Origin of the sequence: Roseicyclus salinarum, assembly GCF_029624655.1 — a bacterium.
Taxonomy (GTDB): domain Bacteria; phylum Pseudomonadota; class Alphaproteobacteria; order Rhodobacterales; family Rhodobacteraceae; genus Roseibacterium; species Roseibacterium salinarum.
This window is the reverse complement of sequence record NZ_JARRSA010000016.1, coordinates 1-57,440: the sequence shown is the minus strand read 5'-3', so window position 1 is coordinate 57,440 and position 57,440 is coordinate 1. Positions and strand designations below refer to the sequence as shown.

Sequence of the window (57,440 nt, the reverse complement as noted above, 5' to 3'; positions counted from 1 at the left end):
GACCTCGACCCCAACTGGGAATGGCGCGAGCGCCTGCCCGCGTGGGGCCACACCTCGGTCGACTTCGAACGCAGGATCGACCACGACCGCCTGCGCCGCTATCGCCTCGCCCGCACCCGGCAGGCGCTGCAGGCGTCGAACGCGGGCACGCTGCTGCTGTTCGACGTGAACAACATCCGCTACGTCTCGGCCACCAAGATCGGCGAGTGGGAACGGGACAAGATGTGCCGCTTCTGCCTGCTGACCGGTGACGACAGCCCCTACGTGTGGGACTTCGGGTCGGCCGCCATGCACCACAAGCGTCACTCCGACTGGCTGGAGCCCGACCACTGCCTCGCCGGCGTGGTGGGGATGCGCGGGACGATCCCGCCGGAATTCGGCCTCATGCAGAAATACGCCAAGGAGATCGCGCGCCTCATCAAGGAGGCGGGCATGGCCGACATGCCCGTCGGCGTCGACTATGCCGAGACGGCGATGTTCCACGCCCTCAAGGAAGAAGGCATCAACGTCGTGGACGGCCAGCAGATCATGCTTGCGGCCCGCGAGATCAAGAACTGGGACGAGATCCAGCTTCTGACGCAGGCGGCGGCGATGGTCGATGGCGTCTACCACATGATCTACGAGGAGCTGAAGCCGGGCGTCCGCGAAAGCGACATCGTCGCCTTGTCCAACAAGCTCCTCTACGAGATGGGATCCGACGACGTGGAGGCGATCAACGCCATCTCGGGCGAGCGGTGCAACCCGCATCCGCACAACTTCACCGACAGGCTGATCCGCCCCGGCGACCAGGCCTTCTTCGACATCCTGCAGAGCTACCAGGGCTACCGGACCTGCTACTACCGCACGTTCAACGTTGGCCGCGCGACGCCCGCGCAGAACGACGCCTACGTCAAGGCGCGGGAATGGATCGACGCCTCGATCGCCATGATCAAGCCCGGCGTCACCACCGACAAGGTGGCGGAAGTCTGGCCGACGGCGGAATCGCTCGGCTTCCCGAACGAGGACGCGGCCTTCGGGCTCCAGTTCGGCCACGGCCTAGGCCTCGCGCTGCACGAGCGGCCGATCATCAGCCGGGCGATCTCGCTCGATCACCCGATGGAGATCAAGACCGGCATGGTCTTCGCGCTCGAGACCTACTGCCCCGCCACCGACGGCTATTCCGCCGCGCGGATCGAGGAGGAGGTCGTCGTGACCGAGACAGGGTGCGAGGTCATCAGCCTCTTCCCCGCCGAAGAACTCCCGATCGCCAACCGTTACTGAGATCGGCAGCACCGGTCCCGGCCCCGCGCGCGTCGCGGGCGGCCGGGGCCGGGGTGCCGTTCCTGCGAGGACCATCATGGCCAAAGCCAAGACAAACACCGAGGACTACCTGCGGATGTACCGCCAGATGGTCCGCATCCGCACCTTCGAGGACAACGCCAACCAGCTCTATCTCTCGGCCAAGATGCCGGGGCTCACGCACATGTATTCCGGCGAGGAAGCGGTGGCCGTGGGCATCTGCGAGGCGCTGACCGACGACGACCGCATCACCTCCACCCACCGCGGCCACGGCCATTGCGTGGCCAAGGGCGCGGAGTTCAAGGCGATGTTCTGCGAGCTTCTGGGAAAGGCCGAAGGCTATTGCCGCGGCAAGGGCGGCTCGATGCACATCGCCGACCAGAGCCACGGCAACCTCGGCGCGAACGCCATCGTGGGCGGGTCCATGGGGATCGCTACGGGATCGGCGCTGAGGGCGAAGCTTCAGGGCAAGGACGACGTCACCGTCTGCTTCTTCGGCGACGGCGCGACGGCGCAGGGCCTTTGGTACGAGGTCATGAACATGGCCGCCCTATGGAAGCTGCCGGTGATCTACGCCTGCGAGAACAACGGATATTCCGAATATACCAAAACCGAGGAGATCGCGGCGGGCTCGATCATGGCGCGGGCCGAGGCCTTCGGCATCGAAAGCCACCAGGTCGACGGGCAGGACGTGCTGGCGGTGAACGAGCTGACCCAGAAGCTGGTGTCGCGCGCGCGGAAGGGCGAAGGCCCGTTCTTCATCGAACTGATGACCTACCGCTACCACGGCCACCACGTCGGCGACATCAACCGCGAATACTACCGCTCCAAGGCCGAGGAGAAGGACTGGAAGGACAATCGCGACCCGATCGTCCGCTTCCGGGGCTGGCTCGTGTCCGAGGGCATCGCGACCGAGGAGGAGATCGAGGCCATGAACGCCGAGATCGAGAAGGACGCGGCCGACGCCGTGGCCTACGCCGAAAAGGCGCCCTACCCGCCGGCCAACGAGGTCGACATGCACGTTTACGCGGACTGAGGAGAGACGAGATGCGAGAGATCACACTGTCCCAGGCCGTGAACGAGGCGCTTGCCGAGGAAATGCGGCGCGACCCCACGGTCTTCATCCTCGGCGAGGACGTCGCCGAGGCCGGAACGCCCTTCAAGGTCCTGTCGGGCCTCGTCGAGGAGTTCGGCACCGACCGCGTGCTCGACACGCCCATTTCCGAGCCGGGCTTCGTTGGCCTGGCCGTGGGCGCGGCGATGACCGGCGCGCGGCCGGTCGTCGACCTGATGTTCGGGGATTTCATCTACCTGGTGATGGACCAGCTCTGCAATCAGGCCGCCAAGCAGCATTACATGTCGGGCGGCAAGCTGACGGTGCCGATGGTCCTGCGCACCAACCTCGGCGCGACCCGCCGCTCGGCCGCGCAACACTCGCAGTCGCTGCAGGCGCTGGTGGCGCATATCCCCGGGCTGAAGGTGGCTCTGCCATCCTCGGCCTACGAGGCGAAGGGCCTGATGAAGACCGCGATCCGGGACAACAACCCGGTCGTGATCTTCGAGGACAAGCTGATGTACCAGGACAAGGCGCCGGTGCCCGAAGAGGAATACCTGATCCCCTTCGGCGTCGCCAACGTGAAGCGCGAAGGCCGCGACATCACGCTGATCGCCACGTCCTCGATGGTGCAGGTGGCCGAGAAGGCGGCGGCGATCCTCGAGAAGGAGGGCATCGACGCCGAGGTGATCGACCCCCGCACGATCGTGCCGCTCGACGAGAAGACGCTGCTCGACAGCGTGAAGAAGACCTCGCGCGCCATCGTCATCGACGAGGGCCACCAGAGCTATGGCGTCACCGCCGAGATCGCCTCGCGGCTGAACGAAAAGGCCTTCTACCACCTCGATGCGCCGGTCCTGCGGATGGGCGCGATGGACGTGCCCGTGCCCTTCAGCCCCGCGCTCGAGGACCTTACGGTGCCCACGCCCGAAGCCGTCGTCGAGAACGCCCGCAAGCTCTGCGCCGGGGAGTTGATCCATGCCGCATGACGTGACCATGCCCCAGCTCGGCATGGCGCAGGACGCAGGCAAGATCGTGTCCTGGCTGAAAAGCCCGGGCGATGCGGTCTCTCGCGGGGATGCGCTGTTCGAGGTGGAAACCGACAAGGCCGTGATGGAAGTGGAAAGCCCCGCCGACGGCTTTCTCGTGGGGGTGTCCTATGGCGAGGGCGAGGACGTGCCCGTGGGCCAGGTCATCGCGCGCATCTCCGACAGCGCCGAAGACGACGGCGGGCCCGCCCCCGGCACGGCGCCCTCCGAGGCCGCGGCCGAAACCGGTGGCGGACTGCCCGAGGGCCATTCCGTCACGATGCCGCAGCTCGGCATGGCGCAGGACACCGGGCTCCTGGTCAACTGGCTGAAGGCGCCGGGCGACGAGGTCGCGGCGGATGACGTGCTCTTCGAGGTCGAGACCGACAAGAGCGTCATGGAGGTCGAGGCGGGCCGCAACGGCTTCCTCGCCGCCACGCTCGCCGAGGCGGGCGAGGAGGTGCCGGTGGGCGACCCCGTCGCCATCATCTCCGACGCGCGGCCCGATGCGCTGGTGGCGCGTTCGGTCAAGAACGGCAAGGCGGCGCCCGCCGCCCCCGCCCCCGCTGCCACCGAACCCGCGGCCACCGAACCCGCAGCCGAGCGGAAGGCCGCGCCGCCCAAGACGGCGAGCCCTGCGAAGGCCGCACCGGCCCCTGCCGGCGGCCGCATCCTCGCCTCGCCCAAGGCGCGGCGGCTCGCGATGGAACAGGGCCTCGATCTCGGCAGGCTGGCCGAGGCCGGCCACCCGCAGCCGTTCCACGTCGCGGATCTCGAGGTGCTGCGCGCCATGCCGGCCGCGGCCCCCACCCAGGCGGCGACCCAGGTGCCCCGCCGCGTGACGGCGACGTGTGCCGCGGACGGTCTCGCGGCCTTCACGGCCTGGGCCGCCGAGGCGCAGGGCGTCGGTCCCGACGCGGTGCTTGCGGGCCTTGCCGGGGCGAGCCTCGGGACCGAGGGTCCGGTCACGGTGGCCGTCGAGCGTTTCGGCGTCTCGCGCGGCTTCGCCGTTCCGCCCGGCCGGGTCCTGTCCTCCGTCACCAGGGCCGAGGCCGAGGACACGCCCTCGCTCGTCGTGCGCGACCTGCGCGGCACCCCCGTCTCCACGGTGTCGATGGGCGCCGAGGCGACCCCCGTCCTGACCATCACCGACGATGGGGCGGGCCTCGCCGTCACGCTTGAATGTGCCGCATCGCACCTCGATGCTGGGGCGGCTATCCGCCTTCTCACCGAATTCGCGGGCCGGATGGAGCAACCGCTCCGCCACCTGCTCTGATCAACGGAGTGACCCCGATGGACTACACCGACCTTTACATCGACGGCGCCTGGGTCAAGGGATCCGAGCGCTTCGACGTCATCAACCCCGCCACCGAGGAGGTCCTGGCCTCCGTCGCCTCGGCCGACATCGCAGACGCCGACGCCGCGCTCGATGCCGCCGAGCGGGCGATGGCCGACTGGGCCGCGCGCAAGCCGCGCGAACGCTCCGAGGTGCTGCGCAAGGCGTGGGAGCTGATGACCGCGCGGCTCGACCATTTCGCCAACCTGATCACGCTGGAGAACGGCAAGGCGGGCACCGACGCGAAGGGCGAGGCGACCTACGCCGCAGAGTTCTTCCGCTGGTTCGCCGAGGAGGCGGTCCGCGCCGACGGCCTGATCACCCACGCGCCCTCCAGCGGCGCGCGCATCGTGGTGCAGCACAAGCCCGCCGGCCTCGCCGTCCTGATCACGCCATGGAACTATCCCGCCGCGATGGGCACGCGGAAGATCGCGCCGGCGCTCGCCGCGGGCTGCGGCGTCATCATTAAGCCCGCCTCCGAGACGCCGCTGACGATGCTGGCTCTGATGCCCCTTCTCGAAGAGGCGGGCGTGCCCAAGGGCCTCGTCAACGTCTTGCCCTCGAAGAAGACCGGCGCGCTGGTCGATCACATGCTGCACGACCCGCGCGTGCGCGTGGTCAGCTTCACAGGCTCCACCGGCGTGGGGCGCAAGCTTCTGAAATCCGCCGCCGACCAGGTCCTCAAGCCCGCGATGGAGCTTGGCGGCAACGCGCCCGTGCTGGTCCTGAAGGACGCCGACATGGACACCGCGATCGAAGGCACGATGCTGGCGAAGATGCGCAACCTCGGCGAGGCCTGCACGGCGGCGAACCGCATCTACGTCCATGACAGCATCGCCGAGACCTTCACCTCCCGCCTCGCCGAGCGCATGTCGGCGCTGAAGGTGGGCGACGGCACCGACCCCTCGGTGGACGTGGGCCCGCTGGTCAACGCCGACACGCGCGACAAGGTGGCCGAATTCGTCTCGGACGCGCTCGCCAAGGGCGCGAAGCTGGAATGCGGCGGCACGGTGCCGAACGGGCCGGGCTTCTTCTATCCGCCGACCGTCCTGTCGAACGTCCCCGAAAGCGCGGACTGCGTGCATGACGAGATCTTCGGACCGGTGGCCGCGATCCAGACCTTCTCGGACGAGGAGGACGCGATCCGTCGCGCCAACGACACCGAATACGGCCTCGTCGCCTACGTCTTCAGCGCGGACTTCAAGCGCGCCATGCAGGTCTGCGAGCGCCTCGACTATGGCATGGTCGGCCTGAACCGGGGTCTCGTCTCGGACCCCGCCGCACCCTTCGGAGGCACCAAGCAGTCCGGCCTCGGCCGCGAGGGCGGCCACGAGGGAATGCTGGAGTTCATGGAAACCCAGTACATCTCGGCCGATTGGTGAGGGGGCGGACATGAGCGACATCGCAGCCAGCCCCTCCACCCGGCGTCTCGCGCTGGAAAAGGGCGTCGATCTCGACGCGCTCGCCAGAAAGCTCGGGCGCACGACGATCGGCCCCGAGGACCTCGACGGCGGGTCCGCACCCGCCGCCGCCACCGGCGACACCTCCTACTGGCAGGTGGACCACGCGCAATACGGCCCCGTCACCGAAGAACCGATGAGCCGTTTCGCGCAGGTCGCCGCAAGGAACCTCGCGGCCGCGCAGGCCCTGATCCCGGCGGTGACGCACCACGACCGCGCCGACGTCTCGGCCATCGAGGCGTTGCGGACGGCGTGGAAGTCCGAGGCGCAGGCGCGCGGCGTGAAGCTCACGGCGCTGGCCTTCCACGTCGCGGCGCTCGCCCGCGCGCTGAGGGCGTTTCCCAGGTTCAACGCGTCGCTCTCGGCGGATGGCGCGACGCTGATCCTCAAGGACTTCGTCCATATCGGCATCGCCGTGGACACCGAGCACGGGCTGATGGTTCCCGTCATCCGGGACGCGGACCGCAAGGGGCTATGGGCCATCGCGGCCGAGATCGCCGACCTCGCCGCCCGCGCGCAGGCACGAAAGATCGGCCCCGACGAGATGGGCGGCGCGTCGATGACGATCACCAACCTCGGCGGCATCGGCGGCACCGCCTTCAGCCCCATCGTGAACCCGCCCGAGGTCGCGATCCTCGGCATCACGCGGACCGAGACCGTGACCGTCTGGGACGGCGACACGCCGCGCCCCGTGCCGATGGTGCCGCTGGACCTGTCCTACGATCATCGGGTCATCAACGGGGCGGACGCCGCGCGCTTCCTGTCGCGATACGCCGCGCTGATCTCCGACCCGCGCACCATGCTGGTCTGAGGCGCGGCATGGGAGATCACACGGAGCTTCTTGTCATCGGAGCGGGCCCCGGCGGCTATGCCTGCGCCTTTCGCGCCGCCGATCTTGGGCAGAAGGTGACGCTGGTCGATGCCCGCGCCACCCTTGGCGGCGTCTGCCTGAACGAGGGCTGCATCCCCTCGAAGGCGCTTCTGCACGCCGCCGAGGTGATCCGCGAGGCGCGCCACATGGACGACTGGGGCATCGGCTTCGGCGCGCCGAGGATCGACCTAGAACGGCTTCGCGCGCGCAAGGACGGCATCGTGGGTCAGCTGACGGGCGGCCTGACGGGCCTCGCCGGGCGGCGCAAGGTCACGACCCTTCGCGGCACCGCCACCTTCACCGGCCCGAACACCGTCGATGTGGACGGCACCGAGATCGCCTTCGACAAGGCGGTGATCGCCGTCGGCTCCTCGCCCGTGCGCCTGCCGGGCTGGCCCGAGGATCCGCGCATCTGGGACAGCGCCGCGGCGCTCGAGCTGCGCGAGATCCCCAAACGCCTCGCGATCGTGGGGGGCGGGATCATCGGGCTGGAAATGGCGACGATCTACGGCGCGCTCGGCGCGCAGGTCACGGTGGTCGAGCTGGCCGACCAGATCGCGCCCGGCGCTGACGCCGAGGCCGTCGCGATCCTGCGCGCGGCGCTGGAGGCGGACGGCGTCACGATCCACACCGAGACGCGCGTGACCGAGGTCAAGGCCACGAAGGCCGCCCTCACCCTCGCCTGCGCTGGCGCCTTCGAGGGGCAGCTCAAGGCCGACGCGGTGATCCAGTCGGTCGGCCGGCGCGCCAATGGCGACCGCATCGGCGCCGAGGCCGCTGGGCTCAGCGTCAGCGACCGCGGAGAGATCGCGGCCGACGACGCGGGCCGCACCGAGGTGGCGCACATCTTCGCCATCGGCGACGTCACCGGCAATCCGATGCTGGCCCACCGCGCGACGCACCAGGGTCACGTCGCGGCAGAGGTCGCCGCGGGGCACCGCGCCGCGCTCGGCACGGTCCTGATCCCCTCCGTCGCCTACACCAACCCCGAACTTGCCTGGATCGGCCTGACGCAGGCGCAGGCCCGGGCCGAGGGGCGGCGCGTCAAGGTCGCGAGCTTCCCCTGGGCCGCGAGCGGGCGGAACCTCGCATCGGGCGGCGGCGACGGCGTGACCAAGCTGGTCCACGATCCCGAGACCGGGCGCATCCTTGGCTGCGCGATCGTCGGGCGCAACGCCGGCGAGCTGATCGGCGAGGTGACCCTGGCGATCGAGATGGGGGCCACGCTTCAGGACATCGGCCTGACGATCCACGCCCACCCCACCCTGTCCGAGACCGTGGCCTTCACAGCCGAGCGCGCGCTTGGCACGCTGACCGACCTGTGAGCGATCTGTCGGGGCGCACCGCGCTCGTCACGGGGGCGAGCCGCGGCATCGGGGCGGCCATCGCCACGGCGCTTCGCCACGCGGGCGCGGAGGTGATCGGCGTCGGCACGCGGATCGAGGACGCGCCCCCCGGCGGCATCGAGGCGCGCAACTGCGACCTGTCGGACCGAGATGCGATCGCGGGCCTCCTGCGCGGTCTCGACCGACGGCGCATCGACATCCTCGTGAACAACGCGGGGATCATCCGGCGCGCGCCCGCCGCCGAGCACGCCATGTCGGACTGGGACGCCGTGATGGCCGTGAACCTCGACGCGCCCTTCATGCTGTGCCGGGCCCTTGGCGCGAAGATGGCCGCGTGCGGCGATGGGAAGATCGTGAACGTGGCCTCCGTCCTGAGCTTCCAGGGCGGGATCCTCGTGCCGGGCTACGCGGCGGCGAAGGCGGCCATCGCCAATCTCACGCGCGCGCTCGCCAACGAGTGGGCGGCGCGCGGCGTCAACGTGAACGCCGTCGCGCCGGGCTATGTCGCGACCGACAACACTTCGGCGCTGCAGGACGACCCGGCGCGCGAGGCCGCGATCCTCGACCGGGTCCCGGCCGGGCGCTGGCTGCGGCCCGAAGAGATCGCTGGGCCCGTGGCGTTCCTGTGCGGCGACGGCGCGTCGGCGATACACGGTGCGGTCCTGCCGGTCGATGGCGGCTGGCTGGCGCGGTAGGCGCGCGCCTACAGCATCCAGCGCACGAGCACGGGCACGATCAGGCTGGTCAGAAGCGCGTTCAGCGCCAGCGCGATCCCGGCATAGGCCCCGGCCACGGGATTGACCTGGAACGCCCGCGCCGTGCCGATGCCGTGGGCGGCCACGCCCACCGCGAAGCCGCGCGCGCGCCAGTCGGTGATGCGCAGCATCGTCATCAGCGGCGTCACCGTCACCGCGCCGATGATGCCGGTCAGGATCACGAGGACGGCCGTCAGGGTCGGAATGCCGCCCACCGCCTCGGAGATCCCGAGCGCGACGGGGGCCGTCGTCGATTTCGGACCGAGCGACAGGATCACCTCGGGCGGCAGCGAGAAGGCCCGCGCCAGCAAAAGCGCCGATCCCGCCGCGACGACGGACCCGGCCAGAAGCGCCAGCACGATGGGCGCAACCGAGCGGCGGATGGTGTCGAGGTTGTCCCAAAGCGGCACCGCAAGCGCCACCGTCGCGGGGCCGAGCAGGAAATGGATGAACTGCGCGCCCTCGAAATAGGTCGCATAGTCCGTGCCCGTGACCCACAGGACGGGCGCGATCAGCAGGACGGACATCAGCACCGGGTTGGCCCATGGCGGATTGCCCAGCCTGCGCGCCGCCGCGTCCGCGGCAAGGTAGGCCAGCACGGTCGCCGTCAGCCACAGAAGCGGCGTGGTGGACAGGTAGCTCCAAAGCTCGGCGACGCCGGTCATGGCCGCGTCCTTTCGGTCAGGCGGCGCACGCCGATGAAGGTGCCCACCGCCGCCAGCATCGCCAGCACGGTGGAGACCGTCAGGATGACGAGCAATGCGAACCAGTCGTCCGAAAGGACCTCGAGGTTGCCGATCACGCCGACACCCGCAGGCACGAACATGAGCGACAGGTTGGCGAGGATCACCCCCACCGTCGGCCGCAGCGTTCCGGCCAGCGCGGGCCTCAGCCGCAACGCGAGGATCAGGAGCGCAAGGCCCAGCACCGGGCCCGGCACCGGCAGGCCCGCGCCGCGCGCCGCCACCTCGCCGATCAGCTGGCAGCCCAGAAGAAGGCCGAAGGCCGGAAGAAGTCCCGTCATGCTAGCTCAGCCCCACTTCGATCGGATCGAGCGGCAGGCCGTCGAAGCTCGCGCGCCAGGTCTCGCCCGGAGACACCGGCAGGGCGCGGGTCAGCGTGCCGGTCGTCACCAGCTCGCCCGCGGCGAGCGGCGCGGCGTCGGCTGTCTCGGCCACGAGGCGGGCAAGATGGGCCAGCGCCGCCACCGGTCCGCCCCCCAGAACGTTCCGCGCATCGCCCCGATCGACGACCTGGCCATCGCGCCGGAGCGTCGTGCGGAACTCCGCCAGCCGCGCGATCCAGTCGGCACGCCCCGTGGCCGGAAGCTCGACGATCGGGCCGTGCAGGAAAGCGCCGTGCAGGCCGAAGGCCGCGACCGTGTCGGCGGCCCCGAAGACCCAGCCGGGGAAGATCGATTGCACCAGCTCGAACCCCGCGCAGATCCCCGACACGCAGCCGAGCAGCTCGTGCGCGTCCATTCCGGGCTCGGGCGGCGCGGCAAGCCGGAACGCGATCTCGGGCTCGATCCGCGGCTCGGCCAGCCCCGGGATCGCCACCGCGCGGCCATCCAGCGGGCGCACCGTGGTGTGATACATCGGGCCCACGATCGTTGCCGAGACATTGTATTCGTCCCAGATCGTGCGGTTGGTGAAGCCGATCTTGCGGCCCACGGGTCGCTCGCCGTCGCGTTCGCGAAGCGCGGCGACGCGGGCGGCGATGCGATAGGCCCGCGCCATCCCGAGGCCGCCAGGACCCGCCGTCAGGGGGGCGATGCGCTCGCCCTCCCGAAGGCAGCGCATCAGCGTGGCCACCACGGCGTCGTCGTCCATCCCCGTCGTCTCCAGCCTTGGGCGTCCTGCGAGTTTGGACATGGTCGCGGTGCGAAAGTCCATAGCGCGAAGGGGGCGATCCCACGGTGCAGGGCGGCGTCCGGCCTGCAGGTGACGCCTGCGGGCCCGTGCGGGGAAGGCGTGCGAAGCAAAGGGGGAAGGTGGTGGGTGATGAGGGATTTGAACCCCCGACATCTTCGATGTGAACGAAGCGCTCTACCACTGAGCTAATCACCCGCCGGGTGGACGCGGTTTAGCCATCCTGCCGACCCTCCGCAAGAGGGCAATCCCGCCGATCGCGCGCCCTGCCCCGCGCGGCCGCGCAGGGCCCCGCGATGGGGGACCGGACGCGCGGATGGGCCCCACCGATCCCCGTCACGGTCGCCTGCGTCGCGGCTCCAGCCGGGGGCGCGCACCGCCCCGCGCCCTGCCCCTTTCGACGCGCAAGCGGGAAGGCTCGTGGCATTTCGGTGACTCGGCGCCGGCAGAAATCCGCCGAGGGCTTGTGCAGGGCTGTCCCCGTCCGCGTAATCGGCACGACGCCGCACCCTCGAGAGGCGCGTCCACATCAACCACTCCAGCTGCCAGGAGCACCCAATGAAACGTCTTGTCGCCGCTTCCGCCCTGAGCCTCGCACTGGCATCGGGCGCAGCCCATGCCGGCGGAATGGCCGAACCGATGGTTCCACCCGCCGTCGTGATCGAGGACACCGCAACCAGCAACGGCGGGATCCTCGTCCCCGTCCTGTTCCTGATCTTCTCGCTCGCCGTCACGCACGGCTGAGACCGGCGCGCGCGAGCCGCCCGCGAGGCCCAAGACCGCAGGCGGCTTCTGCAGCCCGCCAAGAAGAAGCCCGCCGCGATCGCTCGCGGCGGGCTTTTTTCATCGGCTTCAGGCCCGCGTCAGTGGGCCGTCGCGGCCTCGCTCCCGCCCTCGAGGCGGCGGCGGGTCGCGGCGGCCGCCTCGGCCTCCTCGTCCCATTCGATCGCCTCGGGCTTGCGGACAAGGGCGTGTTCCAGGACCTCGCGAACGTGGCTCACGGGGATGATGGTCAGCCCCTCCTTCACGTTGTCGGGGATCTCGGGAAGATCCTTCTCGTTGTCCTGCGGGATCAGGACGGTGGTGATGCCGCCCCTAAGCGCCGCCAGAAGCTTCTCCTTCAGGCCACCGATGGGAAGCACGTTGCCGCGCAGAGTGACCTCGCCGGTCATGGCGATGTCCTTGCGCACGGGGATCTGCGACAGGACCGACACGATCGACGTGACCATGGCGATGCCCGCGCTCGGCCCATCCTTGGGCGTCGCGCCCTCGGGCACGTGGACGTGGATGTCCCAGTGATCGAGGCTCGGCGGCTTGACCCCGATGCGCGGCGCGATCGAGCGGACGTAGGACGCGGCGGCGTCGATCGACTCCTTCATCACGTCGCCCAGCGTCCCGGTCGTCTTCATCCGGCCCTTGCCCGGCAGGCGCAGCGCCTCGATCGACAGAAGGTCGCCCCCCACCGACGTCCATGCCAGGCCGGTGACGACGCCGATCTGGTCCTCCTTCTCGGCCAGTCCGTACTTGAACCGGCGGACGCCCAGCATCTCCTCGAGGTTGTCCGGCGTGACCTCGACGGTCGCCGTCTCGTTCTTGAGGATCCGGGTCAGGGCCTTCCGCGCGATCCGCGCCAGCTCGCGCTCGAGGTTCCGCACGCCCGCCTCGCGGGTGTAGTAGCGGATCACGTCGAGCAGCGCCGCGTCGGTCAGGTGGAATTCCTTCGCCTTCAGGCCGTGGTTCTTGACCTGCTTGGGAAGCAGGTGCCGCTTGGCGATCTCGAGCTTCTCGTCCTCGGTGTAGCCGGCGAGCGGGATGATCTCCATCCGGTCCAGAAGCGGACCCGGCATGTTGTAGGAGTTCGCCGTGGTGATGAACATCACGTTCGAGAGGTCGTATTCCACCTCGAGGTAGTGATCCGAGAAGGTCGAGTTCTGCTCGGGGTCGAGAACCTCGAGCATCGCCGAGGCCGGATCGCCACGGAAGTCCTGTCCCATCTTGTCGATCTCGTCGAGCAAGATGAGCGGATTCGTGGTCTTGGCCTTCTTCAGCGCCTGGATGATCTTGCCGGGCATGGAGCCGATGTAGGTCCGGCGGTGGCCGCGGATCTCGCTTTCGTCACGCACGCCGCCCAGCGAGATACGGATGAACTCGCGGCCCGTGGCCTTCGCCACCGACTTGCCGAGCGAGGTCTTGCCCACGCCGGGAGGGCCGACGAGGCACAGGATCGGCCCCTTCAGCTTCTTGGAACGCTGCTGCACCGCGAGGTATTCGACGATCCGCTCCTTGACCTTCTCGAGGCCGTAATGGTCGTCGTCCAGCACCTTCTGGGCGCGGCCGAGGTCCTTGCGGGTGCGCGACTTCACGCCCCACGGGATCGACAGGATCCAGTCGAGGTAGTTGCGCACGACGGTGGCCTCCGCCGACATCGGGGACATCGACTTGAGCTTCTTGAGCTCGGCCTCGGCCTTGTCGCGCGCCTCCTTCGACAGCTTGGTGGCCGCGATACGCTCCTCCAGTTCGGCGATCTCGCCGCTTTCGTCGCCATCGCCCAGCTCGCGCTGGATCGCCTTCATCTGTTCGTTGAGGTAATATTCGCGCTGCGTCCGCTCCATCTGCGATTTCACGCGGGTCTTGATCTTCTTCTCGACCTGCAGGACCGACATCTCGCCCTGCATCAGGCCATAGACCTTCTCAAGCCGTTCGGCGACGGTCAGCGTCTCCAGCAGGTCCTGCTTTTGCGCCACCTCGATGCCGAGATGCCCCGAGACGAGGTCGGCCAGCTTGGCCGGATCGGTCGTCTCGGACACGCTGGTCAGTGCGTCCTCGGGGATGTTCTTCTTCACCTTGGCGTATTTCTCGAACTCCTCGGCGACCGACCGCGTGAGCGCGGCCACGGAGGCCGGGTCGCCCTCGTCCTCGGCAAGCTCGACGGCGCGCGCCTCGAAATACTCGTCGGTCGCGGTGAATTCCTCTATGCGCACGCGCACGCGGCCCTCCACCAGCACCTTCACGGTGCCGTCGGGCAGCTTCAGGAGCTGGAGGACGTTGGCCAGCACGCCCGAGCGGTAGATCCCGTCGGGTGCGGGATCGTCGACGGAGGGGTCGATCTGGCTCGAAAGCAGGATCTGCTTGTCGTCCTGCATCACCTCCTCGAGCGCGCGGACGGATTTCTCGCGGCCGACGAAGAGCGGCACGATCATGTGGGGGAACACCACGATGTCGCGCAGCGGCAGGACGGGATATGTTGCGGTTTGCTCGGGCATCTTGCCTTCCTCGATTTATGGCAGAAGGGCCCACCGTGTCTTGCGGTGTTTTCGGCCCCGGCTCGGCGGCGGCCTCCTGGCCCTCCCCGGTCAGGATACTGGAATCTGGTGCACGCCGGGGGCGGTTTCAAGCGCTGCTGTCACAGGCCTCGATCTTGTGCGCAGTGTGCCGTCACAACCGCCATGGGACAATGCCAATCTGGCCGGTCCGCGCCGACGCGCGCCACGGCAGGCTTCTCCACAGGCATTAACAGCGAAGCGCGGGGGCGCTTGACCGAAATCAATGCCGTCCCGTCCGCGTTGCGCAATATGTCCGCTGTCCCGGTGGCGACCAAAGGGTGGGTAGGGCGCGAGCGAGGAAGGGGGCCGGCAATTTCGCCGGCGAGTTGGGGCTTCGGTCCGCCTGAACGCGATTCTTGCATCCCGTCCCTCGGCCGCCGGGCCATTTCCAGATCCGGTCGGGAAAACCCCTGTTCCCGCCCGGCGGACCCGCCGGGTTTTCACGTGCCACCGGCGGGTCCTCTGGTGCGGACAGCAGCAGGCCTTTCGCCCAAGTATGCCAGGTGTTCACTCAGGCTTCCGAGCCTCAGCGAAGGATCCGCACGAGGCGCGTGCGCGCGCCCTCGCCCTCGCCCGTGCGAAGCACGCCCAAGAGGCTGCGCGCGTTCGGGACCGCGACCGCGAGCACGAAGGGCGCGGCGCCATTCTCGGCCGACAGCACGCCGCGCGCCGTCAGGCGGGGCAGCCGGTCGAAGGCGCAGCCAAGCGCCGCGGTCGCGCCGGAAGACGTAAGGTCGAGGCCGCCCGGCAGCTCGGCGAAAGGGATGTCCCCGCCCTGCCACGCCCGAAGCGGAACCTCGGCCGCGAAGGCCGCGCCCCCGAGGGCGATGCTGCGATCCCCGGCCGAGGCGCTGATCACCACAACGTCGGAACCCGCCCCGGCCAGCGGCGCGGCGCCGTCCTGGGGCGGCCCGACCTCCATCGTCCAGGTCCCGTCGAGGTCCATCATCGTCGTGTTGAGCCATTCCGCCGATCCCTCGCCGCAGGCACCCTCGGCAAGCTGCATTCCGCCCTGCGGATCGAAGAAGGCGAAGGCGCCGGGATCGGCCTCCCCGGCCCTTTCCTGCGCCGCGAGGGGCTGGAGGCCAAGCGCGACCGCGATCGGGACGAGGGGCATGAGGTGTCTGGCCATCGGGACCTCCGCTTCGGATGGGATCGACGGACCAATGTCCGCCCCGCCCCCGCGGTTCCCCCGCGCCCATGGCCGTGCAAGTCCCCGTGGTCGGGCCCGTGCGGGTGCCCGTGTGCGTCCGACTGGCTAGAGGGGCGGAATGTCGCCCTCGGCCCGTGCGGCGTGGAACGCCGCCTCCCACGCCGGGAAGCGGTCCGCGGCGATGGCCTCGCGCATGGCTGCCATGATTTCCTGATAGTAGTGCAGGTTGTGCCACGTCATCAGCATCGAAGCGATGATCTCTCCCGACCGGAAGACGTGGTGGAGATAGGCGCGGCTGTAGCCGCGGCAGGCGGGACAGGTGCAGGCCTCGTCGAGGGGACGGGGATCGTCGGCGTGACGGGCGTTCTTGATGTTGACGACGCCGTGGCGGGTGAAGGCCTGCCCCGTGCGCCCCGAGCGCGAGGGCAGCACGCAGTCCATCATGTCGATCCCGCGCTTCACCGCGCCCACGATGTCGTCGGGCTTGCCCACGCCCATCAGGTAGCGCGGCCTGTCCGCGGGCAGCATGTCGGGCGCATGGTCGAGGACGCCGAACATCGCCTCCTGCCCCTCGCCCACGGCAAGGCCGCCGACCGCGTATCCGTCGAAGCCGATCTCGCGCAGCTTCTGCGCGCTTTCCTCGCGCAGTTCGCGCGTGACGCCGCCCTGCTGGATGCCGAACAGCGCATGTCCCGGCCGGTCGCCGAACGCCTCCTTCGAGCGTTCGGCCCACCGCATCGAAAGCCGCATCGCGCGCGCCACTTCCTCGTCGGCCGCGGGCAGCGCGGGGCATTCGTCGAAACACATCACGATGTCCGAGCCCAGAAGCTTCTGGATCTCCATCGAGCGTTCGGGCGTCAGCGTGTGCCGCGAGCCGTCGATATGGGAGCGGAACGTGACCCCCTCTTCCGTAAGCTTGCGCAGGTCGGCGAGGCTCATCACCTGGAAACCGCCCGAATCGGTCAGGATCGGCCTGTCCCAGTTCATGAACCGGTGCAGCCCGCCCAGCCGCGCGATCCGTTCGGCGGTGGGACGCAGCATCAGGTGATAGGTGTTGCCCAGAAGGATGTCCGCGCCCGTCGCCGCGACGCTTTCGGGCAGCATCGCCTTGACGGTGGCGGCGGTGCCCACGGGCATGAAAGCGGGCGTTCGGATCTCGCCGCGCGGTGTCGAAATGACGCCGGTCCGGGCCTTGCCGGAGGTGCCGTGGAGCGCGAAGGAGAAGCGTTGGAACATGCGCGCTCTGTGGCGCGAATCCCGCGCCTTGCCAAGCCCCGCGGTCCTGAGGATGCAATACCGCGTCGGGTGGCGCGCGTTGCGTGGATCGAACAAGGGCCCGAGCAACCCGGCCTGATGCAGGCCCTCGTCGTCGCGTGAACCGCAAAAGACGGCACAGCTCAAGCCGGCGAGGCCGCCTTGCCGCGCCGAGGCCGTCCGGCCGCGAGCAGGTCCCCGCGGAAGCGCCCGCGTCAGTCGCGCGCGGCCCGCTCGGCCTCCAGCTCCTCGACGTCCTTGAACTTGATCGACTCGCCGCAGCCGCAGGCGTCGCTGACGTTGGGATTGCGGAACTTGAACCCCGCCTCCAGCAGCGAAACCTCGTAGTCGATCTCGGTGCCGAACAGGAACATCTGCGCCATCGGGGCGATCATCACCCGCGCGCCGTCCTGTTCGACCACCTCGTCGTGGGGATCGACGTCGCTGACGTAATCCATGGTGTATTCCATGCCCGCGCAGCCGCCCTTCTTCACGCCGATGCGCAGACCCTGGGTCTCGCCCCTGGCCATGAGCTTCGAGATCTGGGCCGATGCGGCGGGCGTCAGGGTGACGGCTTGCTTGCCTGGAATGCCGAACATGGGGCCTCCGTTGGTTCAGGTGGCAATGTATGGGCGCGCTCGGGCGATCTCAAGGACCTTGGATGCCTGCCTGATCGATCGAGGTAACCATCACCTGCGTCACAAGCGCGACGGCGATGCCCCATGCGAAGCTCGCCACGCTGCCCGTGATGACCTGCTCGCGCGCGGCCTTGCCCTGCGCGGGGATCGCGAACTGCCAGACAGCCTTCGCCGCGATCAGCAGGACGACCGCCCAGGGCGCGCCCGCCAGCACCAGAAGCACGATGATCGCGCGCTCCAGAAGCCCGATCGTCGCCGCCGAGGGGGCGAGGGGCTGCGACGTGGCCGATGGCAGCGCCTCGCGCAGGAACAGGCCGATGGCGAACTGCCCCGCGCGCGTCGCGAAGACGAAGCCGGTTGCCGCTGCCATCAGGACAGGCACCCAGGCAGGCGCGACGCCGCCCCAGACGCCGGTCTCCCACGAGAGCGGAAACAGCGCGGCCAAAAGCGCGACGGACAGGAAATGCGCCGCCTGGTCGGCGAGATAGCTCCACAGGCGATCGGGCAGCAGAAGGGTTTTCGTGGCGTCAATCGCGAGATGCGCGGCCGTGATCCACAAGACGATCCATGACACCTGGCCTAGGCAGGCGACGGCCGCGGCGAAGACGATCGCGATGTGTATCGCGAAGCCGGCCCCCCGCTTGTTCTCCACGATCCAACGGGTCTGGAGCAGGTAGTCGGCCACCACGTGGGCAAAGGCTAGGGCGGCCAGAGTCTCAAGCATACGTATCTCTTGCAGATCGCCGATGCCCTGTCGAGATCGAGTCTGCACCCCTTGACGCAGCGTCGGCGAATGCGCGCCCGCCGGTAGAGTGGCGCCGCGTCGAGCGGTCCGGCGCGACCGCCTGCGCAGGGCGCCGGAACTTGCCGCCACCCGGCCGGGCCGAGCCTCCGCGACCGCCCATCAGCTCCGATGAGAACGCTGCCATCCGATTTCCTTGCCGGTTCCTTGCCGGCCGACGAGGGCAGCCGCGTGAAAATGCCCGGAAGCGCGACCGAAGCCCGGTCGCGCGCCTTACATGAAGCCCAGCTCCAGCCGCGCCTCGTCCGACATCATGTCCATGCCCCAGGGCGGATCCCAGGTCAGCTCGACATCGACATGCTTGACCCCCTCGAGCGGCTCAACCGCATCCGCGACCCAGCCCGGCATCTCGCCCGCGACCGGACAGCCCGGCGCCGTCAGCGTCATGACGATGTTGACCGCGTTTTCGGGCGAGATGTCGATGGTGTAGACGAGGCCCAGATCGTAGATGTTCACCGGGATCTCGGGGTCGTAGACCGATCTGCACGCCTCCACGACGGTGTCGTAGAGGGGATGATCGGTGCTCGACGGCCGGATCAGCGGCGCGCCTTCCATCATCTCGGGATTGTCGGACATTGGCGCCATCCTTCGCGTTGCGTTGCGTCCGTCGCCGGAAACCTGAGCGAACATATAAGGATTGCGGCAGGAGCGTAAAGACCCGCTCCGTCCCGGCCCCTTGGCGGGCCTTGCGGTTGACGGGACCCGCCAACCTTGCCATCCCGTGGCCACCCATCCCGAACGAGGAGCGCCCCCCGATGCGCGTGAAAATGGCCGCCGGCAACTGGAAGATGAACGGCCTCGCGGCCGACCTGGCCGAGATCGACAGCCTGGCACAGGCCCATCCCGAGCCGCGCTCGGAGGTCCTGATCTGTCCGCCCGCGACGCTGATCGCGCCCATGGCGGCGCGCGCCGAGGGCACCGCGGTCAAGGTCGGCGGGCAATCCTGCCACCCGGCCGGAAGCGGCGCGCACACCGGCGACGTGTCGGCCGCGATGCTGGCCGACGCGGGCGCGCGCTACGTCATCGCGGGCCACTCCGAACGGCGCGCCGATCACGGAGAGCGCGACGAGGACGTCCGCACGCAGGCGAGCGCGGGCCTCAAGGCCGGCCTTTCGGTCATCGTTTGCGTGGGCGAGACGGAAGCGCAGCGCGATGCGTCCGAGACGCTCGACGTCATCGCGGGCCAGCTTGCCGGATCCGTTCCCGACGGCGCGACGGGCGAAACCCTCGTCATCGCCTACGAACCAGTCTGGGCCATCGGCACAGGCCGCACGCCCACCACCGCTCAGATCGGCGAGGTCCACGATTTCATCCGCGGAAGGCTCGAGGAGCGCCTCGGCGCAGAGGCCGGCCGGTCGATCCGCATCCTCTACGGCGGTTCGGTGAAGCCCTCGAACGCGCAGGAGATCTTCGCGGTGCCGAACGTCGACGGCGCGCTCGTCGGCGGCGCATCCCTGAAGGCGTCCGATTTCGGCGCCATCATCGCGGCCCTCGACGCGTCCTGACCGCCGATCGGGCCCGGAGCCGCGCCCCGGCCCCGACCTCGATGCCACCGCCCGCCGCCCTCCCGCGCCTGCCAGATGCCGGCGAGCGGGCGCGCATTCGCTGCCCCGGTGCGCCCACGCCCCGACCGCGTCCAAGACAACTGCGCCCCCTGCCCAGCCCCGGCATCGACGGGCCCGGACCACGCGACGGATCGGCATCACGCCCCTTGCCGCACCCCGCCCTTCATCTTTCCAGAAATACGCAATCCGACCATGGCCAAGGCCACGGCGGCCTGCCAGAACAGCGTCATGAAAAGCCTCTCGCAATCTCCCACCGAGGACGCCTTCGTCCAGGACCCCTACCCGTTCTACGCCAGCGCGCGCGCCGCCGGTCCCCTGTGCCGCTGGAGCGACTATGGAATGCTGGTGGCGACGACGCATGCCGCCGTCAACGCGATCCTGCGCGACAGGCGCTTCGGGCGCGAGCCGGTGACGCCGCCCGAGATCCCCGCGCACCTCGCCCCGTTCTACGACGTCGAGGCGCATTCGATGCTCGAGCTGGAACCGCCCCGCCACACGCGGCTGCGCGGCCTCGTCGTGCGCGCCTTCACCTCGCGACGGATCAAGGCCATGGCGCCCGAGATCGAGGCGCTGGTCCATGACCTCGTCGACGCTTTCCCCGATGGGCCCTTCGACCTTCTCGACGCCTTCTGCCGCCCCATCCCGGTCATCGTGATCGCGCGGCTCCTGGGGGTGCCCGAAAGCATGGCCGACGAGCTGTTGCGCTGGTCGAACGCGATGGTCCTGATGTACCAGGCCGGACGCACGCGCGAGGACGAAGGGGCCGCCGCCGCCGCCGCGGGGGAATTTTCGGACTTCATGCGCGGCTACGTCGAACGCCGCCGAGGCGAGCCGCGCGACGACCTGATCTCGGCGCTGATCGCCGCCGAGCAGGAGGGCGACCGCCTGACCACCGACGAGATGATCACGACCTGCATCCTCTTGCTCAACGCCGGCCACGAGGCGACGGTGCACACGCTCGGCAACGGCGTGAAGGCCGCGCTCGAGACGGGCGCGCGCCCCGCGATGCCCGAGCGCTTCGTCGAGGAGGTGCTGCGCCACGACCCGCCTCTGCACCTGTTCACCCGCTGGGCCTACGAGGAGGTCGAGCTTTTCGGCCACACCTTCCGGCGCGGCGACGAGGTCGGCCTGCTTCTGGCCTCGGCCGGACGCGACGCAGCCGCCTATGACGACCCGGACGTCTTCCGCGGCGACCGGGCGGACGGTCCCTCCAACCTCGCCTTCGGGGCGGGCCTGCATTTCTGCGTGGGCGCGCCGCTCGCGCGGCTGGAGTTGCAGATCGCCCTGCCGATCCTGTTCCGGCGATGCCCGGACCTCGGGCTCGCGGGGCGGCCGCGCTATGCCGGCATCTACCATTTCCACGGGCTCGAGGCGCTGATGGTGTCCGCGGGCGCCGTGCGGGCGCGCTAGGCCTCCAGCGCCTCGCGGATCAGGCCCGCGCTGGCCTCCGCCGCGGCGCGGCCGGCGTCTATGGCCCTCGCCGCTTCGTGGAAGGACATCACCGACAGGTCCCGCAGGTCCACGTCGATCATCACGTCGGGCGGATCGGCGGCGAGCCGCGTGCGGCGAAGGTATTCCATGAGCATGTCGAGGGCGGCGTTGACGACCTCCGTCCCCTGCGGCGGCGGCGGCCCGTCCTCGCCCGCCGACAGCCACCCGGCCGGAAGGAAGTCGCCCAGCCGCTCGCCGATGGCGTCCCAGATGTCGCCGCCGCGCTCGGGCACCCAGATGCGGCCCGTGGGCTTGGCGTTGGGATTGACCGCAATGATGACATCGGCCCCGAGCGCGCGAGCGACCGATATGGGCACGGGATTTGTCAGCCCCCCGTCGACCAGCCACTTCCCGTCGAGAAGCTGCGGCGTGAAGAGCCCGGGCATGGAGACCGAGGCGCGCACGGCAGGCAGGAGCGGCCCCTCGCGGAGCCAGACCTCGCGGCCGGTCTCGAGGTCGGTGGCGACGGCCACGAAGCGCCGGTCCAGCTCCTCGATATCGCAGTCGAGACCCCAGCGGCCGAGCACGTTGGAGATCTCGCGTCCCGCGAAGAGCCCGCCGCGCGAGGGCCTGAGATCGACGAGCTGAAGGAAGGAGCCCTGCGTCAGGGCGCGCGCCCAGGTCTCGAGATCATGCCGCTTGCCGCCGGCCTCGGCCGCGCCGACGAGCGCGCCCGCGGAGCAGCCCGCGATGATCGCGGCCTCGATGCCCATCTCCTCGAGGACGGAGAGGACGCCGAGGTGGCACAGACCCCGCGCCCCGCCGGAGCCGAGTGCGAGACCGACCTTCGGTTTGTGACCCATGGAGCCCTCCCTCCGATGCCCGCGGAGAGCGTAGCGGGCGGGCGGCAACGCGGAAAGGCGATTGTCGAAAGGGGCTCCGCCCCCCGGCCTGCGGCCTCCCCCCGGAGTTTTTCGGCAAGGATGAAGACGGGAGGCCGCGGAGCTGGGCGATCGGGGACAGCGGACCGGGGCGGGCGGCGGCGGCGGGGGGCTTGCGCGCCGTGCCCGGCGGGTCGCGGCCGTACGGGAGGATCGCGCGGGGCACTGCGTGCGGAATGGGCATCGCGGCCCTCGCGGTCGGGAACGGGCCGCGCATGAGTTCCGCCATCGGCCCCGCGGCGCACGGGAGGTGCGGACGGACGGCGCGGACCGCAGGGCGCGCGTCGGGTGCCCGAGGGGATGACGCCGATCGCGCCTCGAGGACCGCACGGCGCACGGAGGGTGCGGGCGGAGCGCGCGGACAGGATCATGCGGCCCAAAGCCCGTGGACGGAAGGTGTCGAGGAACGGTGCAGTTCGCCCGCGGGCCGCCAGCGCGGGCGGAAGACCTGGATGCAGGGCTCGGCTTCGAGGGCTGGGCGCGGAAGGCCTCAACGGGCAGCGCGGATGAAGCAGCGCGAACGGAAAGCCTCAGGCAGCCGGCCCGGACCAGGCGGCTTGCGCGGCAGGAGGACCCAGCCGCGGCGGCGCGCGTCCCGCGAAGGGTTCGCGGGGGCGCCCGCCGCTTGCGCGAACGCGGCGCCCCGTCACTCGGCCGCGTGCTTGCGCGCCGCCAGCATCGGCTTGAGGTAGCGGCCCGTATGCGAGCGCTCGACATCGGCCACGTCCTCGGGCGTGCCGACGGCCACGATCTCGCCGCCGCCGTCGCCGCCCTCCGGGCCGATGTCCACGATCCAGTCCGCGGTCTTGATGACGTCGAGGTTGTGCTCGATCACGACGACCGTGTTGCCCTGTTCGACCAGCTCGTGCAGCACCTCGAGGAGTTTCTTCACGTCCTCGAAATGCAGGCCCGTCGTCGGCTCGTCGAGGATGTAGAGCGTGCGGCCGGTGGAACGCTTCGACAGCTCCTTAGACAGCTTCACGCGCTGCGCCTCGCCGCCCGAAAGCGTCGTCGCCTGCTGTCCGACCTTGATGTAGCCGAGGCCCACCTGGCAGAGCGCGTCCATCTTCTCGCGGATCGAGGGCACCGCCTTGAAGAACTCCTGCGCGTCCTCGACCGTCATGTCGAGCACGTCGGCGATGGACTTGCCCTTGAACTGCACCTCGAGCGTCTCGCGGTTGTAGCGCGCGCCCTTGCAGGTCTCGCAGGTGACGTAGACGTCGGGCAGGAAGTGCATCTCGATCTTGATGACGCCGTCGCCCTGGCAGGCCTCGCAGCGGCCGCCCTTCACGTTGAAGGAGAAGCGGCCGGGCTTGTAGCCGCGCGCCTTGGCCTCGGGCAGGCCCGCGAACCAGTCGCGGATGGGCGTGAAGGCGCCCGTGTAGGTCGCGGGGTTCGAGCGCGGCGTGCGGCCGATGGGGCGCTGGTCGATGTCGATGACCTTGTCGAGGTGCTCAAGCCCCTTGATCGTCTCGCAGGGCGCGGGCGTCTGGCGCGCGCCGTTGAGCTTCATGGAGGCCGTCTTGAACAGGGTCTCGATGGTGAGCGTCGACTTTCCCCCGCCCGAGACGCCGGTGACGCACACGAACTTGCCGAGTGGGAACTCGGCGGTCACGTCCTTCAGGTTGTTGCCCGTGGCCTTGACCACGGTAAGCGCCTTGCCGTTGCCCTTGCGGCGCTCGGCGGGCACCGGAACCTCGCGGGTGCCCGAGAGATACTGGCCGGTGATCGAGGCGGGGTCGGCGGCGATCTCGGCCGGGGTCCCGCGCGCGACGATCTGCCCGCCATGGACGCCCGCGCCGGGACCGATGTCGAAGACGTAATCGGCCTCGCGGATCGCCTCCTCGTCGTGTTCGACGACGATCACCGTGTTGCCCTGGTCGCGCAGGTTCTTGAGCGTCGTGAGAAGCCTGTCGTTGTCGCGCTGGTGCAGGCCGATCGAAGGCTCGTCGAGGACGTAGAGAACCCCGGTCAGGCCCGAGCCGATCTGGCTTGCGAGCCTGATGCGCTGGCTCTCGCCGCCCGAAAGCGTGCCGGCGTTGCGGCTGAGCGTGAGGTATTCCAGCCCGACGTTGTTGAGGAACCCGAGCCGCTCGCGGATCTCCTTGAGGATGGCGCGCGCGATCTCGTTCTTCTGCTTGCTCAGGTGCTTGGGCACCGTCTCGCACCAGCGGTAGGCCTCGCGGATCGACATCTCCACGACCTCGCCCGCATGCAGGCCCGCGATCTTCACGGCGAGCGCTTCGGGCCGCAGGCGGTAGCCGCCGCAGGCGCCGCAGGGGCGGTTGTTCTGGTAGCGCTCGAACTCCTCGCGGATCCACGCGCTGTCGGTCTCGCGGTAGCGGCGCTCCATGTTGGGGATCACGCCCTCGAAGCTGCGCCTGACCTGGTAGACGCGGCCGCCCTCGTCGTAGCGGAACTGGATCTCCTCCTCGCCCGAGCCGCGAAGGAAGACCTGCTGCACCGTCTCGGGCAGGTCCTTCCACGGCGTCCTGGGGTCGAAGCCGTAATGGCTCGCGATGGACTGGATCGTCTGCACGAAGTAGGGAGACTTGCCCTTGCGCCACGGCGCGATGGCGCCGTCCTCCAGGCTGAGGGCCGCGTCGGGCACCATCAGCCGCTCGTCGAAGAACAGCTCGACCCCGAGGCCGTCGCACGACGGGCAGGCCCCGAAGGGCGCGTTGAAGGAGAACAGGCGCGGCTCGATCTCGGGGATGGTGAACCCCGAGACGGGGCAGGCGAAATTCTCGGAGAAGGTGATGCGCTCGGGCTCGCCCTCGCCATCCTTCGGCGCCGTCTCGAGGATGGCGATCCCGCTTGCGAGGTCGAGCGCGGTGCGGAAGCTGTCGGCGAGGCGCGTCTCGGCGCCTTCGCGTACCACGATGCGGTCCACGACCACGTCGATGTCGTGACGGAACTTCTTGTCGAGCGTCGGCGGGTCGTCGAGCTCGTGGAATTGGCCGTCGACCTTCACGCGCTGGAAGCCCTGTTTGCGCAGGTCGAGGAACTCCTTGCGGTATTCGCCCTTCCGGTCGCGCACGATGGGCGCGAGAAGATAGGCGCGCGTGCCCTCCTCCATCGCCATGACGCGGTCGACCATGTCCTGCACCTGCTGCGCCTCGATCGGCATCCCGGTGGCGGGGCTGTATGGCGTGCCCGCGCGCGCGAAGAGAAGGCGCATGTAGTCGTAGATCTCGGTCACGGTGCCCACGGTGGAGCGCGGGTTCTTCGAGGTGGTCTTCTGTTCGATCGAGATGGCCGGCGAGAGGCCCGAGATATGGTCCACGTCGGGCTTTTCCATCATGTCGAGGAACTGCCGCGCATAGGCCGAAAGGCTTTCGACGTAACGGCGCTGGCCCTCGGCGTAGATCGTGTCGAAGGCGAGCGAGGACTTGCCCGAACCCGACAGGCCCGTGATCACCACGAGCCGGTCGCGGGGGATGTCGAGGTCGATGTTCTTGAGGTTGTGCTCGCGCGCGCCGCGCACCTCGATGGACTTGAGCTCGGGCATGGGGAACTGCCTGTGATTGATGGTTCGGCCACAGATAGGCGTCCCGGCCCGAGTCTCCAACCGAAAAGAGAGAACGCAACGCGAACATCCACAGGCGAGTGCGCCGTTGCCCGATCGGCGGGCACCTGCGGGGCGGTCGGACCCCCGGCGCGCGCTGTGCGTTTACACCCCCGAGGCAAGGGGGAATCGCTCGATGTTCGGCTTCATCTCGGACCATGAGCCGCTGATCAACGCGCTCAGCAACGTGTCGATCGTCTTGATCTGGCTCGTCTACCTGCAACTGTTCTTCATGACCTATCGAAGGCAGCGGCGGTCCTCGATCCTCATCGACCGGGGAGGCGCGACCGACGCGACGGCGCGCTGCATCATCACCAACATGGGGCAGGAGCCGATCTACCTGCTCGCCGTGACGGTCGAGTTCGGTCAGGACGACGGCACGTCGCGCGCCGTCGTCACCGACCGCGACGAGGTCTCCGAGGTGTCGGTGCCGATCGAGCGCACCACCCGGGGGCCGCTTTCGCAGGGCGAGGCGCGCGACGTCGGCAGCCTGGCCGACCTGATGCACCGCGCCCACGGGCAGCTCGACGTCGAGATCGACCGCGACCAGATCCGCAACATGCGGGTGTCTGCGGTGGCGATCTCGAACCAGGGCGAACACCTCGTGGCGGCGTCCAAGGTCTTCGCCGCGCGGCACCTGGCCGACGGACGCACCCTGTTCGAGCCCGAGACGGCGCTGACCCGGCAGATCAGGTCGGTCTGGCGCCGTCGGAGGCTGCTGGATCTTCTGGAGAACCGGAAGCGGACATGACCCCCGGGACGGTCTGGCCGCGCGTCGCGGCGCGGTAGGCGAGCGCGGTCGCCCCCGCCCCCGCCAGCCCCAGAACCACCGCCATCGGGATCGCGGCGCCAACCCCCAGCGCGGCGAGCACGGGCGTGCCCGAGAAGGTGCCGACGTTGCCGAGCTGCGCCAGTGCCCCATTGGCGAGCGCCCGGTCGGCGTTGTTCGCGTTGAGCCACGGCACCGCCGCGAAGCCCGCGCCCGCCACGATGCCCGACACCGCCATCGCCACGATCGCGACGTAGGGCGCGAGCGGGCCGGCCGCCCACGTCAACGCGAAGAGAGCCACCATCGCTAGGAAGCCGCACCAGACCAGCCGCCCCGGCACGATGCGCCGGGCGAGCGCCCCGGTCAGCAGCGATCCGAGCAGCCCCACGACGGGCAGGACCGGCGCCAGCCACGGCGCGCCCAGCGCCGTCGGCAGGTAGGTCACGAGCGCCAGGAACAGGAGCGCGTAGATGCCGTGGCCAAGCCCCGGCGCGAAGAGGCGCGGGGTGGTGTAGATCGTGAAATGGTCCGACAGCCTCGGCAGCGTCCGCCGCCCGGTCGCGACGCCCCTCGGAAGCATGACCCACAGCACGAGGCCGAGGGCCGCGGCGACGCCCGCATGGGCGGCATAGACCGGCGCGACCCCTGCCTCGCCGATCGCGAGGGCGTAGATCGAGAAGCCCATGCCGAAGAACGTCGCCCAGACGCCGAGAACGAGCGCGCGGTGCCGCTCGGCGGCAAGCGCGGCCATCAGCGTGGGAATGGCCACGACGAGCAGGAGATGCCCCGCCCCTTCCACCACGCGCAGCGCCATCATCAGAGGGAAGGCCGGGAGGAAGGCCTGCACGCCACCGGCGACTGCCGAGATCGCCAGCGCCGCCAGGATCGCCCGGCGCGGCCCGATCGAGGCCGTGATCCCGCCCGCCATCGCGCCGAACACGATGCCCATGACCGCGACGCCGGACACGACGAAGGCCACCGGCGCCTGCGGGTAGGCTTCGGCCAGCGGGCCGAGGGTCAGCGACACCTTCGCGAATTGCCCCGCCGCCAGCAGGCCGGCCGCATAGAGCGCGAAGATCAGAAGGAACGGCGTGCGGTCGGGTCGGGACATGGGCCCTGCTATGGCGTCGGACGCGGATCGCGGCAAGGCCGAACGGCCATGCGCCCCCGCACCGGCGGGACGCGATGCTTGCCGGGCGCCACAAAAGGCGCTAACCTCAGACAATATTTCGCCATAATTCCATTTCCGATCACGAAGGAGTTCTGCATGAAGATCGCGTTCATCGCCGCCGTCCTTGCGGCGACCCTCGGCACCGCCGGCACGGCATCGGCCATTTCCGTCAGCAACATGACCGCGGACTGCGCCTCTGGCGCAGGCCAGGGCACGACCGGGCTGTCCGCTACGTTCAGCTGCTACAGCGACAGCAGCCGCGACGATCTCGGCAACATCGAGATCAACCTCGACGGCACGCCCCCGACGGGCGACGACGACTTCTTCTCGCTCGGCCTCGGCGGGTCGCTCGTGATCGAGTTCAGCGGCGCCATCGGCACCTCGACCTCGATCGTCGAGATCACCAACGGCCGGAGCAACTCGAGCCACCGCGAGGCGATGGATGTCTTCGGTTCCAACGACGGCATCTCGTTCACGCGCATCGGGACCGCGACGAACGAAACCGGCGACGCCGTGGGCACCCGTGGCACGCTGACGACGATCGTGTTCGCCGGCAGCTACAGGTATCTCGGCTTCCGCGACATCTCCGCGAGCTACTTCAACAGCACCGACTCGACGGACGGTTACGACATCGACGCGATCTCCGTGATGCCGGCGGCCGTGCCGCTTCCGGCCTCGGCGCTGCTGCTTGCCGCGGGCCTCGGCGGCTTCGCCGCGCTGCGCCGCCGCAAGAAGGCCTGATCTTCGGGCGGAACGAACGCCCTGAAAACGAAGAACGCGGCCCCTCGGGGCCGCGTTTTCGTTTGCGCCTCGGCCCGGATGCGGACCGCTCAGATGTGGATCACGCGGTCATAGGCGTCGAGCACGCTTTCGTGCATCATCTCGCTGAGCGTGGGATGCGGGAAGACCGTCTCCATCAGGTCCTCTTCCGTCGTCTCCAGCTTCTTGCCGACGATGTAGCCCTGGATCAGCTCGGTGACTTCCGCGCCGATCATGTGCGCGCCCAGAAGCTCCCCGGTCTTCTTGTCGAAGATCGTCTTGATCATGCCCTCGGGCTCGCCCAGCGCGATCGCCTTGCCGTTGCCGATGAAGGGGAAGCGGCCGACGCGGATCTCGTAGCCCTGCTCCTTGGCCTTGGCCTCGGTCAGCCCGACGCTCGCGACCTGCGGCTGGCAGTAGGTGCACCCGGCGATGTTCTCGGGCTTTACGGGGTGGACATCGTTCTTGCCCGCGATCAGCTCGGCCACCATGACGCCCTCGTGGGACGCCTTGTGCGCCAGCCACGGCCCGTTGGTGGCGTCGCCGATGACATGCAGCCCCTCGACGCCGGTGCGGCAATACTCGTCGGTCACGACGAAGCTGCGGTCGATCTTCACGCCGAGCTTTTCCAGCCCGAGGTTCTCGGTGTTGGCCACGATCCCCACGGCCGAGATCACGGTGTCGAACTCCATCGTCTCGGTCTTGCCGTTCGCCTCGATATGGGCGGTGACCTTGTCCGCGCCCCGGTCGAGCTTCTTGACCATCGCCTTGGCCATGATCTTCATGCCCTGCTTCTCGAAGCTTTTCTTGGCGAAGGCCGAGATCTCGGCGTCCTCGACGGGCAGGATGCGGTCCATGACCTCGACGACCGTCGTGTCGGCACCGAGCGTGTTGTAGAAGCTGGCGAACTCGATCCCGATCGCGCCGGAACCGATCACCAGAAGCTTCTTGGGCATGTGCGGCGGCGTGAGCGCGTGCTTGTAGGTCCAGACGCGCTTGCCGTCGGCCTCGAGGCCCGGCAGTTCGCGGGCGCGGGCGCCGGTGGCGAGAATGATGTTCCGCGCCTGAAGCTCCTGCGTGCCCTTCTCGGTCTTGACGCTGACCTTGCCCTTGGCGGGCAGCGTCGCCTCGCCCATGACGACGGTCACCTTGTTCTTCTTCATCAGGTGCCCGACGCCCGAATTGAGCTGCTTGGCGATCCCGCGCGAACGCTTGACCACCGCGTCGAGGTCGTAGCCTATGTTCTCGGCCTTCAGGCCGAAGTCCCTGGCGCGCTCCATCAGGTGGAACACCTCGGACGAGCGCAGCATCGCCTTGGTGGGAATGCAGCCCCAGTTCAGGCAGATGCCGCCCATGTGCTCGCGTTCGACGATGGCTGTCTTCAGGCCCAGCTGACTGGCGCGGATCGCGGCGACGTAGCCCCCGGGGCCGGCGCCGATCACGACGACGTCAAAGGTGTCTGCGGCCATTGTTGTTCTCCTGGAAGATCCCGTTCGTTCAACGTTAAACCTTTCGCTCAAGCCGCGCAAAGGCCCCTTCCGTCGCAGGAGGGCGGGCAGGCACGGCGGCGGCGAAAGGCCCTCATTTCGCCTTCAGCGCTTCCACGATCCTGCCATAGCCGCCGTTCTCGAGGAAATCCCGCTCGGCATGGGTCGAGGTCCGGCCCAGCGCCGCGTTGCGGTATGGAAAGCGGTTGAAGCGCCGGATGATCTCGCGGTGGGCGCGTGCGTGCAGGAGGTTGTCGGACCCCTCCATCCGCTCAGCCATCAGGCGCACGCAGTGATCCTGGTCGGTCAGGCGCTCGGAATGCATGAAGGGCATGTAGAAGAACTGCCGCTCTGGCGGGTCGATGCGCATGTCGAACCCCCGGTCGAGCGCGTAGCACGCCGTGGAGCGCGCGCGCGCGTCGCTTGCGAAGGAGCGTGCGTCGCCCCGGAACATGTTGCGCGGGAACTGGTCGAGCAGGACGATCAGCGCCAGGGCGCCGCGCGGGTTCGTGGCCCACGTCTCGTCCAGATCGCCCCGCGCGCCCGCCTCCCACAGCGCGCCGAAACGCTCCGAGATCTGCGCGTCGAAGGCGTCGTCCTGCTTGTACCAGGCCTCGGGCCCGGCCCCGAGCCAGAAGGCCAGGACCTCCTCGACCCCGTCGGCCTGCGCGTCGTCCTGCGTCGCCATGCGTGAATTCCTCCCTTTGTCGCCGTCTCAGCCGGCCGGAGCCGTCGGCCCGCCGCCCTCGGCGTCCTCCGCGCCGTCGGCCAGCTCCTCGGCCGCTTCCGCATACAACTCCTGCGAGGCCTCGACCGCAACCACCGAGGCCGATCCGGGCAGCAGGTTGGCATAGGACACGGCCTCGTATTCGCCCTCGCCGGCATAGGCCGTCTGCCGCTGCGTCATGCGCCAAAGCCCGTAGGCCGTCACGATCGCAAGCACGACCGACAGGAAAAGCCAGAAGCCGCCCGGCCCGATCCGCGCCATCAGAAGGCCCATGATCGGCGGCCCAGCGATGGCGCCGAGGCCGTTGACGAAGACGAGGCCGCCCGATGCGGCGGCCATGTCCTCGGCTTCGAGGTAGTCGTTCGTATAGGCGATCAGCATCGCATAGAGAGGCTGCGCCAGCCCGCCCGAAAGCACGCCGATCAGCAGAAGCACCGCGTAGACGTGCCCGAAAAGCAGCCCCCCGATGCCCACCACCGCGCCGAGGCCCGAGGCCGTGACGATCAGCAGGCGGCGGTCCATCCGGTCCGACAGCCAGCCGAGCGGGTATTGCAGGATGATCGCGCCCACGAAGAACGACGAGATGAACGCCGAAAGCTCGCCAAGGCCGAGGCCCGCCTGCGTGGCGTAGACGGCGGCCATGGCGAATTGCCCCGCGAAGACGCCGCCCATCAGCGTCATGCCGACGACACCGAAGGGCGACGCGCGGTAGAGCTGCACGAGGCTCATCGGGCGCGAGGCGGCGAAGGCGGGCGTCGGCGTGGCCGACAGAAGGATCGGCGCGAAGCTGAGCGAGACCAGCACGGAGGGGATGATGAACAGGATGTATCCCGAAGGATCGCCCGCCGACAGGATACCCTGCGCGCCCACGAGGCCGACCATCTGCACCAGCGAGTAGGCCGACAGCGCCTGCCCGCGCGTCGCGTTCGTCGCGGCGTTGTTGAGCCAGCTCTCCGCCGTGACGTAGACGCCCGACAGCGCGAAGCCGATCAGCACCCGCAGGACCATCCACGCCCAGGGATCGGTGATCACCGGATAGCTGACCAGCACCGCCGAGATGAGCGAGCCCAGCGCCGCGAAGACCCGCACATGGCCCACGCGCGCGATGATCAGCGGCGCGACCTTGCTGCCGCCCAGGAACCCCACGAAGTAGGCCGACGCGATGAGCGAGATCTCGAAGGTGGAGAACCCCTCGATCGCGCCGCGCACACCCATCAGCGATCCCTGAAGGCCGTTTCCGATCTGCAGAAGGAACATGCCCATGAGCAGCGCCCATGAGGCGCGCATGACACCAAGCATCGAGGTAACTCCTTGCGTATGGCCGGCTTGTCGCGCCCGGAAGGACCGCGACGGTCCGGGGCCTGCCCTACGGGTGTGTCAGATTCGCGACGGAATCAGAAGGGATGCGTCGCCGTAGGAAAAGAACCGGTATTCGTGCGCGATGGCGTGGGCGTAGATCTCGTTGACGCGGGCGTGCCCCATGAGGGCCGAGACCAGCATCATCAGCGTCGACCTGGGCAGATGGAAGTTCGTGATCAGGGCATCGGTGATCTTCCATCCGTAGCCGGGATAGATGAAGATATCGGTGTCGCCCTCGAAGGGGCGCATCGTCCCGTCCGCATCCGCCGCCGTCTCGATCAGCCTCAGCGCGGTGGTGCCCACGGGAATGATCCGGCCGCCCGCCGCGCGCGTCGCGTTCATCTCGTCCGCAGCCCTTTCGCGCACCTCACCCCATTCGGCGTGCATCCGGTGGGTTGTGACGTCGTCCACGGTGACGGGCAGAAACGTGCCCGCGCCCACATGAAGCGTCACGAAGGTGAAGTCGATCCCCGCCTCGGTCAGCGCGGACACCAGCGCCTCGTCGAAATGGAGGCTCGCCGTCGGGGCCGCGACGGCGCCCGCGCGCGCGGCCCAGATCGTCTGATAGTCCTCGCGGTCACGCTCGTCGGGCGCGCGCCGGCCGGCGATGTAGGGCGGCAGCGGCATGGCGCCGGATGCCTCGAGCGCGGCGTCGAATTCCTCGCCCGCGAGGTTGAACCGCAGCCGCAGCCCGCCCTCCAGGGCCGCGACCTCGGCCGACAGCGCGTCCGAGAAGACCACCGTCTCGCCCTGCGCAAGCTTGCGCAGGGGCTTGGCGAGCGCCGTCCAGGTGCCGTCGGCCTGCGGCTCCATCAACGTCACCTCGATCTTCGCGCTCACCTCGCCCTGCGCGCTCTGTCGCGAGCGCCGGCCCGCAAGCCGCGCGGGAATCACGCGGGTGTCGTTCAGGATCAGCCGGTCGCCCGGCCGAAGGATCTTCGGCAGGTCGAAGACGTGTGCGTCGCGCGTGAGCGATCCCTCGGCGACCAGCAGGCGGGCCGAGGACCTGGGCCGCGCAGGACGCGTCGCGATCAGCGCCTCGGGAAGGTCGAAGTCGAAATCGTCGAGTTTCATTCGGGTCAGTTCGCTGGCGTGCCGGACGGGTCGGGGGGCGGGCGACGGAAGATGTCGCGGAACACGCCCGGCGTGAGGATCGACAATGGGTTCACGGACACGTTCGAGCGCTCCGCGGTGCCGGTCAGCCGGTAGGAAAACCCGAACAGCCCCTCGCCCCGCGGCGCGAAGAGCGCGCCCACGAGCCCATTGACCATGTAGAGCGGCGAGACAACCCCCTGCATCTCGTAGCGGCGATCGGCGATGTCGTAGACGCCGTCCATCGAGAGGCCGAGCGAGGGCCCGACGGCCGTGCCCTCCGCAAGCGTCAGGCGCTCCGGCGTCAGCCGGAAGCGCGCGTCGACCGTGCCGAGGTTGATCCCCTCGCCCGAAAGCTGCTCCAGCAGGCCCACGACCGAGATGAGGTTCAGAAGCTCGGCCATCGCCGGCGCGTCGCGCAGCCTCGGCCCTTCGATCCTGAGCGCGCCGTCGAAGCTGCGCGCGGCCTCGGCCGATTGCAGCGTCAGGGTCATCGCGCCGCCATGGGCCCTGCGAAATATTCCCGCCGCCCGCAGCACCGCACCGCCGTCGGGGGCCGTGACGCGGACCGCCGGCCCGAAGCGGCCGGGCGCCACGACGCCCGTGACCGGCGCGGCCCCGTTGACCGCGGCCTCGAACTCGCCCTGCAGCCCGCCGCCCGTGACGAAGCTTCCCGTGAGGTCGGTCAGGGCGATGCCCGACGAGATCTCCAGCCGGTCGAGCCGGACGTTGAGCGGCCCGCCCCCTTCGCCGGGCGCGTTCTGCGGCGGCATCCGCCCCAGCGTCAGGCGGCCGCCGGTGATCTCGACGGCGGGCGGCACGTCCGGGCCGCGGCCGACCAGCGCACCGCCCACGTCGAGCCAGTCGCCCACCACCAGCCGTTCCGCCGTCAGCCGCGAAAGCCCTCCGCCGGGCAGGAGGCTGACCCGTCCGCGCAGGTCGAAGCCCGGAACCGCCAGCGACAGCGACGTCACCTCGGGGTCGGATCCCAGCCGGAGCGCGGCTTGCAGCCGTCCGGTCTCGTCCGGCTCCAGCCGCCAGCCAAGCGCGGGGATCGACAGGGCGATGCCGTCGAGGTTGCTCGACAACTCGAGGCGCGGCGGCGCCCCGTCGGGCAGCGCGACCGAGACCGAGACGGCGCCCCGCCCCGACAGGAGATCCTCGGGAAGCTGCACGCCGAGCCGCGCGAGGCTGTCGCGGCCGACGACCCCGCTGGCCTCCACCGACGAGGCGCGGGGCGCATCGGGACCAAGCGGGCGCTGCCAGCGGCCCGTCAGGGGAACGCCCTCGACCAAGGCGCGGCCGCTGACGGTCAGAAGGTCGGGCACCAGCGACACCTGCAGCGCCTCGGCGCCCAGCCGCATGTCGGGCACCAGCCTGTCGGAGGCGAAGCCCGTCACCTCGGCCGACGCCGTCAGGCCCAGTTCCTCCAGCGTCGCGGGCCGGTCGCGCGGCATCAGGCGGCTGCGGAAATCGGCGGCGAAGGCGATCCGCCCCTCGCCCGCGCGCTCGGGCGTCATCGCGCCGTTCCGGAAGATGCGGATCGGCTCCGCGTCCAGAACCCGGAGCAGATCGGCCAGCGCGCCCTCGCCCTCGATGTGGAAGGCGGCCTCCGGTCCGGGCGGGCGCGTGTCGTCCACGACCATCGTCGTCCCGGCCAGCGCAACCTCGCCCCCACCTTCGGCCTCTGCCGCGATGGTCGCGCGGTCCATCCGCACCACCATGCGCGCGTCGTGCAGGTCGAGGTATCCCGCCGCGCCGCGCACCGCCGGCCCGTCGCGGAGAGGCCGCATCACCACGCCCGCGAACCCCGTCTGCAGATGGCGGCGGGTCTCCTGCCCGGGCTGCGCGCGGACCGAGAAATTCAGGCCGACAGCACGACCGGCCTCGATCCGGTTGGCGACCCAGCGGCGCGTCCGCGGGATGACGGCCTCGGGCCAGTAACCCAGGATCTCGCCGATCTCGGCCTCCTCGAGCGCGGCGTCGAATGACAGCGAGAGCCCATCGGCGCCCGCCTCGGCCACGCCGCTCCCCCTCAGCCGAAGGTCGCCGTCGAAGATAACGGCCTCGCCGATCTCGATCGTGGGATCGGGCGCCAGCGTCAGGCGCATGTCCACGCGCGCCCCGTCGATCGAAAGCGGCGCCTCGTAAAGGTCGCCCGGCTGCGCCTCGATCCCCGAGATGCCGAACTGTCCCACGAAGGAATTGCCGTCCTGCGCGACGTCCGCATGGCCCTTGGCGGAAAGCCGCATCGCGGGCGCGTCGAGGCGCAGGCCGCCGAAATCGATCCGGCGCGTCGCAGGGTCGTAGACCATGTCGGCGGCCAGCCGGTCGAAGCCGAGCGGCGCGTCGCCCTCGGCCAGCCGCACGCGCCCCGGCCCGATGTCGAGGCGGGCCTCCATGTCGCCGACGGTCCCGTCGTCCGAAAGCCTGAGCGCGAGCCGTCCCGAGATCGGCGCCCGCATCAGGTCGAGCCAGGCCAGCGCGGGGCTGGCCGTGGCGAGATCACGCGCAGCGAGGTCGCGGAAGACGGCCGCGATCTCGGTCGCGTCGCCTTCGCCGTCGCGCAGGACCGCGATGTCGAGCGTGGTGTCGCGGCTGCCCGACAACGCGCCGCCGACGGTCAGCGCAAGCCGTCCTCCGCTGCGCGTCAGGCGGGCGGTCGCCTCGTCGATGCGCATGATCTGGCCGGTCATCTCGTCAGCCATCGACAGGCGGAGGCCGCTGGCCGTGACCTCCTGCAGAGCGTCGAAGACGGGCGAGGCGAACATCGCGTCGAGCCGGGCCATCGTCTCGGGCAGCGTCACGCGCGCGTCGGCCGCGCCGCCCGTCAGGTCGAGGTCGAGCCGCCCCTGCGCGTCGCGCGACAGCCGCAGGCCCGCGCCGGCGATCTCGACGCGGCGGGGGCGCGCCTGCCCCGACAGGATCGGGCCGGGTTCAAGCTGCACCCGCAGCGCCGGAAAGACCGCTCGCGGCGCGCCGCCGGGGTCGGAAAGCTGGACGTCCCGGAATTCGATGACAGGGGCGCGCCCGCCTTCCGGGACGTCCAGGACCATGTCGCCGATCGTCAGGCGGCCTGCCGTCATGCCCGCGTCGAGATGCGCCTCGATCCGGTCCTCGATGCGCTGCGGAAAGTCGACCGGCCCGAGCGACAGCCGGACCCACGCGGCCGCCACGACCGCCAGCATCGTGAGGGCGACGCCGCCAAGGCCCACGCCGGCCCACCACCACGGGCCGCGACGCTGCGCGCGCGCGGGCTGCCCGGGCGTCGTCCCGTCCGTCTTCTTTGGGGCGTCGTTCATCGCTGGGGGCTGTCCTGCCTCGGTCGTCCCTCGGTCCGCTCGTGGCCTTTATTCTCGCGCCAAACCGGCTAGCTTGCAAACGCGGCCGAGGCGGTCACGCACGGCGCGCATCCGAATTTCGAGCAAAGGAGAACGGTCGATGCCACAGGTAGGCGATATGGCCCCCGATTTCACCCTGCCCCGCGACGGCGGCAGCGAGATCACGCTGTCGGCGATGCGGCCCAAGGCCGTGGTGCTTTACTTCTACCCCAAGGACGACACGTCCGGCTGCACGAAGGAGGCCATCGCCTTCACCGGCCTCGGCGCCGAGTTCGAGGCGGCGGGCGCGGTCGTCGTGGGTGTATCGAAGGACAGCGTCGCCAAGCACGACAAGTTCGTGGCCAAGCACGACCTCGGCGTCGCGCTGGTGTCGGACGAGGCCTCGGACGTCTGCGAGCGCTACGACGTCTGGAAGGAAAAGAGCATGTACGGCAAGAAATACATGGGGATCGAACGCTCCACCTTCCTGATCGACGGCGAGGGCCGGATTGCGCGAGCGTGGGAAAAGGTGAAGGTCCCCGGCCACGCCGAGGAGGTCCTGGAGGCCGTGCGCAGCCTCTGAGGGGCGCGGCCCGCCGTCTTGACGGCCGCGCCGCCAGTCTCCAGACGGGGCGGCATGACACCGCTCGCCGAAATGGCCGAGGCCGTCCTGCGCACCGCGGACGGCCAGGCGAAGACCGACCTCTCGCGCCGCGTCGCCGCAGAATGGCAGGCGGCGCGCGCGCGGGGCGAGACGCCGCCCGTGGGCCGCGCGGCACCGCCGGACCGTCCCGCGCGCCCCGAACGCCCCGAGCTTCTCGCGCCGCGCGACGTGCCGCGACGCCGCCCCGGCAGTCCGCAGGGCCGCCGCGCCATCCTGCACGCCGTCGCCCATATCGAACTGAACGCGGTGGACCTTCACTGGGACATCATCGCCCGCTTCGCCCATGTTCCGATGCCCATCGGGTTCTTCGACGACTGGGTGCGCGCCGCCGACGAGGAATCAAAGCATTTCAAACTTGTATCGAGTGTTCTTGAGAAAATGGACTGTCCCTACGGCGCGCTTCCCGCCCATGCCGGCATGTGGCGCGCCGCCGAGGACACGGCCGGCGACCTGATGGGACGCCTCGCCGTGGTGCCCATGGTGCTCGAGGCGCGGGGCCTCGACGTCACGCCGGGCATGATCGACATCTTCCGCAAGGCCACCGACGATCCTGCCGCGGCCGAGGCCGTCGCGGCGATGGAGGTGATCTATTCCGAAGAGGTCCACCACGTCGCCTACGGCTCGAAATGGTTCCATTTCCTTTGCGGACGCGAGGACCTGGATCCCAAGGAAGCCTTCCACGGCCTCGTGCGGCGCTATTTCCACGGCGCGCTGAAGCCGCCCTTCAACGAAGAGAAACGCGCCGAGGCAGGACTGCCGCCGGACTTCTACTGGCCGCTCTCGGAGGGCCAAGGCGACGGGATCTGAGGCGCCCTCGGGCATGTCTGCACAAGATATGGGCGGAAACGCTCCGTAATGGGGCAGCGCGTCGGCGAAATTTCGCTCAAATCCGACGCATGAGGCTGCCACGAGGTTTGCGAATGGGTAAGCTGTTGAGGCGAGGGTCATGCTGCCTTATCCCCGGCGGCAGGCTTGACGATACCCGCGCCTGCCACAGGCACGCATCACCTCGCCCGCGCAAGACGGGCAGGTTGCGCAAGCGGGACAGCGAAGAACAAAAAACCGGGGAACACGAGGCGCTGACAGTGACTTCAAGGCTCACGACCCGCATCCACGCGATGCTCGAGCGGCATTTGCCGGAACAACGGCTATTCCTGAAATCCGACGAGGGCACGCGGTTCATCCGGCTGCGGCCCGGCACGCAGGCCGCGCTGATCGGCGGCATGAGCCTGTTTGTGGGCTGGACCATCATCGTCACCTCGATCTTCCTGATCGACACGATCTCGGCTGGAAATGCGCGGGACCAGGCGCAGCGCGAGGAGTTCCGCGTGCAGGAGCGGCTGAGCGAACTGGAGGAAGCCCGCGACGCCCGCGCCGCCGACGCCCGCACCGCTCAGGAACGTTTCGCGCTGGCGATGGACCAGGTCTCGCTGATGCAGACGCGCCTGCTTGAGAGCGAGGAGCGCCGCCGCGAACTCGAGACGGCGATCGACGTCATCCAGCTCAGCCTGCGCGACACCCGCCAGGACCGCGAGGCCGCCCGCACCGAGCTTGCCGCCCTGCAGTCCGAGCTGCGCGCGGAGACCGGCACCGTCCAGACCGCCGCCGCGCGCGAGCGCGAGCTGGCGCAGACGCTGGCCTACCTCAACGAGGCGCTGGAAGAGACGGCGCACCAGCGCGACGAAAGCCACACCGAGGTCGCCGAGGCGCGCGCCGAGGTCGAGGAACTGCATTTCGCCGCGGCGCTCGCCGCCGAGCGGCAGGAACGCGTGTTCCGTCAGATCGAGGATGCCGTCGCCATGTCGATGGAGCCGCTCGACGAGATGTTCCGCGCCGCCGGCCTCGCCACCGATCAGATCATCGGACAGGTCCGCTCGACCTATTCCGGCCAGGGCGGGCCCCTGATGCCGATCACCATGTCCACGCGCGGCGAGGCGCCCGACGCCATGTCGCTGCGCGCCAACGAGGTGATCTCGACCCTGGACGAGCTGAACCTCTACCGCATCGCGGCCGAGCAGCTTCCCTTCTCGATGCCCGTGCGATCGAACTTCCGGCTGACCTCGGGCTTCGGCTACCGCCGCGATCCGATCAACGGCGGTCGGCGGCTTCACGCCGGCACCGACTTCGCCGGCGCACGCGGCACCCCGATCTACGCAGGCGGCGAAGGCACCGTAATTTTCGCAGGCAGGCAAAGCGGTTATGGCCTGATGGTCGAGATCCGCCACCCCTTCGGACTGACCACGCGCTACGCCCACATGTCGCGCATCCGGGTCAACGAGGGTGAAAGGGTCTCGCGCGGGGATCGCATCGGTGATATGGGCAACACGGGCCGGTCCACGGGCACGCACCTCCACTACGAGGTGCGGCGCAACGGCGACCCCGTGAACCCCATGACCTTCATTACGGCAGGACGCGATGTTTTCTAAATCCAAGATCAACGAACCCGGTCCCAAGCAGGGCGGCGCCGACGGCGACGCGCAGGGCACCGGGGGCGCGGCATCGTCCGGCTCCACCACTCCGGGAGATTCCATGAACAAGCAAGCCACTCAGGGCACCAAGTCCAAGCCAGCCCCGTCCGTGCTCGGCGCCGACCTGACGATCGTGGGCAACCTGCGCACGACCGGCGACATCAACGTCGAGGGCACGATCCAGGGTGATATCCGCGCGCACCTGCTCACCGTCGGCGAGAGCGCGAACATCGAAGGCGAAATCGTCGCCGACGACATCGTCGTGACCGGCAAGGTCACCGGCCGCGTCCGCGGCCTCAAGGTGCGCCTGACCTCGACCGCGCGTGTCGAGGGCGACATCATCCACAAGACGATCGCGATCGAATCCGGCGCCCATTTCGAGGGCTCGGTGCAGCGCGCCGAGGACCCGCTCGCGGGCAGCAGCGAGGCCGGCGGATCGTCGCGCGCCTCCTTCTCCAGCAGCCAGTCCCAGCGTCCGGGCGGCCCCGGAATGGCGCGCCCCATGGCCGCCGCGGCGCCCGCGAAGTCGAACGAGGACTGACCGGGAGCTGCCGCCCCTGCCCATCCCGGCACGGCGGCCCACCGATGAACGACACCAGCGAAGCCGGGCCCAGTGCCCGGCTTCCGCGTTTCCGGGGGCTCTGTCCGTGCGGTCGCGGCACGGAGCCCCGGCCGGGTCCCGCCCCCGGCCCGCCTCAGTCGAGCGGGATGAGCGCGCGGCGGTAGACGTGCCACGTCGCGTGGCCCAGCACCGGCAGCACGACATAAAGCCCCAGCAGAAGCGGCGCCATGCCGAGGAACGTCAGGGCGGCGATGGTCGCGCCCCAGCCCAGCATGACCGCCGGGTTGCGTTTCACCACCGCGACCGAGGTGATCATCGCCGTCACGAAATCGAGTTCCTTCTCCAGCAGGAGCGGCAGCGACACCACCGTGAGCGCGAAGAGCAGGAAGGCGAAGACCGCCCCGAAGGTCGTGCCCACCACGAGCATCCTTAGGCCTTCCGGCTGGAACAGGTAGGCATAGGACGACGTCACGTTCGTCAGCGCCGAAGGCCCCATGAACAGCGCGAAGAGCATGTGGGCGAAAAACGACCAGAACAGGAAGTAGACGATGATCACCCAGGACATCAGCGGAAGCTGCCTCAGCCGCTGCCGCCAGATGACCCCGAAGATGTCGTTCCGCCGCCATTGCGTCTGGCCGGCCTCCAGCCGCCGCGACACCTCGTAGAGCCCGACGGCCATGAACGGCCCGATCAGCGGAAAGCCGAAGGTCAGCGGGATCGCCAGCCACTCCATCCGGAACGAGAACAGCATCAGGTAGATCAGCCACCCGCCCATGACGCAGACATTGGCGAAGAAGAGGCCCATCATCGGCTTCCGCCGGAAATCCCGAAACCCCAGCCGCAGCGCCGCGCCGATGTCGGCGAACGCAATCTCGCGGATCTGCGGCACCCTGGACGGCGCGAGATGCTGGCCCGATGCGTCGCTCATGGAAATGCGCCCATGGCTGAACCCTCCCCCACGTTCGGAAACCCTACCGGAGAGAGCGGTCGCGCGGCAAGGCGCTCGGCGCATCAGAGGCGGATGGGACGCGGCCCGATCGTGGTCTCGTAGGCCTCGGCCATGCCCAGCAGACGCGCGTCCGAGCCTGCCGGCCCGATCAGCTGCACGCCCCCCGGAAGCCCGCCCGGCCCGGTGCCCGCCGGCATCCCCAGCGCCGGCAGACCGCCCAGCGAGGCCGGCACCACGACCTCCATCCACCGGTGATATGTGTCCATCCCCTGCCCCGCGATCTCGCGCGGCCAGTCCCATTCGGCCGGGAACGGCCAGAGTTGGGTCGAGGGCAGCACCAGGGCGTCGAACCGCGCGAAAAGCGTCTCCAGCGCGGCCAGCCACTCGCCCCGAAGCGCAACCGCCCGTTCCACCCTATCGCCGGTCATGGCGAAACCACGCTCCACCTCCCAACGCACCTGCGCGTTCAGCGCGTCGCGGCGGTCGGGGTCGCGGGCGTGCACGCCCAGCTCGAGCGCGAGGATGAAGCTTCGCAGGTCGGTCCAGCTGTCCCAGAGAAGGTCGCGCGGGACGGGCGGCGCCACGGCTTCCACCACCCAGCCGAGCGCCTCCATCCGGGCAAGCGCGGTCTCCGCGAGATGCAGGATCCCCGGTTCCGTCGCATAGGCCCCGCCCCAGTCGCCCAGCCAGGCCACGCGCGGCCGGGCGGGCGCGTCCGCGACGCCCGCGAAGGCCCCGCCCGACATCGTCTCCAGAAGCGCCGCGAGATCTTCGATGCCGCGCGCCATGGGCCCCATCGTGGAGATGCGCGGCGCCAGCGCGAGGCCCGCGTCCTCGCGCGGGATCAGGCCCGGCGTCGGCCGGAAGCCGTAGACGTCGCACCATGCCGCCGGGTTGCGAAGCGATCCCATCATGTCGGTGCCGTCCGCGACCGCCACCATCCCGGTCGCCAGCGCCGCCGCGGCCCCGCCGGACGAGCCTCCGGCCGTGCGCGAGGTGTCGGCGGGGTTGCGCGTCACCCCGAAGACGGGGTTCGTGGAATGGCCTCCGAGCGCGAACATTGGCACGTTGGTCTTGCCGATGACGATGGCCCCCGCCGCCTTCAGCCGCGCCACCACCGGCGCGTCCGCCGCAGCCTTTCGCGCCGCGAGGAAGGGCGCGCCGCGACTCGTCGGAAGGCCCTTCACATCGGCAAGATCCTTCACCGCGATGGGGATCCCGTGAAGCCAGCCACGCGGGCCCGAACTGCGCAACTCGGCCTCCATCAGCCGCGCCTCGCCCATCAGGGCCTCGCGGTCGCGCAGCGACACGATGGCGTTCACGCGGCCGTTGACCGCGTCGATCCTCGACAGCGTCTCCCGCATCAGTTCGACGGGAGAGACCTCACCGCCCGCGATCCGCGCCGCCTGCGCCCGCGCGCCCTGCCCGACAAGCTCCAAACGCCTCTCCTTCATCCTTGCAGGAAACTCCCGCCGGAGGCCCTGCGCGGCCGAGCAGCTCCCGGCACGGGGGCCCGAGGCCGCGCATCACCGGCTCATGCCTCGGCGCGCGCCTCCGACCGGCTCTTTCCGCTGGCGTCCATGGCGAGCGTGGCCGCCATCAGCCCGTCGAGATCGCCGTCCAGAACGCCTTGGGTATCGGACGTCTCGTAGTTCGTCCTGAGATCCTTCACCATCTGGTAGGGCTGCAGGACGTAGGAGCGGATCTGGTTGCCCCAGCCCGCCTCGCCCTTGGCGTCATGCGCCTCCTGGATCGAGGCGGTGCGGCGCTCCAGTTCCATCTGGTAGAGACGCGACTTCAGCGCCTTCATCGCGATGTCGCGGTTCTGGTGCTGCGACTTCTCCGAGGAGGTCACGACGATGCCCGTGGGCAGGTGCGTGATGCGGACGGCGGAGTCCGTCGTGTTGACGTGCTGGCCCCCGGCGCCCGAGGAGCGGTAGGTGTCGATGCGGATCTCCGAGGGGTTCACCTCGATCTCGATGTTGTCGTCCACCACGGGGTAGACCCAGACCGACGAGAACGACGTGTGACGCCGCGCGGCGCTGTCGTAGGGCGAGATTCGCACCAGCCGGTGCACGCCCGACTCCGACTTGAGCCAGCCATAGGCGTTGTGGCCCGAGATCTTGTAGACCGCCGACTTGATGCCCGCCTCCTCGCCGTAGCTGACCGATTGCAGCTCGACCTCGTATCCGTGCTTCTCGGCCCAGCGGGTGTACATCCGCGCCAGCATCCCCGCCCAGTCGCAGCTTTCCGTCCCGCCCGCGCCGGCATTCACCTCGAGGAAGGTATCGTTGGCGTCCGCCTCGCCATCCAGCAGCGCCTCGAGCTCCTTTGCCGCCGCCTTCTGTGCCAGCTCCGCCAGCGCCGCCTCGGCCTCGGCCACGACCTCCTTGTCGTCCTCCGCTTCGCCCAGCTCGATCAGCTCGGCATTGTCGTTCAGCCCCGACCGGATCGCCTCGTAGGTGCCGATCTGGTCGACGAGGAACTGGCGGTCGCGCATCAGCTTCTGCGCGCGCTCGGCGTCGTTCCACAGGTCGGGGTCCTCGACGCGGGCGTTGAACTCCTCCAGCCGGTGCTGCGCGGTCTCGAGGTCCATCCGCTGCCCCAGGAGAGCCAGCGACTTGCGGATCTTTTCGATGTGAGCTTGCGTCTCGGCGCGCATGGGTCTGCCTCCTCGGTCGGGTGGGCGAGAGATAGTGGATCGCGGCCCGCCCCTCAAGACGGACCGCATCCCGTCGCGGGGCCACTGTCAGTAGAGGCCGCCCGACGACAGCGTGCCGAAGCCCGTGCCCGTGGGCACCCGCGCCGCGTCGCCGGTGGAGGTGTTCACGGTCGTCTCCTCGCGCTCCGTCGCGGCCGAGCCCGGCTGGATCTCCATGCCCTCGGCCTGGCCCTCGCCGCGGCCGAACATCGGCAGGTCCGATCCCATGCTCCAGCCACCGTCGATGACCGCCAGAAGCCCTTCGTAGGGCGCCTCGCCCTCGCGGAACAACTCGTAGACCACATGCTCGCCCGCGCTGCCGGGCGGCAGGCGCTGGCCCGAGTAGCGGTCGATCGGGTAGAACACGCCGCCCGGCGGCACCGCGAAGGGCGCGCCGCCGTATTCACGCACGGCCTCGCGCATGAATTCCGCGAAGACCGGGCCGCACATGCCGCCGCCCGAGGCGCCGCGCCCAAGGCTCCGCGGCTGGTCGTAGCCGATGTAGCAGCCCGCCACGATGGTCGAGGAGAAGCCGACGAACCAGACGTCGCGGGCGTCGTTGGTGGTGCCGGTCTTGCCCGCGAGTGCTGCGGGGATGCCCGCGCCGCCCACGCTGCCGGCCGCCGTGCCGCGCTGCACGACGCCCTCCAGCATCGAGGTGAGCTGGTAGGCGGTGACGGGGTCGATGACCCGCTCGCGGTTCGACACGATGCGCGGCCCCATCCCGGGATCGAGCGAGGCCAGCTCGCAATCGGGGCAGAGACGCTGGTCGTGGCGGTAGACGGTGTGCCCGTAGCGGTCCTGGATGCGGTCGACGAGCGTCGGCTCGACCCGTTCGCCGCCATTGGCGAACATCGCGTAGGCCGCGACCATGCGGTAGAGCGTCGTCTCCTGGCTGCCCAGAGAATTGGCGAGGAAGGACTGCATCTCGTCGTAGACGCCGAAACGCTCGGCATAGCGGGCGACGGTGTCCATGCCGACGTCCTGCGCCAGCCGCACCGTCATCAGGTTCCGCGACCGCTCGATCCCGGTGCGCAGCGGCGCGGGGCCGTAGAACTGGTTCGAGGCGTTCGTGGGACGCCACATGCCGTCGGGCGTCTCGACCTCGATGGGGGCGTCGATGACGATGGTGTTGGGCCCGTAGCCTGAATCAAGCGCCGCGGCATAGACGAAGGGCTTGAAGGACGACCCCGGCTGGCGGGTGGCCTGCGTCGCGCGGTTGAAGCTCGACTCCTGGTAGGAAAAGCCGCCCTGCATCGCGATCACCCGGCCGGTGTTCACGTCCATCGCCATGAAGGCTCCCTGAACCTCGGGGATCTGGCGCAGGGTCCAGCGCATGAACGACCCGTCGCTGTCGCGTGTCATGGCGCGGACATGCACCACGTCGCCGACCGACAGAAGGTCGCCCGCGACCCGCGCCTGCGGGCCGGCGTTGCCGTCCTCGTCGACGGGCCGCGCCCATGTGACGTCCTCGGCGGGGATGAAATGGCCGTCCTCGTCCTCGGCGACGCCCTCGATCCCGATGCGCGCCGAACTGTCGCCGACCTCCAGCACCACGGCGGGCGACCATCCGTCGATGTCGCGCGGAATGTCCGCCTCGGCGAGCGCGGCGCGCCACGCCTCCTCGCCGCCCGCCAGGACCTCGGGGTCGATCCGGGCCTCGGGTCCGTGCCAGCGGCCCTGCGTGCGGTCGTAGGTCTCGAGCGCGCGGCGCAGCGCGCGTTCGGCCACGCGCTGCAGATCCTCGTCCATCGAGGCGCGCACGGCATAGCCGCCGGTAAAGAAATCGTCCTGCCCGTATTCGGCCGAAAGCTGGCGGCGGATCTCGTCGGTGAAGTAGTTCCGCGGCGGCACCGTCGCGCGGTACGGCTCGATATGGCCACCCTGCACCGTCTCGAGCGGCGCGGCGCTGGCGCGCTCCATCTCGGTCTCGGAGATGTAGCCGTTCTCGAACATCTCGCGCAGCACATAGTTGCGCCGGTTCACCGCGCGGTCGTAGTCGCGCACCGGATGGAAGTTCGACGGCGCCTGCGGAAGCGCGGCCAGGTAGGCAGCCTGCTCCAGCGTCAGGTCCTCGAGCGGGGCGTTGAAGTAGGTCTGCGCCGCCGCCGCGACCCCGTAGGAGTTCTGGCCGAGGAAGATCTCGTTCAGATAGAGTTCGAGGATGCGCTCCTTAGACAGCGACTGCTCGATCCGGGCGGCGAGGATGATCTCGCGCACCTTCCGCTCGACCGTTCGCGAGCCGTCGAGAAGGAAGTTCTTCATCACCTGCTGCGTGATCGTGGAGGCCCCGCGCACCGACTGGCCGCGGGTGCGGACCGCCTCGACGAAGGCCGCCATGATGGCGCGGGGGTCGTAGCCCTGATGCTCCCAGAAATTGCGGTCCTCGGCCGAGACGAAGGCGTTGGCGACCACGTCCGGGATCTCCTCGGCGCCCACGAAGAGGCGGCGCTCGGCGGCGAATTCGTCGACCACGACGCCCTCCCGCGAGTAGATCCGGCTGATCGTCGGCGGCGCGTAGTTCGACAGCGTCTCGTGGTCGGGAAGGTCGTGGCTGTAGAGAAACAGCAACCCGCCGATGCCGAGCGCCGCGAAGACGAGGCCCAGCACGACCGTGCTGAAGACCGAGCCGAAAAAGCCAAAAACGAAACGGAACATCCAAAATCCTTCGCTGCCGGGTCTTCGCCATGCCCGCCCGTCAGGGCCGCCCCCGCCCGCGCGTGACGGCCGGGCGCCCCGGTCCGCGCCTTATACGCGCCTCGCCCGTCACGGTCAAAACGCGAACGCGTGCACAGCGGCTTTCCGCGTGGGGCGAAAGGGGGCGGGCGCGGGCGGCGCCGGGAGGCGCCTCCGCGATCCCGCGCGATGCCGCCGTCCTACTGCCGCAACAGCGCCGCGCGCGCCGCGTCGGCGTCGGCCCATGCAAGGACCGCTTCCACCAGCGCCGCCTGCATCCGCGCGCGCCATTCGGGGTCGAGGATGTTCTCGAGGTCGGAATCGTCGGACATGAAGCCGATCTCCACGAGCACCGAGGGTATGTCGGCCGCGCGCAGCACGGTGAAACCGGCCTCCCCGCGCGGGCGCCCGTGCAGGCGCACGTCAGCGTTGCCGATCGCGCCCACGAGGGCGTCGGCCAGCGTCTCGGCCCGCGGCGCAGTCTCGACACGGGCGAGGTCCATCAGCACGCCCGCCACCACGTCGTCGCTTTGCGACAGGTCGATGCCCTGCAGGATGTCGGCGCGGTCGTGCTGCTCGGCGAGCGCCGCGCTCGCCGCGTCCGACGCGGTTTCGGACAGCGTGTAGACGGTAGCGCCCTGCGCGCGCCCCTCGGCGAGCGCGTCGGCATGGATCGACACGAACGCGTCGGCGCCGGCCGCGCGTGCGATGGTGACGCGCGTCGGCAGCGGCACGAAGATGTCGGCCTCGCGCGTCAGCACGACTTCGGCGCGGCCGGTGCGGCGCAGCGCCTCGGCCAGTTCCCGCGCGAACGTCAGGACGAGGACGGCCTCGGTGTGATCGCCGCGCACCGCGCCGGGGTCCACGCCGCCGTGGCCCGGATCGAGCACGACGACCAGTCGCCCGTCCTGCCGTCCCGCGGCCGGGGCCTCGGGCGGCGCGAGGTCCGCGACCAGACCATCGGGCAGCCCCGCCGCGGCGCGGAAGGCCGCGGGCGCGACAGGCTCGAGCGTCAGGCGCACATGGGCCGCGCCGGTGATGCTGTCGGTCTCCATCGCCGCGAGGCGCGGACGCATCGGTGCTGCGAGCGTCACGATCATGCGCGACCAGCCAGGATCGTAGGCCGCGCCCGTGGCGACCGACACCACGTTTGGCACGTCGTCCCCGAAACCGGTCGGCAGTCCGTCCCAGAGCACCTCACGGAAGTCGACGACCACGCGCCAGGGATCGGCCAGCGTGAAGACGCGGAACGGAACGGGCTGGCTGAGGCCAAGCGACAGGGAAAGCACGCCCTCCCCTGCCTCGACCTCCGTCGCATCCGGGACGACGCGCGCCAGCGCGCCGAAGCCCTGCGCCAGCGCGGAGGCGGCGGAAAGGCTCGTCAGGACGACGAGGATGAGGCTCAGGACTGCTCGGCGCACGGGCTTTTCCCGGTCGGATTGGCTGCGGAACGCCTAGCAGATCGCGGCGCCCGACCCAAGCGCCGTTTCGGGCCAGCGCGCCCGCATGACGGCCCTCAGCCCTTGAAGAACCGCACGAGGCGCGCGACGCCCTCCTCGATCTCGGGGGTGGAGCGCGCGTAGGAAAAGCGCAGCGTGCCCTGCCCGCGGGTCTTGTCGAAGTCGAGGCCCGGCGTCACCGCGACGCCTGCCTCGGCGAGGATGCGATCGGACAGCGCCTTGCTGTCCGCGGTCAGGTCGGACACGTCCGCATAGACGTAGAAGGCCCCGTCGGCAGGGGCCGTCCGGGTCAGCCCCGCGCGGGCGAGGCCCGCAAGCAGGACCTCGCGGTTGCGGGCATAGGTCTTGCGGTGTTCGTCAAGTTCCGCGCGCCCCTCGGGGCTGAGCGCGCCCAGCGCCGCTACCTGGCTGGCATGGGCGGGACAGATGAACATGTTCTGCGCCAGCCGCTCGACGATGCGCACATGCTCGGGCGGGACCACCATCCAGCCCAGCCGCCAGCCGGTCATCGAGAAATACTTGGAGAAGGAGTTGATGACGTAGACCTCGTCCGTCGCTTCCAGCGCGCTGACCGCCCGGCCCTCGTATTGCAGGCCGTGGTAGATCTCGTCCGAGATCAGCGCGATGTCGCGGTCGCGGCAGGCCCCGGCCAGCGCCGCAATCGCGTCGAGGGACAGCATCGTGCCCGTCGGATTGGCCGGGCTTGCCACGATCAGTCCCGAAAGATCGTCCGAAAGCTGGCCCGGCACCGGCTGGAACCGCGCCGCGGCGTCGGTCACGAGGCCCACGGGCGTCAGGCTCAACGCCGTGAGGATCTGCCGGTAGGACGGATAGCAGGGCTCGCCCAGGCCCACGCGCTCGCCCGCGTCGAACAGCGCCGTGAACGCCAGCAGGAAACCGCCCGACGCGCCCGAAGTCAGAACGACGCGCGCGGGGTCGAGGTCGATGCCGTACCATTCGCCGTAAAGATCCGCGATCCGCGCGCGCAGGTCGGGCCTGCCCAACGCCACCGTATAGCCCAGCGGCCCCTTCTCCATCTCCTGCGCGAGCCGCCGCCGCGCCGCCTCGGGCGCGCCGCTTCCGGGCTGACCGACTTCCATGTGGACGATGTCGCGGCCCGCCTCCTCGGCGGCGCGCGCGGCCTCCATCACGTCCATCACGATGAAGGGATCGACCCCGGACCTTCCTGAATGCCGCATCCCGCGCCCCTTCCGTTCATGGATGGGGGGCGTCAAAGCAGCCGCGGGGCGGATCGTCAATGGCGTCGCCCGCCCGTGCGCGCCGGGGGCTTCGCCCGGCTGGATTCAGGCCCCATATGTGCTAGGCGTATCCGAAGCCGCCCAGAGACGGAGATGAGCGCATGAAGTTTCTCGCACCGCTGGCCTTGGCCGGCGCCATCGCGGCAGGTCCCGCCGCCGCCGACCTGACCGACCTGACCGACGCCGAACGCGACGCCTTCCGCGCCGAGGTGCGGGCGTATCTTCTGGAGAACCCCGAGGTCCTGATGGAGGCGATCGGCGTGCTCGAGCAGCGCCAGGTCGCCGCCGAGGCCGAGCGCGATACCATGTCGCTCGCCGCCAATGCCGACGCGATCTTCAATTCGGCCTTCGACTGGGTCGGGGGCAATCCCGAGGGCGACGTGGTGCTGGTGGAGTTCATGGACTACCGCTGCAGCTTCTGCCGGCGCGCCCATCCCGAGGTGTCCAGCCTCGTCGAGATGGACGGCGACATCCGTTACGTCGTGAAGGAATTCCCGATCCTCGGCGAACAGTCGGTGCTGGCCTCGCGCTTCGCCATCGCAACCCGCATCGCCCATGGCGACGAAGCCTACGGCGAGATGAACGACGCGCTGATGGTGATGCGCGGCGACATGACCGAGGCGTCGCTCGCGGCCACGGCCAACGAGCTGGGTCTCGACCCCGCGCCGATCCTCGCGGCCATGGACGACCCGCTGGTGGCGCAGACGATTTCCTACAACCGCGATCTCGCGCAGCGACTGGCGATCACCGGCACGCCGACCTTCGTCTTCGGCGACCAGCTGGTTCGGGGCTACGTTCCGCTCGACGACATGCTCCAGATCGTCGATGCGGTGCGGTCCGAGACGAACTGAGCGCCGGGCGACGCCGCGACGCGGCCGGAACGAAGACGGGCGCCCCGAGGGGCGCCCTTTGCCTTTCGCTGCACCGCTGTCCAAGTGCCGAAGTGCGGACAAAGGAAACGGAGGGCCTTTCCCATCAGCATGAGATATGGCTGGAACGTCAAAACGCGGTCACGCAAGTTCAAAACGCACAATTCCCGCCGCCTTGAGGTCATCGTCGAGACGGTGATCCGTGAGGAAATCGATCACCGTTGCCGCAGCGACCGGTGATGCGGCGCTCCGAAAAACCGACATGTCGATATGGGTCCCAAGGTGTTCCGGGAATACGGCTGCGGGAACAACTCCAGGCGTGGCAAGCACAGTGGTAAGAGGGGCGATCGCGAGCTCGTATTCGCCAGCTGCGACCGATGCCGCCGGCACGCCGCCAGCCATGGCGTGGCTTCGCGGCAAGACGGACCCGGTCAACTCCATGCGCTCCAGGACATCCAGATACGTGCGGCCACTCGTCCCGGCACCCGTGTAGGCAATGCTTTTCGCGTTGCCGAGAAGCGCCGCGATGTCCTTTTCATCTTCGACGAACTCGCTCTGCGCACCGCTCCTGCGTGCTACCGCAAGCGGGACGCGACCGAACGCGCGATGGCTACCGCCGTCCGCCAATCCGTCTTCGATCAAGGGCTTTACGTAAGGGGGATTTGTCAGAGCGATATCATAGGGTTCCCCGGCTCTGATCCGCTCGGGGATCAGCGGGTTAAGCTCAACTTTCTGCAAAAGCCTCACAGCTGTCTCGGCTTCCACGCGCGGTCCGAGGCGCTTCATTATGGCCCGGATTGCCGCAGGAACGAACATCCGCAAAGCATCCGGCATGTGGCTCCCCCCCTTGGACGCCGACCACGCTGTGGCCCTTCAGTTAAACTTTACAGTTCGATATCCGGCAAGCGCGAATGCCGTCGCGTCCGCTCCGGGCTCCTCCTGGCCGTTCGCAGCTTCCAGCACCGACGTCCGTCAAGGGCCGATTTCGCAGGTGACGTGGACGGGCAGATCGCGCGGGAAACCGAAGCCGCTCTGACCACTGCCAAGCCCGCCGAGCCGACCTTCGCACCAAGAGGCTCCCGAAGATTTTTTTGGGGGCCTCTCTGGGACATTGCCTCATGCCGAGAGAGGCCCGGCCACGCGCTGCACCACGAAATGGAAAGGGCGCCCCGTCGGGCGCCCTTTTTTTCCTGCCGTCCGGCTCAGCCGAGCGACCACCAGCCGCGGCGCTTGGGTTTGCCCTCGCCGCCCGCGCCTTCGGTCTCCGGCTCGCGCTCGGGGGCCTGTTCGGGTGCGGCTTCCGGCTCGGGCGCCTTTTCGGCGGCTGCGGGTTCCGGCTCGGGCTCGGCCGCCGTCTCGACCGGTTCCGCAGCGGCGGGTTCGGGCTGGGGTTCGGGCTCGGCTTCCTGCGCCGCGGCTTCCTGCGGCTCGGGGGTCCGGTCCTCGGTCGCGGCCACGGCGGCCTCTTCCTTGGCCGGGGCCTCTGCGGCCTCCGCGGTCACGGTCTCGCCCTCGGCGCCCTGGCCTTCATCGCCCTGGCCTTCGTCGCCGCCCGCGGCACCGCGCCGGCCGCGTCCGCCACGCCGGCTCCGGCGCTTCTTCTTCGGCTCGTCGTCGCCGGTTTCGGCCTCGCCGCCGCTCTCGCCTTCCGGCTCGGCCGGCTGCGCCTCGGCCGCGTCCTCGGTCTCGTCGCGGGGCTCGTGCTGGGGACGGCCGGCCTCGTCGCCATTGTCCTCGCCGTTATCGTCCGCGCCACCCTTGCGCCGGCCGCGGCCGCCCCGGCGGCGCCGGCGCTTCTTCCTCGGCTGTTCGTCGGTCTCGGACGCGGCGGGCGCCTGCGGCGCTTCCTCGGCCTCGATGACCTCGGCCTCCTCGACGACGTTCTCCTCCTCGATGTCGTCCATCAGGGCGGTGTCCATCGACATGATCGGCGCGGTCGCCGTGACGCGGCGCGTCGCGGTCTTGAAACGCTCGATCTTGAAGTCGGGCGAAATCATCTGCGCGTCGGCCTCGATGCGGATCGACAGGCCGGTGCGGCCCTCGATCGCTTCGATGTAGTCGCGCTTGTGGTTGATCAGGAAGTTCACGATGCCGACCGGCGCGGTCAGCAGGACCTCCTTGGCGCGGCCGCGGGTGCCCTCTTCCTCCAGCTGGCGCAGGATCGACAGCCCGAGGCTGTCGTCCGAACGCAGAAGTCCGGTCCCGTGGCAATGCGGGCAAGGCTGCGTCGTCGCCTCGAGCATTCCGGGGCGCAGGCGCTGGCGGCTCATTTCCATGAGACCGAAGGTCGAGATGCGGCCCACCTGGATGCGCGCGCGGTCGGTCTTCAGCTTGTCCTTGATGCGCTTCTCGACGGCGACGTTGTTGCGCCGCTCGTCCATGTCGATGAAGTCGATGACGATGAGGCCGGCAAGGTCACGCAGGCGGACCTGGCGGGCGACCTCCTCGGCCGCCTCGAGGTTGGTCTTGGTCGCCGTCTCCTCGATCGAGCCTTCCTTGGTGGCCCGGCCCGAGTTCACGTCGATGGCCACCAGCGCCTCGGTCACGCCGATCACGATGTAGCCGCCCGACTTCAGCTGCACGACGGGGTTGAACATGTCGGCGAGGTAGCCCTCGACCTTGTAGCGCGCGAAGATCGGAAGCGGGTCGTTGTAGTGCTTCACGTTCTTCGCGTGGCTCGGCATGATCATCTTCATGAAGTTCTTGGCCTGGCGATAGCCGGCCTCGCCCTCCACGAGCACCTCGTCGATGTCGCGATTGTAGAGGTCGCGGATCGTGCGGTGGATCAGGTCGCCTTCCTGGTAGATCGGCGCGGGCGCGATGGACTTCAGCGTCAGTTCGCGCACCTGCTCCCACTGGCGCTGCAGGTATTCGTAGTCGCGCTTGATCTCGGTCTTGGTGCGCTGGCTTCCGGCGGTGCGGATGATGAGGCCCGCCCCCTGCGGCACGTCGAGCGACTGCGCGATCTCCTTCAGTTTCTTTCGATCTGCGGCGTTGGTGATCTTGCGGCTGATGCCGCCGCCGCGCGCGGTGTTGGGCATCAGGACGCAGTAGCGGCCCGCGAGGCTGAGATAGGTGGTCAGCGCAGCGCCCTTGTTGCCGCGCTCTTCCTTGACGACCTGCACCAGCATGATCTGGCGGACCTTGACGACCTCCTGGATCTTGTACTTGCGCGCCCTGACCTTGCGGACCGGGCGGATGTCCTCCTCGGTGTCGTCGTCGGCGACCGTCTCGGCGGTCGGGGCGGCGTCGTCGCCATCCTCGTCGTCGCCGTCGCCCTCGCTGTCGCCCTCGCTGTCGTCGCGTGCCGCTGCGACTGGCTCGCCGGGGGCAGCCCCGGTGACGCCCGCCGTATCCTCGGCCACCGCCGCCGAGAGTTCCTCGGCGCCTTCGACCGGCGTCGTGCCGGCGGTCTCGTCCTCGTCGTCGAGGTCGACGACGTCCATCCCCGAGGGCGTGCCGCGCGCGACCGCGTCCGAGGCGCCGTTCGCGGCTTTCGAGGCGGCGGGCTTGCGGCCACGCGAGCGGCGACGCTTGGACTTCGCCTCCTCCTCGGCCTCCTCGGCCATGGCCTCGGCCATCTCGCGTTCCTCGGCGAGGAGCGCCTCACGGTCCGCGGTGGGGATCTGGTAGTAGTCGGGGTGGATTTCCGAGAAGGCGAGGAAGCCGTGGCGGTTGCCGCCGTAATCCACGAAGGCGGCCTGCAGCGAGGGTTCGACCCGCGTGATCTTCGCCAGATAGATGTTTCCCGCCAGTTGCCGCTTGCTCAGCGACTCGAAATCGAACTCCTCGACCTTGGTTCCGTCGACCACGACGACCCGGGTTTCCTCCGGGTGCGTGGCATCGATAAGCATCTTCTTTGCCATGTTGTCCTTGCCCGCGAACCGCCCGGCACGTCCCCGCGCGGCGTAGCGCCGGGGGGATCGGTGAGGCGGTTGCGATTGTGCTGATCAGCGATGCCTGCGGCGCGCAACGCGGGGCGTGTGCCGCGCGGCGACATGGCCCCGCTTTCCCTCGCCTCGACTGCAAGTGCGCCGTGCATCGCATCTGTCTCCGGCCGCTGCGGGAGCATGTCCCGTGGTCGACCAATCAAACCCCGCTTTGGGGCGGTTCCGGTTGGGCCGGACGGCATGAGCGTCCTGTGGCCCGAGTGACCTGCGATCCCCTCTCGCGGCGGTAAAATGCGGCGCGGATCGGGGATGCAGAGAAACTGGTTGGACTGGCAAACTGCCAGTTGTGTCACATTAAAGGGGTGGCGCGCGTCATGGCAATGGCAATTCGCGCGGAATCGTTCAAGACACGGGCCATGACCCGGAAAACACGGGACTTCCGCCCGAAAAGACCTGCCGCCCGGCGCGCGCGCGATGTTCGCGCGATGCCCCGTTCTCAGAGATAGTCGGACCGGCTCAACCCGTATTTCGCCATCTTCTCGTTCAGCGTCCTGCGCGGCAGGCACAATTCGTCCATCACCGCCGAGATGGAGCCCTTGTGGCGGCGCATCGTGTTGTCGATGAGCATCCTTTCGAAGGCCTCGACGTATTCCTTCAGCGGCTTGCCCTCGGTCGTCATCGCCGGGCCCGTCGCCTCGTTGTCGGCCATCAGGAGCGAGGTGATCGACCCCGAGCCGCGGCGGTTCTGAAGGACGGCGCGCTCGGCGATGTTGACGAGTTGGCGCACGTTGCCGGGCCAGGGCGCCTGCAGAAGCTGCGCGGCCTCCTGCGCGGTCACCTGCGGCGCGTCGCAGCCATATTCCTCGGAGAAGATTTCCGACATGCGGTTGAAGAGGGTCAGGATGTCCTCGCCGCGCGCGCGCAGCGGCGGGCAGATGATCGTCATCGCGGAAAGCCGGAAGAACAGGTCGGGACGCAGCGAATCCTCCAGCGTCCGGCCCTGCGCGTGCTCGTTGCAGATCGCGATGATGCGGGTCTGCGGGGGGCTTTCCTGCTCGTTGATGAAGGTCAGGAGCCGCGCCTGCAGCGCGTTGGGAAGCGCCTCGATGTCCTCAAGGCACAGGGTGCCGCCGCGCGCCTCCTCGACGAGGGGCAGGGAATCGTCGGGGTTCGGTCCGAACAGCTTCTGCGACAGCTGCTCTTCCGCCCAGGCGGAGCACGACACCGAGATGAACTTCCGCGACGCGCGCGGCCCCACGGCGTGCAGCGCATGGGCCACGAGGGTCTTGCCCGTTCCCGTCTCGCCATCGATCAGGACATGGCTGTCGGCCTGACCGAGATCGAGAATGTCCTCGCGCAGCCGCTCCATCTCGGGCGACGAGCCGATGAGCTTCTTCATCACCGCCTTGCCGTCCGACAATTCGCGCCGGAGCGCGCGGTTGTCGAGCGTCAGGCGGCGCTGCTGTCCCGCCTTCTTTGCAAGCTCGGTCATCCGGTCGGGGTTGAATGGCTTCTCGAGAAAGTCGTAGGCACCGATCCGCATCGCCTCGACAGCCATCGGCACGTCGCCATGACCGGTGATGAGGATCACGGGCAGCCCGCTGTCCTGCGCCATCAACCGCTTGAGGAACGTCACGCCGTCCATGCCCGGCATCTTGACGTCCGTGACCACGACGCCCGGATAGTCCGAGCCGATGGCCTTCAGCGCGTCCTCGGCCGAGGCATAGGTCTCGGTCTCGAAGCCCGACAGCGTCAGCCACTGGCTGATCGACTGGCGCATGTCCTGCTCGTCGTCCACGATCGCAATCTTCATCGCGGGTGTCCTTTCATGGTCATTCCGCCGCCTGGCCGCCGGGGCGCGTCGCGTCCTCGGCCAGAAGCGGCAGCCGTATCTCGAAGACCGCGCCCGCGGTCTCGCCGTTGCGCGCGGTCAGCCGCCCGCCGAGGTCCGACACGATCCCCGAGGAAATGGCAAGCCCCAGCCCGACGCCGTCGCCGGGCTGCTTCGTCGTGTAGAAGGGCTCGAACAGGTTCTCGAGGTCCGCGATCCCCTCGCCGCTGTCGCGCACCGTCAGGACCGCCTCGTCCCCTTCGGCGATCAGAAGGTCCAGCTCGCGCCGCTCGGCGTCCTTCATCGCGTCGAGCGCGTTGCGCAGCAGGTTGATGATCACCTGCTCCAGCCGCAGCCGGTCGGCCAGCACCATCACCGGACGCCGCGGCAGGTTCTGCGTGATCTCGACCCGCATCGTCCTGAGCTGCGGCTCCATCATGGTGATCGCACCCTTCAGGGCCTCGCGCAGATCGACGGGCTCGAAGGCCTCGCCGCCCTTGCGCGCATAGGATTTCAACTGCCGCGTGATCGCGCCCATCCGCTCGATCAGGTCGTCGATGCGCTGGAACGACGACCCCGCCTCGTCGAAGCGCCGCCGCTGCAGAAGCAGCTTCGCGCCGGCGAGGTAGGTCTTCATCGCGGCAAGCGGCTGGTTCAGCTCGTGGCTCACCGCCGCCGACATTTCGCCAAGCGCAGCAAGCTTCTGGCTTTGTGCGAGGCTCTGTTCGGCCTCCACGAGGTTCCGCTCGGCCTTCTGCCGGCCGGCAATTTCCCGCTGCAGCCGCGCGTTCAGCCGGCGAAGCTCCGCCGACTCGCGCTGGAACACCGCAGACTGCAACCGCGCCCGCCGGCTCGCGACGTAGAATCCGCCCGCAAGCAGCAGTGCGAATCCCATGATCTCGAGCGCCAGCACCCCGTTCACCCGCTCCCGCACCGAGGCGTAGGCGGTGTAGCTGACGATGCGCCAGCCGCGGAACGGGATCCGCGCCTCCAGCCGGATCGTGTCGTTGCCGAAGAACAGCGCGCTCTGGTCGCCGAAGGCCCAGTTCCCCGTCGCCTCGATGGCGCGCTCGATCGCCGAGGGCGCCGGCTGCAACGTCAGCGCCTCCTCCTCGGTGCGGCCGCGCCAGCGCGGCTCCGTCGACAGGATGATCTCGCCCGCCGCATTGGTCAGGAACACCGCCTCCGTCGTGCCGCGCCAGCGGTCCACGATGCGCCCCAGATCGACCTCCACGAGGATCACGCCGAGCAGCATGTTGTCGACCTCGATCCTGCGCGAGAACGTGAAGTCGAAACGCCCGGTCTCGGGCTCGTTCGTCGTGAATACGGTATCCGCCGACCGCAGCGCCTCCACGAAGAACGGATCGGCCGAGCGCAGTTCCGAGATCCGTTGCCGGTCGGTCGCGGCCACCACGCGCCCCTCGCGGCTCAGGAGGATCAGCGACGCGGCCCCGATCTCGTCGACGTAGGAGATCAGCCGCTGCGAAGTCGAGGTGAAGTCGTTCTGCTCGAGCGAGCGGATCAGGACCGGGTCGCGCGACAGCAGGAGCGGCACCACCGAGTGCCGCTGCAGCTCGGACATGATCGACCCGGAATAGAGCGCAAGGCGCAACTCCGAGCGGTTTCGCGTGCTTTCCGTGAAGCGGTCGGTCAGCCAGATGTTCGACACCCAGATGACCGCGACGGCGAGGCCGAGAAACAGCACCATCGAGATCCGCAGGATCCACGTCCGCCGCCGCCGCGGCAGGCGCCT

Annotated in this window: 45 protein-coding genes and 1 tRNA gene (1 of these 46 running past the window's edge); 18 read left to right on the top strand and 28 right to left on the bottom strand. The window is 69.4% G+C overall.

Going from position 1 to position 57,440, the window contains the following annotated elements; translation table 11 throughout:
* The 8 genes from P6F26_RS12195 to P6F26_RS12160 all read left to right on the top strand — a co-directional run.
* Window positions 1-1,260, top strand: the 3' portion of a protein-coding gene (locus P6F26_RS12195) for a M24 family metallopeptidase (RefSeq protein ID WP_278028972.1). 39 nt of this gene lie to the left of the window's left edge; 1,260 of the gene's 1,299 nt are visible here — the last part of the coding sequence; its start codon lies beyond the left edge, outside the window; it ends in the stop codon at window positions 1,258-1,260.
* Between the two features lie 76 nt (window positions 1,261-1,336).
* Window positions 1,337-2,314, top strand: coding sequence for a thiamine pyrophosphate-dependent dehydrogenase E1 component subunit alpha (locus P6F26_RS12190; protein WP_278028971.1), 978 nt, complete (start codon window positions 1,337-1,339; stop codon window positions 2,312-2,314).
* An 11-nt stretch (window positions 2,315-2,325) separates the two neighbouring features.
* Window positions 2,326-3,321 carry an alpha-ketoacid dehydrogenase subunit beta gene (locus tag P6F26_RS12185; RefSeq protein ID WP_278028970.1) on the top strand — a complete coding sequence of 332 codons (996 nt, stop codon included), beginning with the start codon at window positions 2,326-2,328 and terminating at the stop codon, window positions 3,319-3,321.
* Window positions 3,311-4,636 carry a biotin/lipoyl-containing protein gene (locus P6F26_RS12180; protein WP_278028969.1) on the top strand — a complete coding sequence of 442 codons (1,326 nt, stop codon included), beginning with the start codon at window positions 3,311-3,313 and terminating at the stop codon, window positions 4,634-4,636. The genes P6F26_RS12185 and P6F26_RS12180 overlap by 11 nt, the downstream gene beginning before the upstream one ends.
* A gap of 17 nt (window positions 4,637-4,653) precedes the next feature.
* Window positions 4,654-6,078 carry an NAD-dependent succinate-semialdehyde dehydrogenase gene (locus tag P6F26_RS12175; RefSeq protein ID WP_278028968.1) on the top strand — a complete coding sequence of 475 codons (1,425 nt, stop codon included), beginning with the start codon at window positions 4,654-4,656 and terminating at the stop codon, window positions 6,076-6,078.
* A 10-nt stretch (window positions 6,079-6,088) separates the two neighbouring features.
* Window positions 6,089-6,967, top strand: coding sequence for a 2-oxo acid dehydrogenase subunit E2 (locus tag P6F26_RS12170; RefSeq protein WP_278028967.1), 879 nt, complete (start codon window positions 6,089-6,091; stop codon window positions 6,965-6,967).
* Window positions 6,968-6,975: 8 nt separating this feature from the next.
* On the top strand, window positions 6,976-8,352 hold the full coding sequence (lpdA, locus tag P6F26_RS12165; RefSeq protein ID WP_278028966.1) for a dihydrolipoyl dehydrogenase: 1,377 nt from the start codon (window positions 6,976-6,978) through the stop codon (window positions 8,350-8,352).
* Window positions 8,349-9,068 (top strand): SDR family oxidoreductase, encoded by a 720-nt coding sequence (locus P6F26_RS12160; protein WP_278028965.1) that lies wholly within the window; start codon window positions 8,349-8,351, stop codon window positions 9,066-9,068. Before lpdA (P6F26_RS12165) ends, P6F26_RS12160 begins: the two co-directional genes overlap by 4 nt.
* An 8-nt stretch (window positions 9,069-9,076) precedes the next feature.
* Here P6F26_RS12160 and P6F26_RS12155 read toward each other — a convergent pair whose 3' ends face one another.
* From P6F26_RS12155 to P6F26_RS12140, 4 genes are all read right to left on the bottom strand, one after another.
* Window positions 9,077-9,793, bottom strand: coding sequence for an LrgB family protein (locus tag P6F26_RS12155; protein ID WP_278028964.1), 717 nt, complete (start codon window positions 9,791-9,793; stop codon window positions 9,077-9,079).
* Window positions 9,790-10,152 (bottom strand): CidA/LrgA family protein, encoded by a 363-nt coding sequence (locus tag P6F26_RS12150; RefSeq protein ID WP_278028963.1) that lies wholly within the window; start codon window positions 10,150-10,152, stop codon window positions 9,790-9,792. Before P6F26_RS12150 ends, P6F26_RS12155 begins: the two co-directional genes overlap by 4 nt.
* A 1-nt stretch (window position 10,153) precedes the next feature.
* Window positions 10,154-11,002 (bottom strand): 2-keto-4-pentenoate hydratase, encoded by an 849-nt coding sequence (locus P6F26_RS12145; RefSeq protein ID WP_278028962.1) that lies wholly within the window; start codon window positions 11,000-11,002, stop codon window positions 10,154-10,156.
* Window positions 11,003-11,122: 120 nt separating this feature from the next.
* Window positions 11,123-11,197 (bottom strand) — tRNA-Val (locus P6F26_RS12140).
* 360 nt (window positions 11,198-11,557) lie between these two features.
* On the opposite strand from P6F26_RS12140, the gene P6F26_RS12135 reads away from it, so the two are divergent.
* Window positions 11,558-11,743 carry a hypothetical protein gene (locus P6F26_RS12135; RefSeq protein WP_278028961.1) on the top strand — a complete coding sequence of 62 codons (186 nt, stop codon included), beginning with the start codon at window positions 11,558-11,560 and terminating at the stop codon, window positions 11,741-11,743.
* A gap of 119 nt (window positions 11,744-11,862) precedes the next feature.
* Here the strand turns inward: P6F26_RS12135 and lon are convergent, their stop codons facing one another.
* The 6 genes from lon to P6F26_RS12105 all read right to left on the bottom strand — a co-directional run bounded on the left by lon (window position 11,863) and on the right by P6F26_RS12105 (window position 18,745).
* Window positions 11,863-14,262 carry an endopeptidase La gene (lon, locus tag P6F26_RS12130; protein WP_278028960.1) on the bottom strand — a complete coding sequence of 800 codons (2,400 nt, stop codon included), beginning with the start codon at window positions 14,260-14,262 and terminating at the stop codon, window positions 11,863-11,865.
* A gap of 586 nt (window positions 14,263-14,848) precedes the next feature.
* Window positions 14,849-15,454, bottom strand: a complete 606-nt coding sequence (locus P6F26_RS12125) for a hypothetical protein (RefSeq protein WP_278028959.1) — start codon at window positions 15,452-15,454, stop codon at window positions 14,849-14,851.
* Between the two features lie 126 nt (window positions 15,455-15,580).
* Window positions 15,581-16,711, bottom strand: coding sequence for a tRNA guanosine(34) transglycosylase Tgt (gene tgt, locus P6F26_RS12120; protein ID WP_278028958.1), 1,131 nt, complete (start codon window positions 16,709-16,711; stop codon window positions 15,581-15,583).
* 233 nt (window positions 16,712-16,944) lie between these two features.
* Window positions 16,945-17,328, bottom strand: a complete 384-nt coding sequence (locus P6F26_RS12115) for a HesB/IscA family protein (RefSeq protein ID WP_278028957.1) — start codon at window positions 17,326-17,328, stop codon at window positions 16,945-16,947.
* A 49-nt stretch (window positions 17,329-17,377) separates the two neighbouring features.
* Entirely contained in the window at window positions 17,378-18,091 is a 714-nt protein-coding gene (locus P6F26_RS12110) for a DUF3307 domain-containing protein (protein ID WP_278028956.1), read from the bottom strand.
* A gap of 291 nt (window positions 18,092-18,382) precedes the next feature.
* Window positions 18,383-18,745: an SUF system Fe-S cluster assembly protein gene (locus P6F26_RS12105; protein WP_278028955.1), complete on the bottom strand. Its 363-nt coding sequence runs from the start codon at window positions 18,743-18,745 to the stop codon at window positions 18,383-18,385.
* 179 nt (window positions 18,746-18,924) lie between these two features.
* Between P6F26_RS12105 and tpiA the strand changes: the two genes are divergently transcribed.
* Window positions 18,925-19,674, top strand: a complete 750-nt coding sequence (gene tpiA / locus P6F26_RS12100; protein ID WP_278028954.1) for a triose-phosphate isomerase — start codon at window positions 18,925-18,927, stop codon at window positions 19,672-19,674.
* A 288-nt stretch (window positions 19,675-19,962) separates the two neighbouring features.
* Complete coding sequence (locus P6F26_RS12095; RefSeq protein WP_278028953.1) at window positions 19,963-21,144, top strand: cytochrome P450; 1,182 nt, start codon at window positions 19,963-19,965, stop codon at window positions 21,142-21,144.
* On the opposite strand, the gene P6F26_RS12090 is transcribed toward P6F26_RS12095, so the two are convergent.
* Together P6F26_RS12090 and uvrA are read right to left on the bottom strand one after the other, a co-directional pair.
* The gene (locus P6F26_RS12090; protein WP_278028952.1) at window positions 21,141-22,028 is read right to left on the bottom strand and encodes a patatin-like phospholipase family protein; all 888 of its coding nucleotides are present in this window, start codon (window positions 22,026-22,028) and stop codon (window positions 21,141-21,143) included. The two genes, P6F26_RS12095 and P6F26_RS12090, sit on opposite strands and share 4 nt — an antisense overlap.
* 724 nt (window positions 22,029-22,752) lie before the next feature.
* The gene (uvrA, locus tag P6F26_RS12085; RefSeq protein ID WP_278028951.1) at window positions 22,753-25,617 is read right to left on the bottom strand and encodes an excinuclease ABC subunit UvrA; all 2,865 of its coding nucleotides are present in this window, start codon (window positions 25,615-25,617) and stop codon (window positions 22,753-22,755) included.
* 193 nt (window positions 25,618-25,810) lie between these two features.
* Between uvrA and P6F26_RS12080 the strand changes: the two genes are divergently transcribed.
* Window positions 25,811-26,425 (top strand): hypothetical protein, encoded by a 615-nt coding sequence (locus tag P6F26_RS12080; RefSeq protein WP_278028950.1) that lies wholly within the window; start codon window positions 25,811-25,813, stop codon window positions 26,423-26,425.
* Here P6F26_RS12080 and P6F26_RS12075 read toward each other — a convergent pair.
* The gene (locus P6F26_RS12075) at window positions 26,364-27,554 is read right to left on the bottom strand and encodes an MFS transporter (RefSeq protein WP_278028949.1); all 1,191 of its coding nucleotides are present in this window, start codon (window positions 27,552-27,554) and stop codon (window positions 26,364-26,366) included. The genes P6F26_RS12080 and P6F26_RS12075 overlap by 62 nt on opposite strands.
* 156 nt (window positions 27,555-27,710) lie before the next feature.
* Here P6F26_RS12075 and P6F26_RS12070 point away from each other — a divergent pair, with 156 nt between their 5' ends.
* On the top strand, window positions 27,711-28,355 hold the full coding sequence (locus P6F26_RS12070) for a VPLPA-CTERM sorting domain-containing protein (RefSeq protein ID WP_278028948.1): 645 nt from the start codon (window positions 27,711-27,713) through the stop codon (window positions 28,353-28,355).
* Between the two features lie 89 nt (window positions 28,356-28,444).
* Here the strand turns inward: P6F26_RS12070 and lpdA (P6F26_RS12065) are convergent, their stop codons facing one another.
* From lpdA (P6F26_RS12065) to P6F26_RS12045, 5 genes are all read right to left on the bottom strand, one after another.
* Window positions 28,445-29,842, bottom strand: a complete 1,398-nt coding sequence (gene lpdA / locus P6F26_RS12065) for a dihydrolipoyl dehydrogenase (RefSeq protein WP_278028947.1) — start codon at window positions 29,840-29,842, stop codon at window positions 28,445-28,447.
* A 112-nt stretch (window positions 29,843-29,954) separates the two neighbouring features.
* A complete protein-coding gene (locus P6F26_RS12060; protein WP_278028946.1) occupies window positions 29,955-30,548 on the bottom strand; it encodes a DUF924 family protein in 594 nt (197 codons plus the stop codon).
* Window positions 30,549-30,575: 27 nt separating this feature from the next.
* Window positions 30,576-31,886, bottom strand: coding sequence for an MFS transporter (locus P6F26_RS12055; RefSeq protein ID WP_278028945.1), 1,311 nt, complete (start codon window positions 31,884-31,886; stop codon window positions 30,576-30,578).
* A 78-nt stretch (window positions 31,887-31,964) separates the two neighbouring features.
* Window positions 31,965-33,020, bottom strand: a complete 1,056-nt coding sequence (gene queA, locus P6F26_RS12050) for a tRNA preQ1(34) S-adenosylmethionine ribosyltransferase-isomerase QueA (protein WP_278028944.1) — start codon at window positions 33,018-33,020, stop codon at window positions 31,965-31,967.
* A gap of 5 nt (window positions 33,021-33,025) precedes the next feature.
* On the bottom strand, window positions 33,026-36,340 hold the full coding sequence (locus tag P6F26_RS12045; protein WP_278028943.1) for an AsmA-like C-terminal region-containing protein: 3,315 nt from the start codon (window positions 36,338-36,340) through the stop codon (window positions 33,026-33,028).
* Between the two features lie 139 nt (window positions 36,341-36,479).
* On the opposite strand from P6F26_RS12045, the gene P6F26_RS12040 reads away from it, so the two are divergent.
* From P6F26_RS12040 to P6F26_RS12025, 4 genes are all read left to right on the top strand, one after another.
* Window positions 36,480-36,941 (top strand): peroxiredoxin, encoded by a 462-nt coding sequence (locus P6F26_RS12040; RefSeq protein ID WP_278028942.1) that lies wholly within the window; start codon window positions 36,480-36,482, stop codon window positions 36,939-36,941.
* A gap of 54 nt (window positions 36,942-36,995) precedes the next feature.
* Window positions 36,996-37,829, top strand: a complete 834-nt coding sequence (locus tag P6F26_RS12035; RefSeq protein ID WP_278028941.1) for a ferritin-like domain-containing protein — start codon at window positions 36,996-36,998, stop codon at window positions 37,827-37,829.
* 278 nt (window positions 37,830-38,107) lie between these two features.
* On the top strand, window positions 38,108-39,448 hold the full coding sequence (locus P6F26_RS12030; protein ID WP_278028940.1) for a DUF5930 domain-containing protein: 1,341 nt from the start codon (window positions 38,108-38,110) through the stop codon (window positions 39,446-39,448).
* Window positions 39,438-40,031 carry a bactofilin family protein gene (locus P6F26_RS12025; RefSeq protein ID WP_278028939.1) on the top strand — a complete coding sequence of 198 codons (594 nt, stop codon included), beginning with the start codon at window positions 39,438-39,440 and terminating at the stop codon, window positions 40,029-40,031. The genes P6F26_RS12030 and P6F26_RS12025 overlap by 11 nt, the downstream gene beginning before the upstream one ends.
* A 154-nt stretch (window positions 40,032-40,185) precedes the next feature.
* On the opposite strand, the gene P6F26_RS12020 is transcribed toward P6F26_RS12025, so the two are convergent.
* The 6 genes from P6F26_RS12020 to P6F26_RS11995 all read right to left on the bottom strand — a co-directional run bounded on the left by P6F26_RS12020 (window position 40,186) and on the right by P6F26_RS11995 (window position 49,037).
* Window positions 40,186-40,980 (bottom strand): DUF2189 domain-containing protein, encoded by a 795-nt coding sequence (locus P6F26_RS12020; protein WP_278028938.1) that lies wholly within the window; start codon window positions 40,978-40,980, stop codon window positions 40,186-40,188.
* A gap of 83 nt (window positions 40,981-41,063) precedes the next feature.
* On the bottom strand, window positions 41,064-42,455 hold the full coding sequence (locus P6F26_RS12015) for an amidase (protein ID WP_278028937.1): 1,392 nt from the start codon (window positions 42,453-42,455) through the stop codon (window positions 41,064-41,066).
* Between the two features lie 80 nt (window positions 42,456-42,535).
* Entirely contained in the window at window positions 42,536-43,663 is a 1,128-nt protein-coding gene (gene prfB, locus P6F26_RS12010; RefSeq protein ID WP_278028936.1) for a peptide chain release factor 2, read from the bottom strand.
* Window positions 43,664-43,750: 87 nt separating this feature from the next.
* Entirely contained in the window at window positions 43,751-46,360 is a 2,610-nt protein-coding gene (locus P6F26_RS12005) for a penicillin-binding protein 1A (RefSeq protein WP_278028935.1), read from the bottom strand.
* Between the two features lie 218 nt (window positions 46,361-46,578).
* Complete coding sequence (locus P6F26_RS12000) at window positions 46,579-47,799, bottom strand: N-acetylmuramoyl-L-alanine amidase (RefSeq protein WP_278028934.1); 1,221 nt, start codon at window positions 47,797-47,799, stop codon at window positions 46,579-46,581.
* A gap of 95 nt (window positions 47,800-47,894) precedes the next feature.
* On the bottom strand, window positions 47,895-49,037 hold the full coding sequence (locus P6F26_RS11995; RefSeq protein WP_278028933.1) for a pyridoxal phosphate-dependent aminotransferase: 1,143 nt from the start codon (window positions 49,035-49,037) through the stop codon (window positions 47,895-47,897).
* A 161-nt stretch (window positions 49,038-49,198) separates the two neighbouring features.
* On the opposite strand from P6F26_RS11995, the gene P6F26_RS11990 reads away from it, so the two are divergent.
* Window positions 49,199-49,948, top strand: a complete 750-nt coding sequence (locus tag P6F26_RS11990; protein WP_278028932.1) for a DsbA family protein — start codon at window positions 49,199-49,201, stop codon at window positions 49,946-49,948.
* A 159-nt stretch (window positions 49,949-50,107) separates the two neighbouring features.
* Here the strand turns inward: P6F26_RS11990 and P6F26_RS11985 are convergent, their stop codons facing one another.
* The 4 genes from P6F26_RS11985 to P6F26_RS11970 form a co-directional block, all read right to left on the bottom strand.
* On the bottom strand, window positions 50,108-50,800 hold the full coding sequence (locus tag P6F26_RS11985) for a substrate-binding domain-containing protein (protein WP_278028931.1): 693 nt from the start codon (window positions 50,798-50,800) through the stop codon (window positions 50,108-50,110).
* Between the two features lie 368 nt (window positions 50,801-51,168).
* Window positions 51,169-53,832, bottom strand: a complete 2,664-nt coding sequence (locus tag P6F26_RS11980; protein WP_278028930.1) for an Rne/Rng family ribonuclease — start codon at window positions 53,830-53,832, stop codon at window positions 51,169-51,171.
* A 520-nt stretch (window positions 53,833-54,352) separates the two neighbouring features.
* The gene (locus tag P6F26_RS11975) at window positions 54,353-55,669 is read right to left on the bottom strand and encodes a sigma-54-dependent transcriptional regulator (RefSeq protein WP_278028929.1); all 1,317 of its coding nucleotides are present in this window, start codon (window positions 55,667-55,669) and stop codon (window positions 54,353-54,355) included.
* Between the two features lie 19 nt (window positions 55,670-55,688).
* Window positions 55,689-57,434: a sensor histidine kinase gene (locus tag P6F26_RS11970; protein WP_278028987.1), complete on the bottom strand. Its 1,746-nt coding sequence runs from the start codon at window positions 57,432-57,434 to the stop codon at window positions 55,689-55,691.
* Between the last annotated feature and the right edge of the window lie 6 nt (window positions 57,435-57,440).

Bases quoted from the DNA above. Each gene is read 5' to 3' on its own strand.
- P6F26_RS12090 (WP_278028952.1), bottom strand. From the start codon at position 22,028: ATGGGTCACAAACCGAAGGTCGGTCTCGCACTCGGCTCCGGCGGGGCG.
- P6F26_RS12015 (WP_278028937.1), bottom strand. From the start codon at position 42,455: ATGAAGGAGAGGCGTTTGGAGCTTGTCGGGCAGGGCGCGCGGGCGCAG.
- lon (WP_278028960.1), bottom strand. From the start codon at position 14,262: ATGCCCGAGCAAACCGCAACATATCCCGTCCTGCCGCTGCGCGACATC.
- P6F26_RS11995 (WP_278028933.1), bottom strand. From the start codon at position 49,037: ATGCGGCATTCAGGAAGGTCCGGGGTCGATCCCTTCATCGTGATGGAC.
- P6F26_RS12055 (WP_278028945.1), bottom strand. From the start codon at position 31,886: ATGCTTGGTGTCATGCGCGCCTCATGGGCGCTGCTCATGGGCATGTTC.
- P6F26_RS12135 (WP_278028961.1), top strand. From the start codon at position 11,558: ATGAAACGTCTTGTCGCCGCTTCCGCCCTGAGCCTCGCACTGGCATCG.
- P6F26_RS12005 (WP_278028935.1), bottom strand. From the start codon at position 46,360: ATGTTCCGTTTCGTTTTTGGCTTTTTCGGCTCGGTCTTCAGCACGGTC.
- P6F26_RS11990 (WP_278028932.1), top strand. From the start codon at position 49,199: ATGAAGTTTCTCGCACCGCTGGCCTTGGCCGGCGCCATCGCGGCAGGT.
- P6F26_RS12170 (WP_278028967.1), top strand. From the start codon at position 6,089: ATGAGCGACATCGCAGCCAGCCCCTCCACCCGGCGTCTCGCGCTGGAA.
- prfB (WP_278028936.1), bottom strand. From the start codon at position 43,663: ATGCGCGCCGAGACGCAAGCTCACATCGAAAAGATCCGCAAGTCGCTG.
- P6F26_RS12110 (WP_278028956.1), bottom strand. From the start codon at position 18,091: ATGCTTGAGACTCTGGCCGCCCTAGCCTTTGCCCACGTGGTGGCCGAC.
- tgt (WP_278028958.1), bottom strand. From the start codon at position 16,711: ATGTTCCAACGCTTCTCCTTCGCGCTCCACGGCACCTCCGGCAAGGCC.
- P6F26_RS12105 (WP_278028955.1), bottom strand. From the start codon at position 18,745: ATGTCCGACAATCCCGAGATGATGGAAGGCGCGCCGCTGATCCGGCCG.
- P6F26_RS12075 (WP_278028949.1), bottom strand. From the start codon at position 27,554: ATGTCCCGACCCGACCGCACGCCGTTCCTTCTGATCTTCGCGCTCTAT.
- P6F26_RS11980 (WP_278028930.1), bottom strand. From the start codon at position 53,832: ATGGCAAAGAAGATGCTTATCGATGCCACGCACCCGGAGGAAACCCGG.
- tpiA (WP_278028954.1), top strand. From the start codon at position 18,925: ATGCGCGTGAAAATGGCCGCCGGCAACTGGAAGATGAACGGCCTCGCG.
- P6F26_RS12125 (WP_278028959.1), bottom strand. From the start codon at position 15,454: ATGGCCAGACACCTCATGCCCCTCGTCCCGATCGCGGTCGCGCTTGGC.
- P6F26_RS12185 (WP_278028970.1), top strand. From the start codon at position 2,326: ATGCGAGAGATCACACTGTCCCAGGCCGTGAACGAGGCGCTTGCCGAG.
- P6F26_RS12175 (WP_278028968.1), top strand. From the start codon at position 4,654: ATGGACTACACCGACCTTTACATCGACGGCGCCTGGGTCAAGGGATCC.
- P6F26_RS12080 (WP_278028950.1), top strand. From the start codon at position 25,811: ATGTTCGGCTTCATCTCGGACCATGAGCCGCTGATCAACGCGCTCAGC.
- lpdA (WP_278028947.1), bottom strand. From the start codon at position 29,842: ATGGCCGCAGACACCTTTGACGTCGTCGTGATCGGCGCCGGCCCCGGG.
- uvrA (WP_278028951.1), bottom strand. From the start codon at position 25,617: ATGCCCGAGCTCAAGTCCATCGAGGTGCGCGGCGCGCGCGAGCACAAC.
- queA (WP_278028944.1), bottom strand. From the start codon at position 33,020: ATGAAACTCGACGATTTCGACTTCGACCTTCCCGAGGCGCTGATCGCG.
- P6F26_RS12060 (WP_278028946.1), bottom strand. From the start codon at position 30,548: ATGGCGACGCAGGACGACGCGCAGGCCGACGGGGTCGAGGAGGTCCTG.
- P6F26_RS12150 (WP_278028963.1), bottom strand. From the start codon at position 10,152: ATGACGGGACTTCTTCCGGCCTTCGGCCTTCTTCTGGGCTGCCAGCTG.
- lpdA (WP_278028966.1), top strand. From the start codon at position 6,976: ATGGGAGATCACACGGAGCTTCTTGTCATCGGAGCGGGCCCCGGCGGC.
- P6F26_RS12095 (WP_278028953.1), top strand. From the start codon at position 19,963: ATGAAAAGCCTCTCGCAATCTCCCACCGAGGACGCCTTCGTCCAGGAC.
- P6F26_RS12180 (WP_278028969.1), top strand. From the start codon at position 3,311: ATGCCGCATGACGTGACCATGCCCCAGCTCGGCATGGCGCAGGACGCA.
- P6F26_RS12020 (WP_278028938.1), bottom strand. From the start codon at position 40,980: ATGAGCGACGCATCGGGCCAGCATCTCGCGCCGTCCAGGGTGCCGCAG.
- P6F26_RS12040 (WP_278028942.1), top strand. From the start codon at position 36,480: ATGCCACAGGTAGGCGATATGGCCCCCGATTTCACCCTGCCCCGCGAC.
- P6F26_RS12045 (WP_278028943.1), bottom strand. From the start codon at position 36,340: ATGAACGACGCCCCAAAGAAGACGGACGGGACGACGCCCGGGCAGCCC.
- P6F26_RS12115 (WP_278028957.1), bottom strand. From the start codon at position 17,328: ATGTTCGGCATTCCAGGCAAGCAAGCCGTCACCCTGACGCCCGCCGCA.
- P6F26_RS12155 (WP_278028964.1), bottom strand. From the start codon at position 9,793: ATGACCGGCGTCGCCGAGCTTTGGAGCTACCTGTCCACCACGCCGCTT.
- P6F26_RS11985 (WP_278028931.1), bottom strand. From the start codon at position 50,800: ATGCCGGATGCTTTGCGGATGTTCGTTCCTGCGGCAATCCGGGCCATA.
- P6F26_RS12190 (WP_278028971.1), top strand. From the start codon at position 1,337: ATGGCCAAAGCCAAGACAAACACCGAGGACTACCTGCGGATGTACCGC.
- P6F26_RS12070 (WP_278028948.1), top strand. From the start codon at position 27,711: ATGAAGATCGCGTTCATCGCCGCCGTCCTTGCGGCGACCCTCGGCACC.
- P6F26_RS12025 (WP_278028939.1), top strand. From the start codon at position 39,438: ATGTTTTCTAAATCCAAGATCAACGAACCCGGTCCCAAGCAGGGCGGC.
- P6F26_RS12145 (WP_278028962.1), bottom strand. From the start codon at position 11,002: ATGTCCAAACTCGCAGGACGCCCAAGGCTGGAGACGACGGGGATGGAC.
- P6F26_RS12035 (WP_278028941.1), top strand. From the start codon at position 36,996: ATGACACCGCTCGCCGAAATGGCCGAGGCCGTCCTGCGCACCGCGGAC.
- P6F26_RS11975 (WP_278028929.1), bottom strand. From the start codon at position 55,669: ATGAAGATTGCGATCGTGGACGACGAGCAGGACATGCGCCAGTCGATC.